Raw genomic sequence first — 57671 nt, 5'->3', positions numbered from 1 at the left:
CAAAGGCATCTTCTTCCACAAGACTCCCGATCCGATCTTCCCATCCTTTCTGCAGGGTCAATGCAACCGCATAATCCGGCCGCCGTCCCAGCGCCTGCCGCAAGGTCTCCGCCGTTTCCTCGCAACCCAGCACCGCCACCCGGAACGCTTTGGTCATATTCATCATTACCCGGTCGAAAAGCATCGACCAGCCGAGGGCGAGAACGAACACGATGAATCCCTGGACAGAGAGAACCCGCATTCCGTAGGGCCGCTCCTGAAACACAAAGGATCCCGTCGCGATCACGATAACGACCGTAATCTGCGCCGGAACAAAGCGCATGAGGAATCGCATCCTGCTGAACGGAAGTTCGAGGTCGTATAGATCATACAGGAAGAAAACCAGCAGATACGTGAGGATGGTGAACAGGTTCAGGCCTGTAAAGACATGGCTTTGCGATGGATGCAAACCGTGCAGAACGAGCGGTGTCAGATAGAAGGACAGCATGACAATCAGTGCATTGCCTGCCAGCAGAAGCCCCTGTCTTTTTCTCATGTTAAGCAGCATTTATTCCTGCAGCAAATAAGAACATGAAATCCGTATGTTTTGTGACCCATGTTGCGCATGAATAAGATGGATTTCCGCAAACAATGGCGACCGAAAAGGTTGTTGCAAATATCCGGCGCGGGAATCCGCAGGGCATTCTCCAAATCCTGAATACGTCATGGCATATCCAGTTCGATGAACAGCCTCTGCTTCAGGACACATTATAAGGTTCCTGATTGTTTTATCGGGTTTACAGGGGAGAGAGGATTCTACAAACGCTCATGGAACTTCTGAGAATCGCATCTGGGTTGGACACATACCAGGAATTTGGGACATTTCAATGCCTGTTGATCAACTGAATAACGCATATAGAATTTAGGCTCAATCTAAGCGTTGAATGCTCGATCCACTCAAGAAGGTCCTGATATTTTTGTGTAAATAGTTTGACCCGGATCTCCAATATACATGACCACGGAACGCGGCCATCAGGAACGAAATATTGCGAAGCCGAAATGATTAAAACGAATCCCGAAGATCTGATCATTGCAGACGGTCTTCTCAGGTCGCCGGCAAAATGGCTGTTTGTGAAAGTCCTTGATCGTGCTTGAGGCTACGATCCGGCAGATCGAACATGGTCTCAAGCAGGGAATAAAAAAAACCGCAGCTCTGTAACGGCAAATGCTTGGGAAAATCAAAGGCGATCTTGGAGGGATCCCGATCGTAGTTCCGCACGATCGGAACGGGGGTTTCACCCTTCAGATTTTATGCTGTGCAAACGGGATTAAGTTCCTGATTTTCCGTCGGCTCCGGCAGATCGTCGGCGGAAAAACAAAAAGGCCGTCGCTGAAACGGCGATTAAAAAGATGGTTGCCGCAACCGCTATCCCGGTGATGGATGCCGGATTCTCTTCAACGGCAAGCGTAGTCCTGAGCAGCCGACTGTCGTGTTCGCTCGACGTCTCGTACCTTATCAGCACGGATACCGGATGCCCGCCCCGAATGGATCGATCCGCTCTCAGCGGGATCTCTTCCCGGCGCTCCTCACCCGGGCCCATCTCAACGCGCATCTCCTCCCGATCAGCAGCCACACCATCGGGAAGATACAGCGAAATGACGGGCTGAACGGGTATGTGTCGCAAATTTTTCAGCATCAGGGAAAGGGTTGCACCGGACGTGCCAAAGGCTCTCCACTGCACCGCCGGCATTCCCTCCGATACCGAAAGTCCCGGCATTTCGGCCATGCCCGATGTAACCGATACGGTTCTTTCCTCAAGAGTCTCCTGCGCTTCCTGCACTTCCGGTTCTTTCCTGACAAGCCGGAATGCATGGAAGGAATGGACCCGGTGCGGCAGGCCGTTCTGCTCGTGGAAGTCCAGCCGGGTGACAAGGATATAGCGACCCGGCTTGAGGCCTTCCAGGCTGAATTCCACCCGCTGGTTCCGGTGTTTGCCGGCATGAATGTCACCCAGGGGATCCGAACGCCTGGTGTCATTGGCCAATGAAGACGTTATGGAAACATTGTAGACGGTTTCCTCGCCTGTATTGGCTGCCGAGCAAACCGCCGCCAGCCTTGCCGGCTCCAGCATTACTCTCGCTTCCAGTTTCATGGACGGCATGCCTGCCGTCACCGCCTTCGGAATCAGCAGCAGGAGCAGCAGGACAGAAACCTTTGCAAGGCTTGGCAAGGGGTTCATCTTCTTCCTGGATCAACGATAGGAGAGCAAACGGGCATCAGTCCTTTGTCACACATCCTCTCTCCCGGCAGAGGACGGCGATAATGCGGTCCGCGGCGTGACCGTCCCAGATCGGTGGGCAGGTGCCGCGGCGGGAGCGGCCGTCGAGGGCGCGAATGGCTTCCGCTTCGATTTTGTCCGGATCGTCATGAACCAGCACGTTGGTACCCTCCGTCAGGGTAATGGGCCGCTCCGTCGTATCTCGAAGGGTTACGCAGGGAACATTAAGGATCGTCGTCTCCTCCTGGATCCCCCCGGAATCGGTGAGAACCACAGCAGCGTGGGCCATCAGGTTCAGGAAATCCAGGTAACCCAGGGGCTGGAACGCATGAAGGAAACCATCGGGCTCTACGCATATTCTTTCCAGGCCCTCATGAAAAACGAAGGCTGCCCCGAAGCCATGGGCCACAACCTGCTTGCGGGTCCGCGGGTGCAAGGGAAAGAGGACCGGGAGACGGCCGGCCACGCGCCGGAGGCCTTCGAGAATGCGCGCCAGGGACTCGCGGCTGTCCACGTTCGCCGGGCGATGGAGCGTGACGAGGGCATAGGGGACCACTTCGCTCGACGCGGTTGCACTCCCCGAAAAACCGTGGCTCCGTCCCTCCGTTTTCAAGCCCAGAACATCAAGGATCGATGTCTTTTTCGCCTGCTCCAGATGGTACAGGAGGCTGTCCACCATGATGTCGCCCACCAGGTGGATTTTCTCTTTCTGGACACCCTCGCGGAGCAGGTTTTCGTCACCGTCGGGCGAGGGGGTGAAGAGGTAGTCGGAAACGGCATCGGTAACGAGTCGGTTGATCTCTTCCGGCATGGTTCGATCGAAACTGCGCAACCCCGCTTCGACGTGAGCCACCGGGATGTGAAGCTTCACGGCGGCAAGGGCGCAGGCCATGGTGGAGTTGACGTCGCCGACGACAAGGACCAGGTCGGGCTTTTCCCGGAGCAGGACTTCCTCAAAGGCGATCATGACGCGCCCCGTCTGCTCCGCATGGGAACCGGAACCGATGCCCAGATGGACGTCCGGCGCGGGGATCCCGAGGTCGCGGAAAAAGGACTCCGACATGTTCTCATCATAGTGCTGGCCGGTGTGGACGAGGATCGGCCGGATACCGCCCTGCTTTTCAATCGCCCGCATCAGGGGCGCGATCTTCATGAAATTCGGCCTTGCCGCCGCCACCAGCACCCACTTTACAATATCCGAGGACATTATCTATTCATAACCTCTCTTGATTCTTCATTATAACTTTTTGCCCCCCGGCATTGCCGGATCGCATGGATGAGATCTCAACACCTCGACCGAGCAAACCGGATCATTTCTCTCATATTTCGAGACATTCGGTAAGCAGGATTCTCATCACGCCCCCGGTTTCCGGAATGAAAAACGGGAATGGCCGAGCCAGCTTGCCAGCACGGTTACGGGGAGGACCAAAGCACCCGCGATTTTGGGGTCGATCCCGAACACCTCCACAAAGATGGGGAGTGACACAAGACCCACAACGATGCTGACCAGATAGGTCGAAAAGAAACGAAGGAACTCGGGAACCAGCGCCCATCCGCGGGCTTCCGATCGGAATGTTATGTATTTATGGAAGATATAGGCGTTCAGGATGGCCAGGAAGTTCGACAGGACCGCCGCCGACATGTAAGCGACGGCACGGTTCGCAAAGATCCGTTCGAACAGCCAGTCCAGGGCGACGTACACGCCATAGCCGAAGACGGTGTTCCAGATGCCGACAAGAACAAACCGGATTTTCACTCCGTGGCGTGAAAAGGGCTCACCCGTCATGGCAGGATGCAGATCCGTACAGCGAAGATCAAGCGGACCATGATCAATAGTTCAGGTAACAGAACGCGGAGAACGGGTCCTTTCCGGTCAGTCAAAGTTGATGCGCTCCTTCTCGATGACCAGTGGCCTCTTGAGCACCTGGGTGTGGATGGCGCCGATGTATTCGCCCACAATACCGATGAAGAAAAGCTGGACCGATGAGAAGAAGAACAGGCCAATCACAAGCGGCGCGATCCCGACGGAAAAGCTGTCCCAGAAAACAAGTTTATAGACGAAATAGCCGAAGGCGACCAGGAGGCTCAGGATGGCCACGCCAAACCCCGTCATGGTGGCGAGGCGCAGGGGAAGCCTCGAGTGGTTGACGAAACCGGTCATCGCAACGTCGTACAGGGTGAAGAAATTATTCTTGGACCGCCCCTGCCGGCGAGGCGGCTGGTCGAACAGCACCGCAGCGCGGCGGAAACCTATCTCGCCGACCAGCCCTCGAAAATAAGGGTATGAATTCTTGTACAGCGCGAGGGCATTCATGAACTTGCGGTCATAGAGGCCGAAGCCCGTGAAGCCGCGGACGATGTGGTCGGACTCGGAAAAGCGGGACAAGAGGTAGTAATAGAAGCTCCGGACCATCGACAGGACGGCGTTCTCGGCTGTCTTCCGTTTCACTGCGATGACGACTTCATGGCCCTCTTCCCACTTCTTCACGAATTCCGGAATCAACTCCGGAGGATTCTGCAGGTCCGAAGTGATGGCGACGACGGCGTCCCCGGTAGCTTGGAGAAGGGCGTGGAACGGGGAGCGGATCTGGCCGTAGTTGTTCGCGTTCAGGATCACTTTGAACTTTCTGTCGCCGCCGGCCAGGCGGCGCAGGATCTCCTGGCTACCATCGGTCGAACAGTTGTCCGCCACAATGATCTCGTAATCATACCCCGGCAGCTGCTCGAAAACCTTCATCAGCCGGTCGTAAAACGGCTGCAGGTTGCCCTCTTCGTTGTAACACCCCGCGACGACGCTGATGGTCTTCCTGCTCAGGCTCATGCGGAACGTTCTCCTGAATTTCCCAAGGATATGATTTTGTTCTGCAATCCCATATGCCGGATCTCAGCCGCGATCTCGTCGCCGAAAACCGCCGCTGCGATCAGAATGGTGCGGGTCATTCCCGCATCGAGGATGGCCTGGGGGGAATGGACCGCTCTTCCGCCGATCCGGGTCCCCTGCTTGTGCGGGTCATTGTCCACGATCAGGACGATGTTGCACCGGCCGAGACTCGAGTCGGCCAGAAGACGGCTCGTGTAATTCCCGGCCCCCCAGACGATCACTTCTTCTCCCGTTTCCGCCAGTTCGTCAAGGACCCGGTGGATTCCCGCCCTCTTCTTCGTCTGCTCGATGTAGTGCACGACGGCATTTCGCGCGTATGACCGCATGTCGCCGGCGGTTTGCCCCGCATTCTCGTAAACGCAGAAGATCATCGGCTGCGTCGTTCGTGCCAGCGTGATGGTTGTCTTGAGGAACGTGCTCATGTGAAAACCGTGCTGAAGTCCCAGGTTGATGAGCGACGTCTCCTCGAAGTGATTGATGTGCTCGATGTTGAAGTAATCAAAGGGTACGGCATCGAAAAACCGGTACCGCGAAGCGTCGGGAACGCAGACGAACAGTTGACCACCGTGCTTCAGCAGCCTCTTCGCCGTATCCATCACGCCGCCGACGTCGCAGATGTGCTCCAGAACCCCGGAAAGCACGGCGCCGTCGTACGCCCTGTCCGTGGAAACGGAGAAGATGCTGCTGATGGTTCCCGGGATGCCCTTTTTCCGGAGAGCCGAGACGCACGCCTCGGACGGATCCAGGCCCGTCAGGTCCGACAGCCCGCGTTTCTGCAATTCCAGGAGCAGCAGGCCGTTTCCGCAGCCGATGTCGATGATGCTGTCCGTCCGGTCGCGGATGAACGAATCGATCCATGCAGCCCGGTCGGCGTAGAGGGAGCTCTCGGGGCAGGTATAGTTCATGTCGTACCGTGACATGTCCGCATAGTACCGGTCATAGGCATCCTGTCCGGCGGGTGTATCCGCATAGACGAACCCGCACCGGCCGCAGGCGACGACGTCATATGCCGCGGGCAGGGGGTGGTTCTCCGGCAGAACGAATTCCTGCGTATGGAGGCGCTCGGCGCCAACCTCATTCCGGCAGACGGGACAGGGTCTCATCAGCTGGTTCTTGATCATGCGTGCCTGCCCGCCCTACAGCGCATACAGCACCGTTTCGGTCTGGTTTTCCGTGTAGTGTCTCATGTGAAACCGGTACTGCGGGTCGAAAGATTTGATCAGGAGCAGGAGGTCGAAGAGGTCCTCCCGCTTGTGATAGACGGAAACGGCCATTTTGGGCCTCCACTTCCGGATGGTCTGCTCGGCGCCCCGAATGGCGTTGTTTTCCGCTCCCTCGATATCCATGGAAATATAGGTCACCCGGCGGCCGCCGAGCACGTTGTCGATTGCGTCCACTTCGATGGAGTTTGCCGGAATGTCGGCAGCGGAACGCTCCGAGATGCGCGACCCTCCCTCGCGCCCATCGTGAAAACTCAGGAAGGCATGCCTGTCCCAGGCCCCCTTGTTGTGCAGTTCCACTTTCCGGATGCCGTGCTCCTCAATGGTTTTCCGGAGCATGTCCAGCGTCCGCCCATCCGGCTCGAACGCGATGATCCCGCCGTATTTCCCCTTTGTCCTGCTCGCGAATTCGACGATCGCCCGGCCCCGGTATGCGCCGACGTCCAGGTAAACCTCGTCTTCGGCCAGACGAATCACGTCTTCGTCAAAGTACTCGGACGGGGACAGGATCCGTCGGTAGAGATCGAAGTCGCCGGACAGCTTGGCGTTGAGAACGTGCACGAACACATTCCGCGATACGTCGTCCGCCAGGGAGGCGTATGCCTCTTCGAACTGCTCCTTGTGTTCCCGAACATACGGATAGTCGATCTTTTCCCCGCAGACCTCGAAGCCTTTGATGTACCAGACAGGGTTCCTCTCCCCGGCGGCGGCCAGCTGTGCAAAGATCGGATCCCGGTACTGGATGCCCGTCGCCACCACGACATGGTAGCGGCCCTGCTCCCGGGCGAAGCGCTCCTTCAGTCCGTCGTACCCGTACACGGGGAGCCCGAGATGCAGTGTTCCCTGCTTGGCCGGATCGTTGTCGCAGAAACACACCGGATCGATCCCGTTCTGACGCAGATAGGTCCAGACACACCAGGCGATCTCGCCGGCCCCCCAGAGCACAACCGGATCCCCCGAGGCCCTGATCGCATCGAAGATGTCCTTCTCGGCGTGCCGGACGTCCCGAATCTGGTCCATCAGCTTCACGAGCCACCTCCCGTCTTGCGCTCCCCCGCCCCCAGCAGCTTTCCCACGTCAAAGCCGTCGATGTTGTCCAGGGTGTAGTGATCGCTGAGGTAAAAATCGCAGCGGGCGCAGGATTCGTTCCCCTGTTTGAGGCCCATGAGCTGCATCTTCTGGAACTCATACCAGGGCTCGGAATGCCAGATCTCCTGCAGGCTATGGTCGTCCACACGACCCAGGTTCGTGCCGCCGATGAAATCCACACAGCAGGGGGAGACGTCTCCGTTGCTGCGGACCGCCATCGTCGTGAACGCCATGGGGCAGGCGACCCTCGGAGTCCGGTTCCTCCGGAGGTCCGCCAGGACGGTCTGCGCGTCCTGCCGGTAATAGTCCCGGATAAAGTCGGCCCCCTCCACCCTGATCCAGCAGTGCGGCTTGTCCAGGTACACCTCGTCGGCCACGTCCCGGTACATCTCGAAGAACCGTTCGTTCTCGTCGCCGTAGGCGTCCAGCATCTTGCAGCTCACGAAGGGCCGCTCCGATCCCTCACGCCGCTTGATTTCCTGGAGAACCCGCAGGTTCTCGTGGATGGTGCGGATGTCCAGGCCCGAACCGGTGACGGCCTTGTGCCTCCCCTGCTCGGATGCGTAGATGGACACCCGCGCATAGTCCAGTTGGTGCTCCACCCATTTCTCGGCGATCTCCCGGGTCAGGAGGGAGGCGTTGGTGGTGGTCTCCATCCGCTCCGCGACATCCGCCTCCCTGGCCATGCCGAGCATCTCGCAGAAATCCCGGTTGACGAGCGGCTCGCCGTAAAGGCTCAGCTTCAGCACCTTCAGCTTCGGCCCCGGCCAGGCCGCCAGCTGCTCCATGACCCGCCGGAAGCGCGCCATCGGCATATTTCCCCGGGTGCGGGTGAAGTAGGATTCCGCCTTGATGCTCTGAAAGCACTGGATGCACTTGAAGTTGCACAGGCTCGACGGCTCGATGAGCACCGTGAAGGGCTTTTGCAGAGGCATGACCTCCCTGAGGTTCTGCCGGTCCGAATTTTTCAGGCTGGTGTATCGGATCACGGTCGCAGTTTCTCCACGGGGAATCCGTCCACGCTGTCCTCTTCCGGGAACAGCTTGAACCAGTCGCAGCGGGCGCAGATCCGGTTCTCATGCTTCCGGCCTTCCAGGAGCATCTTGCGGAACTGATACATGCTCTCCCCGTCCCACAACTCCCGGAGAGTGCTTTCGCGGGCACTGCCGATCTTCGTCCCTTTCGCGGGATCGTGGGTACACATGAGGCAGTCGCCGATGTTGTTGATCACCATGGCCATGAAGGGGCGCGAACAGGCGATGCGCCCCCTGTCCAGCCCTTCCGCATATTCACGCTTCGCCTGCGTCTCCTTTTCGCTGTCGTGATAATACATCCTGACCAGGTCGTTCCCGCTGTACCGGGTGGCGTTGTGGACCTTCTCCAGCCCGACCTCGTCGGCAATGCCGCGATACATCCCGAAGAACGTGTCGTTCTCCGGACCGTACGTGTCGAACATTTTCACAAAGATGTGCGGTTTGTGGGCTCCACGGGCGTCGCGCATCGCCCGCAGCCGCCGGATGTTGTCCCGGATGGTCTCCACGGTGCAATTCGACCGGGTCACCTCCCGATGGCGCCCGTTCTCCGCCGCGTAGATGGAGAAGCGGATGATGTCCAGCCCGCAGTCGATCAGTTTCGCCGAGATCTCCTCCGTCAGCAGGGAGCCGTTGGAAAACGTGTCCACCCGCTCGGCGACATGGGCCTCCTTGGCAAGGTGCACCATCTCGCAAAATTCCGCATTCACGAAAGGCTCGCCCAGCATGGCGAGCCGGAGCAGCTTCAGCGGCGGCCCGTCCCACTCCGCAAGCTCGCGGATGAGCTTCCGGTACAGGTCCATCTCCATGTTCCGGAGTGGTTTCAGGTCGTTTCGCGTGTTCTCGCTACCGTGCACGCAGGGGGTGCAGCGGAAATTGCACAGGTTTGTCGGCTCGACGAACAGGGAGAGGGGCTTCCTGAGCGGCAGCCGGTCGCGGAGCGGCTGCCGGTCATGGGAAATGATCGTGAACTCGCTCATCTGACAAAGTCCTCCTCCCCGAAGACCTCGGTCCAGGGGACGGGAAGCGGCTTTCCGTAGAATTTCGCCATGTATTTTTCGATGAAATTCCGGTCCTCCCCGGAGAGGCAGAGCGGATTGTACTCTTTGAAGTGCCGGATGCGCATCCCCCTCTCCAGGATGGCGGCGAGGCTCTCCTCGAAGATGCTGCCGAGGGAAATGTGGATGAAGCCGCACGGGAGGATGTCGCCGTACTGGGTCAGGTGCAGGTTGGACTGGACGCTCCCGCAGCCCCGGTCGATGCCGTAGGTCGGAAACGTGTCGCGGTGCAGGGACGGGTACTGCCTGTGCACCTCACGCATGTAGGCGGCATCCTCCTCGTCGATCAGCATGTCGTGCCGGCCCTCCCATTCGCCGACGGCGTGGGCGATCATGACGTCCACCACAAACCCGTGCTCCTGGGCAAACTTCGCCATCTGCACGGTCCGGTCGGTCCGGCAGTTCTCGTGGGTGATGCACGTCTGGATGACGACGCTGAGACCCGCATCCTTTGCGTTGAACAGGGCGGCCATGGCCTTCTTGTATGCGTTGTTGTTCCGGCGATTTTCGTTGTGCATCCGCTCGTCGAAGTCGTCGATGCTGATCTTGACCTTGTCCAGACCCCAGGATTTGAGGTTCCTTGCCATCTCCGGCGTCAAGAAGTAACCGTTCGTGCTCATGGACAAATGGAACTTGTCCGGCTGCAGCGCCTGGATGACCTCATCCAGGTCCTTCAGGATCAGGGGCTCCCCGCCGGAGAGGACGAGCTGGCACAGACCGATCTCATGGGCCTCGTCGGTGAAGCGCTTCATGTCCGGGGGGGAGAGGGAGCGGTCCTTCTTCGTGAAACGGGTGGTGAAGCAATGGCGGCACTTGAGATTGCAGGCCCGATTGTAGCAGATGTCCACCACCGGCGTCGCCATTCCTGCTTTGAAGCGCTCGTCGAGCCGGATGATTTTCTCGTATACCAGAGGCTTTTCCCTTCTGAGTTTTTCCCTCCGGGCGGCCTCGATCTCCTTTTTTGCCTTCGTGGCTTCCATGACCCGCTCCCTACTCCTCAATCGGCTCTACGATCATGTTGGCCCGGAACTCCTCCCTGTCGAGGAAAGGCCACATATCCTCCAGCGGCTTGGACGCCATGGAGCCGTCGGACTTCTGGTAGGATGCCACCCGCGGCTCCCGCACCTCGTCGGGAACGATCATCACGTCGCAGACCGTCGGTCCTTCCATGTCAAGGACCTGCCTGACCTGCCGCCTGAGATCCCGGGGATCTGAAAGCCGGACGGCATTCAACCCGTACGCCTCGGCCACCTTGACCACGTCCGGGAGCGTCAGGCCGCTGGTCGCATCGGCACCGGTCAGCCTGCCGAAATAGTTGGCCTGCGACGCGCGAATGGACTCGTATCCCCGGTTATTCATGACGAAAAACGTGACGGGGAGGTTCAACCGCCTCACCGTTTCCAGTTCCTGGATATTCATCTGGAATCCGCCATCTCCGTCCACGCTGACTGTCGGCCGCCTCCCGCTCGCGAGACAGGCCCCGATGGCAGCAGGCTGACTGAAGCCCATCGCACCGGTCCCCTTGTTGTGGAATACCCGCTGTCCTTCCTTGACCCGGAAGGCCGTGAGGAAGAGTTCACTCGCCACGCCGGCGTTGCCCGGGAGGACGACGTGATCTCCCGTCAATTCCTCCGAGAGGATGCTCGAGAAGGAATAGACGCTGATGCCCTCCACCCTGTCGTGGTGCTCGGGACGGACGAAGGGATACCGGGCCTTCCAGTCACTGCAACGGGCGATCCAGCCGGAGCGATCCTGAGTCGCCGTGCCGCCGGCCAGCCGTTTCATCTCCCGGAGGAACCGCCCCACATCGTCGCAGACCTGCAGATCGAGGATCGCTCCCACCTTTCTCATCTCGGCGGGGTCGATGTTGACCATAATTTTCCGAGCGGCCCTGGCGAGGCGTTCCGGGGCATAGGCAATCAGCGCCATGTCCAGGCGCGCCCCCAGGATGAGAAGCCAGTCGGAATTCTGAAGTGTAAAATTGGCGCCGCGTGAGGCGATGGAACCGGGCATCCCGAAACAGAGCCCATGGCTTGCCGGAAGCAGGTCCACGCCGAGGCGGGTCGTCAGGACGGGGACGCCCAGGAGATCCACCACGTCCAGGAAATCACGCTGCGCCCCGGCCAGGCGGATGCCGTTTCCCGCCAGGATGACGGGCCGCTCGGCGGTGGAAAGCATGTCGAGAGCCGTTACGACCGCATCCTTCAGGGTGCCCTCGCTTTCCTTCCCTTCGGGTCCGGAGGGAAGGAACCCTGCAAGGCCCTCCGGATCGACCTCGGATGCCTGCACATCCAGAGGGATGTCAATCCAGACCGGACCGGGCCGCCCCATCCCGGCGAGATGCAAGGCCTTCTCCAGATGATAACGGATGGTTCCGGGGTCCATGATCGTCACGGCATACTTGGTGACCGGCCCGACGATGGATACGATGTCGATCTCCTGGACGCCCATCTGCCGGACACCTGAGGACCCCGTAAGATCGGACCGCTTCACCTGTCCCGAAATGAACAGACAGGGTGTCGAGTCCTGCCACGCGGCCACAACGCCCGTCAGTGCGTTGGTTCCACCAGGGCCTGTCGTCACGAGGGCAACGCCCAGGTGATTCGTCACACGGGCGTAGGCCTCCGCAGCCACGGCGCAGGCCTGCTCGTGCAGGTTGCAGACGTACTCGATATCCGAACGGCGCCCGAGAGCGTCGTTCAGGTGCATGACTCCGCCGCCCGGAAGCATGAAAACATGGCGGACTCCATAATCGGCAAGAAAGCGGAAAACGTAATCGGAGAGTTTCATCCGTCGGATCTACCTGTTCGTTCGCTGCCTGTCATCCTGTATCCTTGCGCCGGTCTTCACGGGCGATTGCTCAGCACGTAGTCGACCAGTTCCCGGACGGCCCCGCCACCACCGGGCTTCCTGGTCACCAGCATCACCTTCCCGGTCACACGGTCGTGGGCACTGCACGGGGCGGCTGAGAGGCCGGCCAGTTCCAGCGCGGGGAGGTCGTTGACGTCGTCGCCCATGAAACAGACCTCTGCAAGGTCGAGGCCCCGTGTTTCCGCCAGGGTACGCAGTGCGGCCGCCTTGTCCTTGCAGCCCTTGAAGACGTCGGCGATTCCCATCTTCGCGGCGAACCGGTCGATCAGTGCGTTGTCCTCCCCGGATATCAGGGCAAACACCAATCCCGCTTTTCGGCCCAGGGAGATCCCCATCACGTCATAGAAGGAGAATCGCTTGCATTCTATTCCGTCGTGTCCCCAGTAAAAGGTCCCGTCGGTCAGAACGCCGTCCACGTCCAGTGCAATCATCTTGATCCCGGCCGTCATGGAGTCATCCCTTGCGGCGCAGCTTCTTCATGATCGTGATCTCCCGCTCGCAGACCCTCTTGACCCCGTCTCCCATGGCGATCTCCACGATGCGGATGTCCCGGACGAGGCGGATTACACCGCTGGTCCCCAGCGATGCGGCATGATCCGATCCCCACATGGCCCGCTCGAGGGTGATGTGCCTCTCAATGACACTCGCACCCATGGCTACCGCCGCTGAAGATGAGGGCAAGCCCGTTTCATGGCCCGAATACCCCACCGGGACCCCGTAACGTTCCCGGAAAAAGGGAATCACCTTCAGGTTCAGCTCCGAATAATCAGCCGGATAGGTGCTGCAGGAATGAAGGATCACGAGGTCCTGCTTCCCAAGGACTTCGACGGCGTGATCGACCTGCTCCAGGGTACTCATTCCCGTCGAGATTATGATGGGACGGCCCTTGCTGCGATAGTGCCGGAGGAGTTCATCGTCCGTCAGCGAGGCAGATGCGATTTTGAAGCAGGGCACATCGTACCGGGCAATAAAATCGATGGAGCCCTCGTCCCAGCAGGAGGCAAACCAGGGGATCTTCTTTTCCCGGCAGTACTGGTCGATGACATCGTATTCCGGCTTTTCGAATTCCAGGCCGTACTTCAGATCCCCGTTCGTCTCACCGAAGGGGCTTTCCCGCGGCTTGTTCAGCTCTTCCTGCGAATAGACGACATCGATGGTGCGCTTCTGGAACTTCACCGCGCTGCACCCCGCCACCGCGGCCAGGTCGATCAGCTTTTTCGCGATTTCAATGTCTCCGTTATGATTGATGCCGATCTCTGCGATGATGAAACAGGGGTGCCCATCGCCTACCAGGGTGTTCCCGATCCTGACTTCCGCCACGTTGCAGCTCCTTCCTTATTATTATGCTTCTCGATGCCACCGCATCGTTCTTCCGATGGCCGCATCAAGAGAGACTGTCTGCCTCAAGCAGAGTTCCGACATTGCTCTCGACGTGTCCGGCACATAGTGGTTCGGTGCGGTTCCTGGCACGGATTCGCCCAGAATCGACACCGCCGGCGGGGGAACCGAGCCCCGGGCAAATGCCCGTGCAAGACCAAGAATCGTGATTGCCGATTCGGAGCCGACATTGTACGGCCGGCAGGATTCTCCCTTGAACAGAATCGTCCAGAGCCACGTGGCAAGATCGGCGGCATACAGGTAGGATCGAACCGCTTTCCCATCTCCCCTGACGATGACGGGGCCGCCGGCCAGCGTGTCCCGAATGAAATCGCCGGCGGCAAAACGCCCGTTCAGCGGGAGATACGGCCCGATGAAGGAAAAGCAGCGGGCGATCTTGGCCTCGAAACCGCTTTCCTTTGCATGGAGAACGGTCAGCGTCTCCATGATCCGCCGGACGTGGTGATAGGCATTTTTCCCCGATGCAGGATTCACGGAACCTGCGAAATCCTCATGAACCCGCTCCATGCCGGCGGGAAGCGGCCCATAGACGGCGCCCGTGCTGGCGAGGAGCATCTTCCGGACACCCGATTTCATACAGAAATCGAGGACGCGGTTTGTCGCCCGGATCATTTCGTCGGCCATCCGAAGGGGCCGGCTCTCTTCCCCCTCCGGCTGCTGGTGGACGGCGGCATGGATCAGGTGTGTAAACGAACCCTGCGGGAACCGGAAATGCCCCATGTCTCCTGCAACCAGTCGGACGGACGGATTCCCCGCCAAATGGGGCGCCTTCTTTCCAAAGCGCCCGGGGTTGCGGGTCAGGACGACGGTCTTCGCCTTCAGCCCCAATTCACGGTTCGCCCACAGAAAACTCTCCAGCAGCCAGCATCCGAAGAACCCGGTCCCGCCGGTGATGAAGATCCGGCCGCCCCGCAGCTCTTCCCAAAGATCCCGGGTGCGGTCCAGGACACGGTCCAGATCCTCAGCCAGAGTATTTTCGGCGGCCTTCCGCAATCCCCCGCGGTTTCTCCGCCCGGCGGGGTCGTGAACGATGAAGTCTGCTGCCGGCTGCTTCTCTTTCACCATGATTTCCAGGGCGGACGGCCGCTTTCCCAGAGGGACTCCAGGTAACGCAGTTCCCGGACGGTGTCCATGCACTGCCAGAACCCGGGATGGCGGTAGGCGTAAACTTTGCCCTCCGCGGCGAGGCGCTCCATCGGGTCGTGCTCCCACATGACGTCGCGCTCGATGTAGTCCAGGGCGGCCGGCTCGATGACGAAGAATCCGCCGTTGATCCAGCCCTCGCTGACGACCGACTTTTCCTTGAAGCGGACGATCCGGTCGCCGTCGAAATCGAGCGCGCCGAAACGGGCCGGGGGCCGCACGGCCGTGAGGGTCACGAGGCCCTTGCGGGAGCGGTGAAAAGCCAGGAGCTTCTCCAGGTCCACGTCTCCCACGCCGTCGCCGTAGGTCATCAGGAACCGTCCCTTCGGCAGGAGCGGCGCGACGCGTTTCAGGCGGCCTCCCGTCATCGTTTCCTGCCCCGTGTCCACGAGGTGGACCGTCCAGTCTTCCCCGTTCGCACAATCCAGAACGCCGATACGGCCGTCGCCGAGGTTTACCGTGAAGTCCCGGTTGAGGGTGTGAAATTCGAGGAAATAGCGTTTGATGTACTCGCCCTTATAGCCCAGGGCCAGGTAGAATTCCCGGAACCCGTAGCGGGCGTAGTGCTTCATGATGTGCCAGAGCATTGGCCGTCCGCCGATCTCCACCATCGGCTTCGGCCGAATCTCCGTCTGCTCCGCCAGCCTCGTTCCCATGCCGCCGCAGAGGATCACGACGGGAAGCGTTTTCTTTCTTTTCATATTCGTGGACATCATCCTCCATCCTGGAACCGGGGACGCGGTGCCGTTTCTGCCTCTGCGAAACAATTCCCGAATAACGAAGGGATTGAAAGATTTGCTCCGGCAATCGGCGTCTGTTTCATGGTCACATTCCATCCATAAAGAATGTGACGGATATCACACAGATACAAAAAACGGAATCATGTCCTCCGTTTTTTTTCGTATTGCCCGATCTGGCGCAGAGACAGCGCCCGGTGGTTTCCCCTTCCCTCCTGCCATGCCCGGTACCAGGCGGCCGTCCAGTCAACGGCCTCCCCGGTGGAGAGGACGGGCTGCCAGCCGAGGATCTTCCGCGCCTTGTCGACACAGAGGGCCAGTGCATGTGCCTCGTGGGGCGCGTTTTTCCTGCCCCCTCCCAGCCGAAGCCTGCCGTCCGGCCAGCAGGTGACGAAGCGGGCCGCCAGTTCGCGGACGGGCATGGACGAGCCGTCGGCGGGACCGAAATTCCAGGGTCCGGAGAAGCGATCCGGCTCCTCTGCCAGCCGCCGGGCCAGGAAAAGGTAAGCCGAGAGCGGGTCCAATACGTGCTGCCAGGGACGGGTGGCCCCGGGATTCCGGATGACGACGGCTTTCCCCGCCGCCAGGGCCCGGACACAGTCGGGAATCAGGCGGTCCGCCGCCCAGTCGCCGCCGCCGATGACGTTTCCCGCCCGGGCGGTGGCGAAGCCGAACCGGGGCCCCCGTCCCCCGGTTCCGAAATAGGACCTGGCGTAGGCCCCGCAGACGATTTCCACGGCGCCCTTGCTGGCGCTGTACGGATCATGCCCCCCCAGAGGGTCTTCTTCCCGGTAGCCCCAGACCCATTCCCGGTTCTCGTAGCACTTGTCGGAAGTGACGATGACGACGGACCGGATGCTCTTGGTTTGCCGGATCGCCTCCAGGACATTTACCGTGCCGCCGATGTTGACGTCGAAGGTCTCCTTGGGATCTTCGTAGGAGCTCCGGACAATGGCCTGGGCCGCCAGGTGGAAGACGACTTCGGGCTTCGCCTCGGCAAAGACGTTGTGCAAGGCGGAGGGATCGCGGACATCCCCCTCCCGGTGGCGGATGCGCGTTTCAAGTCCCAGGATGGAAAAGTGGGACGGATCCGTCGCGGGCGGCAGGGCGAATCCCGTGACCTCCGCACCGAGTTTCCGGAGCCAGAGAGCAAGCCAGGAACCTTTGAAACCGGTGTGTCCCGTAACCATGACCCGGCGTCCCCGGTAAAAGTCTTCAAGCGGATTCATACCGGCTCATTCCCCCTTTTTCAGAAATTGTCGGAGGACATCCATGGTGTAGTCGATCTGGGGCTTTCCGATCCCCGGATAAGTGCCGATGAAGAAGGTGTCGTTCATGATCCGGTCGGCGCCGGACAGCTCCCCGGCGACGCGGTGGGGAACGTCCAGATAAGCCGGCTGGCGGAGCAGGTTTCCCCCGAACAGATTCCGCGTCTCGACCAGCTTTGCGTTCAGAAAATCCGTAACCTGCCGCCGGTTGAAGCCCGCCCCTTCGCGGATCGTAAGGGGAAAGGCGAACCAGGCGGGATCGCTTCCGGGTGTCGCCTCCGGGAGGATGAAGCGATCTTCCAGGGGGCGGAAGCACTCTGTCCAGGCCCGGAAGTTCTCCCTGCGGGCGGCACAGAACCGATCCAGTTTCTTCAGCTGCTCTACTCCGATGGCAGCCTGGATGTCCGTTGCCTTCAGGTTATAGCCCACGTGGGAATAGACGTACTTGTGGTCGTAGCCTTCCGGCAGGTCCCCGTGTCGGCCGGTGAAACGGCGTCCACAGGCGTTATTCTGCCCGGGCCCGCAATGGCAATCGCGTCCCCAGTCCTTCAGTGACCTGAGAATCCGAAGCAGGAGCGGGTCGGAAGACGCCACGGCGCCGCCCTCGCCCAGGGTGATATGATGGGCCGCGTAGAAGCTGAACGTGGAGAGAATCCCGAACGTGCCGGCCTGGCGGCCCTTGTATGTGGATCCCAGGGCGTCGCAGCAGTCCTCGATGAGGAAAAGATCGTACTCGCGGACAATGTCCAGAATCGCATCGGCATCGGAGGGGTTTCCAAGGGTGTGGGCCAGGAAAATGGCCCGCGTCCGGGGGCCGACGGCGGCGGCAATGTCTTCCGGGCGGGGATTGTACGTCGGGGGTGCAGAGTCGATAAAAACCGGCACCAGGCCGTTCTGGAGAATCGGGTTGACGGTTGTGGGGAATCCCGCCGCCGGCGTGATCACCTCGTCGCCGGGCAGGAGCCTCCGATCCCCGAGAAGGGACGACGTGAGGGACGTTAAGGCCAGAAGGTTCGCCGATGACCCCGAATTGACCAGGATCGTACCCGTAACGCCCAGCTTCGCCGCCAGGTCCTTCTGAAAACGCGCCGTATGGGGCCCTTCCGTGAGCCAGAATTCCAGGGAGGCGGCAACGGCCGCCTGAACCTCGCGCTCGTCGAACACGCGCCCGGCATAGTGAACGGGCGTTTTTCCCGGGATGAACCGCTTTCCGGCCTGTCCGGCGGCGTAGAGTTCCGCCACCAGCGACTCGATCTCCTCGCGAATCTCGTTTTGTGTCACATCGCGCATTCCGGGTTGCCTCCCTTCGGACAGACAGTGGCTCCTTTCCTCCTCCCGTTCTCGGAAGCCCTTCACCCTCCACCGGCCGGCCCCGAGTCCGGCCCCGTTCCCTCAGAGGCGGAACGGACCGTCCGGACGACCAAACGGAGAGATAATGCCAATGCCTAAAAGCCTTTCCGGAAAATGACGAGAAAAAGGATTTCCCATTCCCATGCGGAGTATATCTCCCGAATACGAAAAAAAACAGCACCTCCCCGAAGAAAGATGCTTTTTTTTAGTGGGAAGAAGAGTTCCCTTCGATTTTCCGGGCCTTCCCCAGATCTCTCGCCGCATTCGGCGCCCGCAGGTCTCACAGAAGAGGATGCCCGGGATAATAAACCTGAAGATTTGTTCCTCTATTGAGTCATGGACAGGTTTCAGGATGCTGCGGGTGCGGCACCGATCGTGTAACGCCCGGCCCGGATCTCGTCCGTAAGTTCCTGTTCGTTCCGGATCTCCCGCTCGAAGACGGTCACCCACTTCCCGATCTCATCGATCTGGTGGGCATCACTGCCGCCGGTGCCTGCAAGCCCCAGGATCTTCGAGACCTCCAGGGCCATCCTGTTTTCTTCCTCGCTGAGTTTTCCGTTGCAGACCTCCATCGCATCCACAAGCTGGAAAAGCCTCCGCTTCGCGGCCTGTTCGGGCGTCATTCGAAGCTGGCCGAAGCCGAACACCTTGAAGCCCCGAAACGGATGGGCGGCAATCATGAAGCCGCCTGCCGCCAGGACCTCCCGGCGCAGCTCCGCGATGGGGATGATATCGGGGACATGGACCGGGTACCGGAAGACCAGGATGTCTCCCTGGTCGGTGGTGATTTCGTTTCCGGAGAAGATCGCGATCCCCGATTGCCGTGCCAACTCGTCCAGCTCACCGCGTCCCCAGAGGGCGTGGTGCTCCGTCAGGCAGATGCCGTCCAGTCCCCGGCGTTTCGCCTCGGCCACCATTTCCAGGGGATCGATATGACTGCAGGGAGACAAGGGCTTCGTGTGGACATGCAGATCGACGATCATGAAATGTCGCTTTCTTCAAGGACGGCGGCATGCCGCCCCGGTTCTCTGGTCAGGATCATGGGAGACGGAAATTGATGGATCGATCCATTCCCTCAAAGATCTCACAGGGCCAGCGGAGTCCCCGGCGCTTCCGGGTGGTCGGCCAGCCAGGCGGCCGCCGAGGCTCCAAGGTCGGCCCCGGGATCGGTCTTCAGCTTTGCCGCCAGGGCTCTCGACAGCCGCGCCGGATCGAGGCACCGCCCGCACTCCGTGATGATCTCGGCGAAGTGCTCGCAGCCGTTACGCCCGATGTCCCGCATGACGGCCTGCATCCAACCCTCGGTGCGCAGCGACATCCCTACGGCGGATTGGAGCCTCTCCACGGCCTGGGGGCAGACGGGCGTCGTGTAGCGCTTCATCCAGCCCTTGACGGCCAGGATCACGCCGTCGGCGATGCGGACGTCCATTTCAATCTCCATGGCATAGATATGATCTTCCTGGGTGCCGTGAACGCGGACCGTATCCTCGTCCAGGAATTCCATTCCGACGAGCTGGCTCCGGCTGAAGGTGATCATGAGACACCTCCTTTCAGATCGAGCCCCCGGACGATCGGGCTGTCCTCGGCAAAGGCAACGCAGCTCCGGTACAGGCGGGGATTGGCCTGCAGCATGGCGCGGACGGGGGCAAGGCGTTCCTCCTCCGTAGTGTACGTGTATTTTTCGAATTCCTGTATTCCCGGCAGGGTGAAGTTGAGGATAACGGCGTTGCAGCATTCCAGCACCCCCTCGGTGAGGTCGATGTTGCCGCCGTCCCCGCCCATCAGTCCCCTGACGATCTTGCGCAGGCCTCCGCCGACCCGCACCCCGATCATCTTGCGAATGACTTCCCCTGCCTTGACGCCCTCCCGGTGAGGCGAGCGGCGAACGTGCGCGGCGGCATCGACGATCTCGAGGTCCGGCAGCTGAAACGTGAGGGTCATGTCCACATCGATCAGGTCGTCCGAGAGCCGCCAGTAGACGGCCAGGTTTCCCGTCGGCAGAGGCTCCACCTCCACCATCTTGTTTCGCATGAATGCTACGGTCATGAGGTTTCCTTTCGTTCCTTGATCCGCTGAGCCTTTTCCCTCTGCAACTCCTGCAGGGTCATCCAGTTGTCCTCCACCTGCCTGCGAGTCTCCTCCGGCGCGCCGGAGTTGTCGATCACGAAATCCACGTAGCTTTTCTTTTCCTCGACGGACATCTGGGAGCCCACCATGGCTGCGGCCATCTCCTGATTGACTCCGTCGCGTTCCATCAGCCGCCTCGCCTGTTCTTCCGGGGGCGTATAGACGAGCAGCAGCTTGTCGAACATGAAATTCATGTTGGTCTCGATGAGCAGGGGTACCGCCACCTGGATGATCGCGTCGGGATTTCGCAGCGCGTGCTCCTGCACCTGTTTCATGAAGGCCTCACCGATCCGAGGGTGTACGAAGCTTTCCAGCTTTTTGCGCTTCTCCATATCGGTGAAGATGATCTCGGACAGTTTCTTGCGGTCCAGGGCGCCGTCTTCCTGGAGAACCTGGCTGCCGAAATACGCGGCGATGTCCTTCAGGGCGGGCTGACCCGGTTCGACCACGATCCGGGCCAGGACGTCGAAGTCGATCAGGGGCGATCCCAGTTCCTCCAGCATGCGGGACACCGTCGACTTGCCTGTGGCGATGCTTCCCGTGACGCCCAGCAGAAGGGCCGTGCTGCTTCGGATTCCCTCGATCATGGCCGGCCCGGTCGCGTAAGCGCCGGGAAGTGCGCGCCCCAGGTCCAGTTCCGCCCCGGCCATGCTGATGGGATAACGGATCCCGCGCTTGTAAAGGGTCTCCAGGCCGTCGACGGCCTTGTCGAGCATTGCAGGCGGCAGGGCCATGACCAGTTCGTCGTCCTGGGTGTGGCCGTAGCGTCGCTCTCCGAAGCACGGAATGGTGAGGGAGGGCCTGCCGGTGAGATGGCAGCGGGCGATGGCATCGGAACAGGAGGACTCGCCCACGCAGAAGAACTGCATCACCTCGTAGTCTTCGAACTGGAGGGCGTTGATCAGGAGGATCATCTGGGCCGGATTGGCGTAGATGAGGATCAGGTCCGGATCGAAGGGGTTGTAGGCCAGGGGCGCCATGGCGACAGCCTGGTACTTCCCGGGCGGGATCCGGGGAACGGCGTTTTCGTACTTTTCTCCATCCCGCCTCGTCTTGGTCCAGATGATGCTCCGGAACGTCCCGTCCCTGAGGAATTCCGGCATGCCGGTCAGGCCGATGATGGACGTGCACATCGGGCCCACCATGTCCGTGTCGTCTGCCCCGACGGTCCAGTCGAAGCTGCGAACGAGGTTGATGAGCTGACAGAGGGTCGATTTGTGGCCCACCCTCCGCATGTACGGAATGGCGGACAAATCGGCCCGATTCTCCAGGAGCTTGAATGCCACGGGAAACGTCTTCAAGCGCAGCAGCTGTTCCATCCGACGGACGGATTTTCCCCAGTCACGCGTTGTCGCCACTTCAGTCCTCCCTAATTCTTTTTTGCTGCAGGTTCGGTTCTTCCGAATTCTCCTTGGGGATTGATACCATTGCGACGGGGCTTTCTATTATGAATGGTGCGGGTTGTAAAGCCGTTTCCCGTCTCCGTTCGCTTCTCCCGTTAAAACGGGATGATGCTCCCCGGCCTTTCATCGGGAGCCACGTTCCCTACCCCCAGATCATCCGGCACACCAGGGGATAGATCGTCCTCATCTTCTCCAGGACCGGCCCCCGCAGGGCACTCTGCTCCTCCTCCGTCAGCGGCTCCATGACGGGGATTTCCCTTCCCGCCACGTCCAGGTCGAATCCCGTGTTTTCCACGACCTGATCGAGCGTCACTCCTGGTAAGAGCGAATCCAGGACGACCCGCTTCCTATCTTCGTCGAATTTCATGACACACAGGGGCGTGACGACGTGGGACAGGCCGCCGCGCCGCCAGGGGGTCCTGGTCTCGCCGTCAAAAGCGGCGGCATTGACGAAATCCACCTTCGGCACAAAAAGCTTCTTCGTGTGCGTCATGGTGAAGAGGATGGTCCGCCGGCTCATGGAATAGAGCATGGCTGATCCCGCGCCTCCCGGCAGGCGCAGTTTGGGATGGTCATAATCTCCGATGACCGACAGGTTGATGCTGCCTTGCCGGTCGATCTGAAGGCCCGAGAGGAAGAACACGTCCACCTTCCCCTTCTGGGCAACCCCGAAGAACTCGTGGAGCCCCTCGGAAAGCCGGTTCTCCGGATCGCCATAGAGCATGGGCTCCAGGTCCGGGGCGTGGGTATGTTTGGCCAGGAGGCAACCTGCCGCCGGGAGGGGGGACAGCGTGCCCGTCACGACCATCTCGCCGTTTTTCAGGAGCCGGGAGATGGCGCCGATCATCTTTTCGAAGGATTCTGTCTGGCTGCTTCCCATGATGTTTCCCTCTCTTTGATGCTTTTATGAGACGTACGGAACACTCCGCTTCTACTTCCATTCCGAGGGTCTGAAGCCGACCTTCTCCAGGTAAGCCTCGTGATCCGCCGGTCCCGTGATGTACGTCTCCAGGTAATTCTGAAAAGAGGCCTCGTCCTTCGCGGCGGTGAGGTAGGTCATGATGTGGCCGGCGTCGATTTCGTAGCGGCCCGGGCATTCCGTGGGGTGGGCCCCGCCGGGCGCCACGACGACTGCGTCGACGTGCACAGGCGCCACGTAAACCTCCTGGAGGCCGGGCAGAACCTCGCCTGGTTCGACCAGATCCTCGATGACGGCGATGGTCTTTCGGGCTGCCGTGGCCAGCAGCCGATCGTTCCGGGCGCCCAGGACCGTAACACCGCCGAACCGGTCTCCCTTGAGGCCGTGGATAACCGCGACATCCGGGATGATGGGCGGAACCACGACATAGTCCTCACCCGAATAGGGATCCTTGACGACCTTGAAATCGTCCCGGATTTTCATGTAGTCCGTCCCCAGAAAACCGATGACGGGGATGAACGGCAATTGATGGGCTCCAGCCTGGAGCCCCAGGAGCAGGGCCGGTCACATGGTCTCCAGGAGCTTGAGCCGGCCTGCTTCCGCCCATTTGCGGAAATGGGGGGCCAGCCCGAACTCGTCGAGGACGATCTGGGGGAACTGGATTGTCTCCACGGCCCCGGCGCCGATGAGGAGATCCGTCACGTATCCCCCCGTCAGGACAGGCGTCAGGGTGAGCCCGCGGATGCCGTTCCGGAGGATCTCCCGGATCACCGGCATGGGATTCATCGCCATCCCGGCACCGACACCGAGGTGCATCCCGTCTTCCACCATCCGGGCCGCTTCGGCCGCGGTCATGAGTTTGTCTTTCATCGTTCCGATCCTCTCCTGCCGGGATTCACGCCAACAGGATCGCCCCGTCAGCCTGTCCCGCGCATGTGGTCCGTTTGTAAGCCGGGAGGACGCCAGGGACGTCCGTTACCCTCATCATCTCCGATCCGGAAAGCAAGGCATCCCGGTCATGCCGACAGCCCGAACAGGCGGGCCGCATTGCCGTACAGCCACTTGTGCTTGACCGTCTCCTTCAGCGGCAGGTCCATGATGCCGTCGGCCAGTTGCCTGATCGTTCGCCCCATGAACAGCCAGGTTGAGCCGAACAGGATCTTGTCCTGGAGGACGGAGTTTCCCAGCTGCATCAGGGTCTCCCATCCCGAGCCGGGCATCCCGAGATACCGCGGATCGATAGAGGAGATGTCGATATACACGTTTTCGTTCCGCCGGACCACGGCCATCATCTCCGGAACCCAGGGCCAGCCGCCGTGGCCGGCGATGATCTTGAGCTCGGGGAAATCCTGCGCCACGATGTCGAAGTAAACCGGCCTCTCCACCTCCATGTTGTTGGTGGAGTAGTTGATCCCCGTATGGAACCAGACGGGGATGTCGAGCTCAACGCAGGTGGAGTAAAGGGGATACATCTTTGCATGATGGGGCGGAATGCCGAACATGAACGGCCGGACTCCGATCCCGCGCAGGCCCAGATCGTAAATGCGCCGGATCTCCCGCACCGCCGCCATGCCCTTCAGGGGATCGATCCCGGCCATGCCGATGAACCGATCCGGGTACTGTTTGACAACATCGGCATAGTAGTCGTTGGGCAGCCCCTTCAGCCCGCCGGGCGTTTCTTCATCCAGGTTGAAGATGACCGCCTTTTCCACGCCCATCTCGTCCAGCTGCCGGACGAAATCCTCCAGCTTCATGGACATGAATTTCATCTTCGGCGCCAGGGCCTTCCGCAGTTCCTCCTGACTCAACGTGATCTTCATCCGGTAAAATTCATCCGCGGTGATCCCCATCAGTGGGGCCACCCGCGGCCCGAAAACGTTCCTGAGGTAGGGGGCCATCTGGGGAGGCAGGGAGACGGGAAGATCCAGAACGACTTCTTCCGTGGGTACATAGCAAAGCGCGTCGATAATCCTGTACGGCCGATTCGTCTTCTTCCCTTCCGTCATGCGGTCACGCTCCTTTCGAAAGAAGGTTGATAACCTGCTTCATCACGACCTCGAGCTGCAGCTTCCGCCCCATGGTGATGTCCGGAGCGAAGCTGCGGAGAATGGCGAGCTCTTCTTCCGTCGGTGCCGGTGTCGTTTCCAGCCGGTCGGCAATCTTCAGGTTCCAGGGCACCTCGGCCCGGATCTCATCGACCGTCACCCCGGGGTGGAGCCCCGCCAGGTACATTTCCTTCGTGACCTCGTCGAACCTGAAGACGCCCCGGGTCGTAATGAGCACACTGGGCCCCGATCCTTCGGGCATCCCCGCCGCGTAACGCGAGTCGCCGCCTTCCAGATACCCGGGAGAGGTGAAGTAGTCCAGTTTTTCCACGAAGGTGCCGCCGCTCATGGTGAGAATGGCCCGGCCGGCGTAGCCGATGAACTCGGGGGCTCCCCCTGCACCGGTCATGCGGGTCGTGTAGTTGCCCGGCTCGCCCAGGTAGCTGCTGTTCATGTTGCCGAAGCGGTCGATCTGGCCGACACCGAGAAAGGTTACGTCCACGTAGCCCTGGTTCAGGACCGTGGTGAAGATGTCGATCATGTCGCACGAATAGGTGAATCCCCGGGTGCAGGTGGGATCGGCGATGTGGAGCGGGACCTTGAAGGGATCGATCCCCAGGAGGCCCGCCTCGGTGAGGATCACGGCGTTGGGGGCGTGGGTCCTCCTTGCCAGGACGCCCGCGGCCATGGCAATCCCCTGGCCGATCACGACGAATTCCCTGTCCTTCAGTTCCTTGGCGGCCCGCGAGACGATCAGCTCCTGGATCGTGAATCTAGTTCCCATCGATCAGCGCTCCTTTCGCGTCCAGCATGGCAACGAATTCCTGCATGGTCATGCCCATGCTCCTCGAGTATCCCTGATCATCCCAGTCCCGGGAGAACGTTGAACCGTAATCGGCCGGGACACTCTTGAACGGCCTGGCCCGGAACGCTTCGAGCGTATCCCTTCCGAACCTCTTTACATAATGCTCGATATACTCGTCGCGGTCCTTCACCTTGTGGATCCATTCGTCGAGCCAGAACTTCGCCGCATCCGGGTTGGCGGCGGACCCGACGAACAGGACCCGGAAGGGGAAATCATAGTCGTAATGCCCCAGCACCTCCGAGGGATGGGCGCCCCAGGGGCACTCGACGACGGCGCAGACCTTGTGGGAGGGAACGATCGTCAGGTGGGGTGAGGACATGATCACCTCCGTGTCGACGATCTCTTCGCACGAAAGGATTACTTTCTTTGCCGCCAGGGCCGCCCACTTGCTGTTGATCATGGCGCCCCAGAGCTGCCCGTTTCCGGCCCGGTCGGCTCGCTGGACGTGAATCAGGGCGAAATCGGGATTGAAGCCCTTGACGACCAGGGTGTCTTTCCCCGTGAAAGGATCCGGGAGCCGGGCGAACCGCTGATTCCCCATGAATCCGTTCCGTTTCACCACGTCCGTCACCTTGATGCCCGGCAGGACCGGCAGGAAGGGATACCCCATGGCCCCGGCCTTCATCATGGACAGGAGCGTGTGGTTTGTCATTTCCTCGACGGCAACCTGACCCTCTTTTATGGCACGATCGAGCGGGCTTACGATGCGGGGGCCGCCGGCCCTGAAATTGTAGGCCAGAACGAGACGGTCGATCACCTTGCTCAGGACCAGCTGGTCGATTTCTTCGATTCCGCCCTGCTGGAAGGCCATCAGGTTCCTCTTGCCCTGGCGGATCAGCTCATGGGTGAGCGCGAGGGGCATGCAATAGAGGCAATTTGCAAAAACGAAAGACTCCCCGTCGTTGACAAAACGCCCGATCGCCTCGGCTGCGGTCGTCCTTTTATCGGCATCCATGTATTTTTCCATCCGATCCTCCTTTCCGCACTTCAGGAGCGGTGCGTTTCCTTTTGATCGGGAAACGGCGGTCCGGGCACCCTCCATGTCTTCCTGTGGATCATATGCCTCCACTTCCCATTGAAAACGCCTTGCGCTACGTGCGCTCATCCGTCAGGGATCCGTCCGACGGATTCAATCCCCATGGGCAAAGTGCATGCCATCGTCAACGAGGCCGGTCATTTCAGACATCCACCTGTTTATGCGTTGGTTTTTATTCGGAGGGAGATGGGAGGGATTGTTGCTGGACCGTCAATCCGGCGACCACATGTGAACATCACATGGACAATGTATGTACGCTTTCCCGGGGGATTGACGACTCAGCATCCGCCTGAATTGTAGAGCCTTATCTTTTTGTACAGCGTGGTGCGGGACATCCCGATTTCTCTGGCAGCCCGGCTGATATTGCCGTGATGAAGCTCCAGAAGCCCGATGATGTGCTGTTTCTCGGCCTCTCCCGATTTCTGCCTGTACAATTCTCGAGCCGCACCCACGTCAATGGTGTCCGCTGAAGCCTTCGTCGCCCGATTGGCTTCATGGGACGACGCGACGGAAGGGACAGCCATCTTGATGTCCTGTGGCAGCTGGTCTGTCTCCAGGGAACTGCCCGACATCACATTGACCATGCGTTCGACCACATTCTGCAGTTCCCTCACGTTTCCAGGCCAGCTGTAATTGATCAGGTGCTTTTGAACATCGCTGCTGATCCTGCTGCTCTTCTTGTTTGCCTTCCGTTCCGCCATTTTCATGAAATGGTTGAACAGAAGCATGATATCCCCGCGCCGTTCCCTGAGCGGCGGGATTTTTATATTGATGACGTTCAGACGGTAGTACAGGTCGTTTCGAAAACTTCCGGTCCTCATCTCGCTGTAGAGGTCCTTGTTGGTCGCGCAGATAATGCGGACATCGACGGGAATCGCGTCGTGCCCGCCGATGCGGGTCAACCTTTTTTCCTGGATCACCCGCAGGAGAGACACCTGTTGATCAATGGACATGTCGCCGATTTCGTCCAGAAACAGCGTGCCTCCCGAAGCCAGTTCGAATTTTCCCGGGTTCCCGCTTTTTTTGGCCCCGGTAAAAGCGCCTTCCGCATAGCCGAACAGTTCACTGGCGATCAATTCCCGCGGGATGGCCCCGCAATTCACGGCAATGAACGGTCCCCGGCTCCTGGACCCATAGTTGTGGATGGCCTGCGCAAACAACTCTTTTCCCGTGCCGCTCGCGCCCTCGATCACGACACTGCTGTCGCCCAGCGCCGTGTTCTTGGCATTCTCGATCAGCGTCAGCATGATCGGGTCGTCGGTGATGATGTCTTCAAAGCGGAAGGTCGCCCGATAGCCGCTGAAACGCTGGATCAACCGATGCACATCCTTCATCGGCCTCAGAACGATGACCCCGCTCTGGACCGCCCCCTCTTCATCCAGAATCGGAGTTCCCGAAACCAGAAGATTGAGGGAGCCCTCCGCCGTCGGAAAGATGATTTCCTCGTCGCTGAACGTCTTCTTTTCCCGGAGCATTTTATTCAAGATGCCGTCCTCTTCCTCTAAAATCATGTTCGACAGCCGGCGCTTGATCTCTTCGGCGGCATGGCCCGACACATGGTCGAGGAATGCGTTCAGCAGCAGAACATCGCCGTCCTGGTTCACGGTGGCCACACCGTCGGATATGTTCTTGAGGATGTTGTTGAGATTCTGGTTCAGGAGCAGCAGTTCCTTGTTCGTTCGGTTCAATTCCTCCGTTCTCTCTTTGACGCGTGTTTCCAGTTCACTTCGCGATGCCTGCAATTCTTCGGTCAAACGCTTGTTTTCCGTGACGTCGACACACGCCATGATAATCGTGTTCTTCCCGTGCCACGGGGTGATCATCCAAAAGACATTGACCCACATCACCTGGCCGTTCTTCTTGATAATCCTGAATTCGCGGGTTGGAGGAACCGTTTCGCCGCGGAGCCTCGCCAGCCCTCGCGGTTTTATCCACAGGGCATCTTCGGGATGCGTTACTTCCCAGAATCTCTTTCCCCTGACCTCCTCCAGGGAGTAGCCCGTCATCTTTTCACCGACCGGATTCAGGTAGATGAATCCGTCAATATCGTAAACGCACACAATAATTTGAAGATCTTCCACCATCTGCCGGAAATCGATGTTTCCGACCCAGTCCTGCTTTGCCTGGAATATCGAGGCATCCGCGTGGTCGATTCGATCCTGCATATCATGTGGCTGGTCTTTCATTTCTTTTCCGTACCTCCGGTTGAAACGCCCTCTCGCATGGATGGAATGTCGGAAGGACCCGTCTTCCCGACCCCGAATCATCTACCACATCGGGAAACGGAATTCCGCCATTTTGGGGATCCCCCCAAGACGGGTCCGGTCACGCGGCCGGTTTTCGGGGAGAAGGTCAAGAAGGTCGAGCGCAGGGTGAGGAGGATCTGCGATGAAGCTTTTAGAGATTCCCACACAGAAACGAAAAAAGGGTTAGCCGAATCGGCTAACCCGTTGATTTCGATGGTCGGGGCGAGAGGATTTGAACCTCCGACCCTCTGAACCCCATTCAGATACGCTACCAGACTGCGCCACGCCCCGACACACTGGAGCAGCGTATACCATCGGGCACGGGGTGTGTCAAGCTGAATGGCAATCACGCCCTTGCTGGATGCGGTCCCGCCGTTCCTTCAGGAGCCGGATGCACAAGTCCGCTTCGATCCATTTCACGATCACAGGCACTCCGCAGATGGTCCTTACAACAAATTCCTCTCTGAATCCGGATCGTTCAATGCATTACATCCTCTGCCTTTCCGCTGTCTCCGTTCCGCTTGCGGGCGGTCCGTCACGGTCCACCCTGAATGCGGGACGTTCCGCACAGCGTCACCGGACGGCCGATGAGCGGTGCGTCGCCCGCTTCACAACCGGCTTGACCATCCCGGCAAATTCCGTTACTTGATGTCCGGTTCCAGTTTGATTCCGCTTCCCCGGCAATGAAAAAACAGGAACAGGAGGAGAGCCATCCATGAAGGGAAAACGATGGGCCGGGCCGGCGATCCTGTGTGCGCTTTTCCTGGCCGGGACAGTGATGGAAGCGGAGGCCTTCCGTTGCCGCAACGGAGGGCTGGTTTCGGAGGGTGACAGCAAGGCGAAGGTCATCCTGGAGTGCGGCCAACCCATGCTGAAGGAGAAGGTCGCCCGGATCGAATCCGGATCGGCCGTCGAAACGGACACGCGGGACAAAAAGAAGGCGACCAAACAGAAGAAGGTCCGCAGGAAGAAGCTGACCGTCGAGCGGTGGTCCTACAACTGCGGCGAGAACGACTTCATTTACCAGCTCTCGTTCGAGGGAGGGATCCTGAAGAAAGTGGAAACCGGAGGCCGGGGCAAGGGGCCGGCCCGCTGCCAGTGATGAATCGGAAAGAGGGCGGATTTGAAGTCTGCCCACCATAAACCGGAAAAGGGGACGGATTTGAAAACCGTCCCCTTTTCCGGAGCTCATCAGGAGGGAAAACCATGCAGAACTTCATCTTCGAAAACCCCACGAGGATCCTGTTCGGAAAGGGCCAGATCCGGCGGATCGGGACGGAGGTCCGCCGCTTCGGCACCAAAGCCCTCCTTGTCTACGGGTCCGGGAGCATCAAGCGGAACGGCGTCTTCGATCAGGTCATGGCCTCGCTCGGCGAGGCAGGGGTCGCTGTCGTGGAGTTTCCGGGCGCCCGTTCGAACCCGGTCCTCTCCCACGTCCGCAAGGGCATCGAACTGGCCCGCCGGGAGAGGGCGGACGTCGTCCTGGCCGTCGGGGGCGGAAGCGTCATCGACACGGCCAAGGCGATCGCCGCGGGCGCACCTGCCGACTGCGACGTCTGGGACTTCTTCCTCCGGAAAAGCGCCATCAAAAAGGCGCTGCCGGTCCTCACCGTGGTCACCGTCTCCGCCAGCGCCTCGGAGATGAATCCCGCCGCCGTCATCACCAACGAGGACGGCGCCCGGAAGTACAGCATCCGGGACATGGCGGTCCAGCCCAAAGCCTCCGTCCTGGACCCGACGGTCCTCTTCAGCCTTGACAGGGCTTACAGCGCCTACAGCGCCGTCGATATCATCGCCCACATGCTGGAGGGCTACTTCACCAACACCGCGACGGCGAGCGATCTCCAGGACGGCCTCGTGGAGACCCTGATGCACAGCGTCATGGAAAGCACCGGCGTCATCCTCCGGGAGCCGGACAACTACGAGGCCCGGGCGACCCTGATGTGGTCCGCCGTCCTGGGCTTCAACGGCCTCACCACGGCGGGGATGGGAGTCGTCGGCTTTCCCATGCACATGGTCGAGCACGCCCTGAGCGCCCTCTACGACATCGCCCACGGGGCGGGGCTCTCCATCGTCATGCCCGCCTGGATGACCTGGGCCGCCCGGCAGAACCCCGCCCGGTTCGCCCGTCTCGCCCGCCGGGTCTTCCACGTGGAGGCGATCGACGACGCGGAAGCCGCCCGGGAGGGTATCGAGAGCCTCCGGAAATGGTTCGCCGCCATCGGCAGCCCCGTGACGCTGGCGGAGGGGAAAATCCCCGAGGGCGGTATCGACGCCATCGCCGAAAATGCTTTTGCCCTCGCCCAGGTATGGGGACTCAAGAACTACTCGAAAGAAGCGATCCTCGATATCCTGTCCCTGTGCCGATGACGAATCCGGTTCAGGACAGGAACAGCAGAAGGAAGCAGAAGGCAGGAGCCCGCAAGGATGGATGTCACGAAAAAGTACGATAAACTGAAAGAGGAGATGGCGCAGGCGAAGCGCCGGATCTCCTTTCTGGAAAAGAAGCTGGCCGCCTTGGGCGGCACCTGGACCCATCCCTTTTCGAGTCTGCAGGAAGACGCCACGGCGAAACGAGCCGGGGAGGCCGTCTCGGAAAGCGAGCTGCAGTACCGGTCCCTCATCCAGAGCCTTCAGGAAACGGTCTATTTCCTCGACGTGGACGGAACGATCACGTTCGTCAGCCCCCAGGTCGAATCCGTACTGGGTTACCGCCCCGAGGAGATGATCGGGAAGCCCTTCATGTCCTTTATCCACCGTCAGGACCTCAAGGAGATGCTCAACCGCTTCGAAGTGGAAGGGCGCTCCGGGATGGAGCCCTGGGAAAGCAGGCTCCTCGCAAAGGACGGACGGTACGTCTGGGTGCGCGCCGCGATCAGCAGGCAGATTTACAGGGACGGACGGTACTGCGGCATCTCCGGAACCCTGTCGGATGTGACCGAGCGGCGGCGCATGGAGGAAGATCTTGCGGAGAGCCGGCGTCGCCTGGCCAACCTGATGGACCACCTTCCCGGCATGGCTTACCGGTGCAGCAACCACCGCTCCTGGACCCTCGACTATGCCAGCGCCGGCTGCCTGGAACTGACGGGCTACGCCCCTGACGAGCTGATCGGCAAACGCGCGATCACGTTCAGCGAGATTATCCATCCTGAAGACCGTGATCAGGTCTGGGACTCGATTCAGTCCTCCATCGCCGCCGCCCGGACCTATCGCCTCACATACCGGATCCGGTCAAAAGACGGGCAGGAAAAGTACGTCACGGAGCAGGGAAACGCAATCCCCTCGGCCGATGGCGAAATCACCGGTCTGGAAGGATTCATCAGCGACATAACGGATCAATATCTGGCCGAAAGCCGCGCCCGGGACAGTTTTGCCAGGCTTCGCCGGGCCCTGGGCGGTATCATCAAGGTCATGGCCTCCACCATTGAGTACCGCGACCCTTGCACGTCGGGCCACCAGCAGCGAGTGGCGGACCTGGCCCGGCGGATCGCCCAGGAAATGGGACTTCCGGCGGATCAGGTGGATGGCCTGCGCATGGCCGGCGTCATCCACGATATCGGCAAGGTTGCCGTACCGGCGGAGATTCTGGGCAAACCATCGGAGCTCGGCCCCATCGAGATGCTGCTCGTCAAGACCCACGCCCAGACCGGCTTCGAAATCCTCCGGGAAATCGAGTTTCCCTGGCCTATTGCCCGCATGGTCCTGGAGCATCACGAGCGACTGGACGGCACGGGCTATCCCAGCGGCCTCAAGGGAGACGAAATGCTCCTGGAATCGAAAATACTGGCCGTTGCGGACGTCGTGGAGGCCATGTGCTCCCACCGCCCCTACCGGCCGGCCCTCGGCGCGGAGGCAGCCATGGAGGAGATCCGGACCCATCGGGGAATCCTCTATGATGCAACCGTCGTCGATGCCTGCCTCCGTCTCTTCCGCGAAAAGGACTACCGGTTCGATTAGGAAGCCGGGGACAATTGCCCCGTTATCTCCTGATCCGCTCTCCAAAGAAATGACTCGGGTTCGTTCCGTCACCGCAAAAAAAGATCCTGCCCCTTCCGGTTTTTTGCTTGACGGCGTTTGCTTGGCGTGCAAAATATAGCCATGCCAAACACACGAAACGAAACACCTCCCCCGGCGGACGACCGCTTTATCTACCTGCTCTTCACGGCACAGCAGAAGATCAGGAACCATCTCAACGCGGCCTTGATCTCGCGCGGAGTCAGAGTCACGACCGCCCAGAGCGGCATCCTCTTCCTTCTCAAGCAGCGGGACGGGAGAACCATGACCGAGCTGAGCACGATCCTCGCCGTCGACAACTCCACCATGACGGGGCTGGCGGATCGCCTTGAACGGGCGGGGTACATCCGCCGCGACGCCAACCCGGGAGATCGACGGTCATCCCATCTGTACCTGACACCGGCGGGAAGGGAAGAATGCGACAAGGCCAAGGAGGTGATCCGGGCGGTGAACCGGCAGGTAAAGGAAGGTTTTCCGGAGGCGGATCTCGACGCCTTCCGTCGCATCCTGCAGGATATTTCCCGGAAATTCGGCCGCAACAACGGCCCCCAGAAGGCCGCTGACGGGGAGGAAAAGCCATGACGCGCCAGGAACGGGAACGAATCCAGCAGGAGGCCGATCGGGCCGCCCGGTTCGCCGAATCGGTCATCGACCCGCGCCGGATTGAGTTGTCGCAGACGGTCCTCTTTCCTTCAGACCTGTGGGAGCGCATGGGCCGGGAGGGTTTCTACCGGATCGGCATTCCGGCCGAAGCCGGCGGATCAGGCGGCGGAGCCCCGGCCGTCCAGGCCGTGGGCGAGGCCCTGGCCTTCCACGGCGGCTGTCTCGGCGTGGTCCTCTCGTGGCTGATCCAGGTGATGGTCATCCGGTGGGTGCTCCTGCCGGACGCCACGGAGGAACAGTGCCGGCTGTGGCTGCCTTCCGTCACGTCGGGCCGGACGATCATCTCGCTCGCAGCCTCGGAGCCGAAGGTGGGAGCCCATCCAAAGCACCTGAAGACCTCGGCGGTTCCGAAGAACGGCGGGTGGGTCCTCAACGGAGAAAAATCGATGCTTTCCAACGGGCCCATGGCGGGTCTTTTCGTTGTCCTGGCCGTAACCGGAAGCTCGGATAACCGAAAGTCCTTCGGCACATTCCTGGTGCCCGCCGACACACCGGGGCTGGTCCGGGCCGAGCCGACGGACCTGAAGGCCCTGCACCCCTCCCCTCACGGCGGGATCCTCCTGGCGGACTGCTTCATACCCCCGGAGGCCGCCCTGGGCGAGACGACCGACGCCTACCGGCGCTCGGCGTATCCCTTCCGGGAGATCGAGGACACGCTCCTCATGGGCCCCGTCACGGGCATGCTGTTCCGCCAGGCCCGGCGGCTATCGGCCCTCCTTCGCACCGGCGCCGACCCCGGTGAGGAAATCCGGGCGGACCTGGGGAGGCTGTCGGCCCAGCTCGACATGATCCGGATCCTGGCCCGCGAGGCGGCGGTGCTCCTCGAATACCCCGACGCCTCCCGCCCCTTGTTCTCGCTGCTTTTCACCTTTCGCGAAATGGCGGACCACTGCCAGTTCCTCCTGGACGACCTGGCCTCGCAGGCGGGGTTCGCCGGCGACAGCGACCTGGCCGGGTGGGCCCTGGACACCCGCTTCACCCTTTCGGTGGGACGGAACGTGCTCAAACTCCGACTGCAAAAGGCGGGGCTCGACTTCATCAACAAACCGAAGTGACACACATCGGACGGACGGAAAGAAACTCATGAACAACGACAGACAGAACCGGATCGCGTCCTGGGAGGCGGTCCAGCAGGGTTTCCGAGGGACGGGATACATCGCCGACCGCGCGATCGCCACGACGGTGTACCTCGCCTGGCACCTGGGGAAACCGATCCTCGTGGAAGGGCCCGCCGGCGTCGGCAAGACGGAGCTGGCAAAGACGGCCGCCGCTTTCCTGGATCTCGAGCTGATCCGCCTCCAGTGCTACGAGGGGCTCGACGAGGCGAAGGCTCTCTATGAGTGGAAATACGGGAAACAGCTCCTTTATACCCAGCTCCTGAAGGACAAGCTCGACGAGATCGTCTCCCGGGACAACGGCTTCTCCGCGGCCATCGACAAGCTTCACCGGTACGACGACATCTTCTTCTCCCGACACTTCCTGGAGCCCCGGCCCCTCCTGAAGGCCCTGGAGAACCCGGACGGCGCGGTCCTCCTGGTGGACGAGATCGACAAGGCCGACGAGGAGTTCGAGGCCTTTCTCCTGGAGATCCTCTCGGACTACCAGGTCTCCATCCCGGAGATCGGGACGGTCGCCGCGGTATCCCGCCCCTTCGTCTTCCTCACCAGCAACAACACCCGGGAACTCAGCGAGGCTCTGAAACGGCGCTGCCTCCACCTCTTCATCCCCTACCCCGACGCCGCCCTGGAGCGCAGGATCGTCCGGAGCCGCGTTCCGGATCTGCCGGCGCGGCTGGAAAAGCAGCTTGTTTCTTTCATTCAGCAGATCCGCGGGCTCGACCTGAAGAAGGCCCCTTCCATCAGCGAAACCATCGACTGGGCACGCGTGGTCGTCCTTCTCCATGCGGAGCGCCTCACGTCGGAGGTCGTGCGGGACACCCTGCACGTCTTTCTGAAGTACCAGGACGACGTGCACACCGTGGAGGAGCGGATGCCGCAGCTCACAACGATGCTCCTGCGCAACGACGGAGGCTGACACCGTGGACCGGGTGCTGGAGGATTTTGTCACGGCCCTGCGGCTGTCGGGAGTCAGGATCTCCGTCGCCGAGACCCTCGACGCCTGCTCCGCCGCGGCGCTGGTGGGGTATGGAAACCGTCTGCTCCTGAAGGATTCCCTCGGTGCCGCCCTGGCCAAATCGGGCCATGAAAAAGACCTGTTTTCCGATACCTTCGACCGCTTCTTCAGCGACTTCACGTGCACCGCCGCCCTCCCGGAGCGGGACGACGGAGTCGACCGTGAAGCGACGCTTCCGGAGGATCCCCTGAGCCGGATGCTTCTCCAGGGGGATCAGGCCTCCCTTGCGGCGGCCCTCCAGGAAGCGGCCCGAGCCGCGGACATCCGGGCCATCCGCCTGCCGACGCAGCGCAGCCTCTACACCGTCCGGATCCTCAACGCGCTGGGAATCGATGGGCTCGACAGCACGATCAGGACCTTTTCGGGGGCCGGCAGCGGGGGGCCCCTGGCCCAGGCCGATGCTCTCCAGGCGGCCCGGCAGGAACTGGTGGACAACGTCCGGCAGTATGTGGAACGCCAGCTAGACCTCTACGGCCGCGGCATCGTCAATGAATACCTTGAGGAGGCCCTCCGGAAGACCCGCCTCTCCCACCTGGAGCAACGCCACTTCGAGAAGATGGGCGAGCTGATCCAACGCCTCGTCAAACGGCTCAACGACATCCACTCGCGACGCCGGAAAGCCGCCCGGCGGGGCCACCTGGACTTCAAGAGGACCCTCCGGCACAACGTGCCTTACGGAGGCTTCATTTTCGACCCGAAATGGAAGCAGCGGAAGGTGAACCGGCCCGACGTGCTGGTTATCTGCGACATCAGCCGGTCCATGATGCGGCTCGTCCGCTTCTTCCTCCTGTTTCTCTACGGCCTCAACGAGGAGATCCTCCGCATCCGCACCTTTGTCTTCTGCTCGAATCTGATCGATGTGTCGGACGTCTTCGAGCGGTACCCGGTGGAGGTTGCCGTGGATCGCCTCCAGCAGGGGACGGACCTGCCGATCGTCATGGGCCTCACGGACTACGCCCGGTCGCTCGACGACTTCCGGCTGCAGTACCTCAACCTCGTGACGCGCCGGACGACGGTCCTGTTCCTCGGAGACGGGAGAAACAACAACGCCGACCCGGGGACTCACGTCCTGCGGGACATCTACCAGCGGTGCAAGCGCCTCGTCTGGCTGAACCCGGAACCGCGCCCCTTCTGGGGCACCGGCGACTCGGAGATGAAGCGCTTCCTGCCCTATTGCCACGCGGCCCGGGAGTGCAACACCCTGGACCACCTGGAGAGGGTGATCGGGTCCTTGCTCGCCGCCACGCGGCATTAGCCCGGGCGGTTGAAAAGAGCCCGTCTGCGGCGTTCCCCTCGTCCTTCGCCATTCGACGTACCTCAAGGTACGCCTCATGGCTCATGACCTCGGGAGCCTTGCATCCAACCCCTTTTGAACCGCCCGGAAAGGGAGTCGAGTCCGGGCGGTTCAAAATTATCCGTCTGCAGGGAGAAAAGAAAATGGAAAGGAAAGAGGAAGGGAAACAGTCCTGCAATGCCTGCCTGTACTTCGAGGACGAGACCGAGGGCGCTCGGACTCACTGCTGGCGCTTCGCCCGCTTCGTCGATCACGTCATCACCGATGCTACACGCGACTGCGCCTACTGGACGCCCAAGGCATAAAGAAGCGGGACAGCAAAAGGGAGCGGATTTGAAATCCGTTCTCCTTCCTTATTTTTTCTTTTTTAATAGAGAATCAGGCGCGGATGGGAGGTCGGCATGCGGGATCAGGGCTTCCCTCGCGCTCAGAAGCGTTTTATCGACCCTGCAACGTCTCGCTCCGCTGCAAAGTCATAACTCGCACCGGACGGTGCTCAGACAGATGACTTTGCGGGCGCTTCGCTGCGACGGCAGGGTGCCCCGAAAAAGCCGCTATTCGCGCTCCGGGAAGCCCCCCTCCCCGACCGATGTTCGCGGGGGCGCGACCGGGGGTTTCCAGAGGAGCAATTGGGACTTTTTTCCCATCCCTCCAGCCTGACGGACCTTCGACGACGGATCGCGGGAAAAAAGTCCGCGACGGCGGAAGCCCCCGTGGCAGCCCCCGCGCCCTGATGCGAAGTCAAAGAAAAGAGGAGCACGGATTTCAAATCCGTCGGTTTCTCCGAGGCCGGCATTCTCCAGGATTACTTCCAGACCTCGGGGTTGACGAGGTTCGGCGGCCGCTCGCCCCGCAGTCCCGCCAGGAGATTCGTCACGGCCAAGTCGGCCATCTTCATCCGTGTCTCCCACGTGGCACTCCCGACATGGGGCAGGAGAACGGCGTTGTCCAGTTCCGCCAGTCCGGGTGCCAGGCGGGGCTCATCCTCGTAAACGTCCAGGCCGGCCCCGCCGATGGTTCCGGCTCGGAGGGCGTTCACAAGGGCCTTCTCGTCCACCACGGGACCCCGGGAGGTGTTGATCAGAACCGCCGAGGGCTTCATGCACCCCAGGGCTTCCCGGTTGATCAGATGGCGGGTCTCCTGTGTCAGGGGAACGTGGAGAGACACGATGTCCGCCTCCGCCAGGAGGTCCGGGAGAGACCGGAAGGAGGCTCCCAGGGCTTCCTCCTCCGCGGGGTTCAGGCGGGTCCGGCCGGAGTAGAGAACCGGCATGCCGAATCCCCGGGCTCGTCGGGCCACGGCCTGTCCGATGCGTCCCATCCCCACGATCCCGAGGGTTTTGCCGGAGACCTCGCTGCCGAGAAAGAGAAACGGCGCCCAGTAACGGAACCGTCCTTCCCGGACCATCCTGTCCCCTTCGACCACCCGGCGGTTCACCGCCAGGATCAGGGCAAACGCCACATCCGCCGTGGCATCCGTCAGCACCCCCGGCGTGTTGGAAACGGCGATTCCCCGGGCCGTGGCGGCTGCCACGTCGATGTTGTTGAATCCCACGCCGAAGTTGGCGATCATCCGGAGGCCCGGCGCCCGGTCCATGGCCTCGGCATCCACCGCGTCCGTGATCGAAGGCAGCAGGCCCTCCTTTCCCACAATCCGCTCCAGGAAATCCTTTCGCTCCATGGGGCGGTCTTCGGCATGGAAATCCGCCTCGCACTCGCCCCCCAGGCGGTCGAGAAGCTCCTTCGGCAGGTTGAGGGTCACCAGCACTTTCTTCTTCATCGTCGCCTCCCCGGAAAACAGGTCGGATTTATTCGTGCAGAGCAAAAACAAACTCTGACCCGCTTTTTCTCTACAGGAAGAAATCCGCGACCTGCAACACCTCGCTCACGGAGCGTACCAGCGCCAGGACCGGGACGTGGTCCGGATGGACCTGGTAGCGCTTCAGTGCCTCCACGTCCTCGAAATCGGCCACGAGGGCGAAATCGACGGAACGCTCCGTCCGGAGAACGTCAGCCCCGAAGGCCCACCCCTTGATTTCCTGGATTTTCGCCGGCAGGCCTCCCAGGGCCTTTTTCACTTCCTCCACCTGCTCCGCCGTCACCCCGGCCTTGAACTTCACGAATACCACGTGCCTGAGCATATTATTCCTCCTTTCCGAAAGGCATGCATGATCTGCTGGATGGGACAATGGACATTAACAAATCTTTTCGCTATAGAAAAGGCCAAGGATCCGCAAGGATTCCAGGCGACCGGTTCTTTCACCCCGAATCCCCCGGACAAGATCCGCAGAGGAGGTGCGGCGTCATGAAGAATCTGCTCGACGGCATCGAAGAAATCCTGCTCATGGGCCCGGGCCCGTCCTGTGTGCCCCCGACGGTCTACGAGGCCCTGGCGAAGCCCACGCTGGGCCACCTGGACCCCTATTTCCTGACCATCATGGACGGTATCAAGTCCATGCTCCAGGAACTCCTGAATACGAAGAACGTCCTCACGGTTCCCATGTCCGGGACCGGCTCCGCCGGTATGGAGGCCTGCTTCGTCAACCTCGTCGAGCCCGGCGACCCGGTTCTCATCCTGACGAACGGCGTCTTCGGCCGCCGCATGCAGGACGTGGCGGGACGGCTCGGAGCCCGCGTGGAGGCACTGGAATTCGATTGGGGAACCCCTGTCAACCTTGATCGCACCGCAGAGGCCCTCAGGAAAGAGCCTTTCGCCATCGTGGCGGTGGTCCACGCCGAGACGTCCACGGGCGTCCGGAACCCCGTTGCCGAGATCGGGAAGATGCTGGCCGGGAAGGACGCGCTCTACCTGGTGGACGCCGTCACGAGCCTGGGCGGGATCGAGGTCCGCATGGACGACTGGCGCATCGACGCCCTCTACGGCGGCACCCAGAAGTGCCTCTCCTGCCCCCCGGGCCTGGCGCCCCTGTCCTTCTCGGACCGTGCCGCGGCGAAGCTGAACGGCCGCAAGGCGAAGGTCCCCAACTGGTACCTGGACCTGAGCCTCATCACGAACTACTGGAACCAGAACCGGGTCTACCACCACACGGCTCCGGTGAACATGCTCTACGCCCTGTACGAGTCCCTCCGGCTCGTCCTGGAGGAAGGACCGGATAAGGCCTTTGCGCGGCACCGGGAGGCCCACGAGGCCCTCGTTGCCGGGCTGGAAGGCATGGGGCTCTCGATGCTGGTGGAGAAGCCCTTCCGCCTGCCCATGCTCAACACCGTCCGCTGCCCCGAGGGGATCGACGAGCTTGCCGTCCGAAAACGGCTGCGGAAGGAGTTCAAGATCGAGATCGGTGGCGGGCTGGGGCCCCTGGCGGGAAAGATCTGGCGGATCGGCCTCATGGGCCACACGGCCCGGCGGGAAAACGTGGACCGCTTCCTGGCCGCCCTCGGGCAGATCCTCGGCAAGGCCTGACCGGGATTTTCAAAGGATCCGTCTTGAGAACCGGCGGCATGACACCGCCCTGACCGGAGAATGGCGGCGCTGCAGGTCCGTCTGTGCCGGTCTCTGCCCCTCCCCCGTTCCCTCAGGCCTTCCCGTTCGCCCCGTTCCTCGCGCCGCCGTTTCCGAGGAAGGTCCCCGACCAGAGTCCCTCGAAGAACGATCGGGCATTCGCCCCGATGGAGCGGTTGTCGTATCCCCCCTCCTGCACTACCAGCGTCGGCAGGCGCAGGCTCCCGATCCGCAGGCCCATCTCCCTGAATTCACGGGCCTTCAAACTCCAAGTTCCCGTCGGATCACCCCTGGCCGTGTCCAGGCCCAGGCACACCACGAGAAACTTCGGCCGGAAATACCGGACACGCGACAGAACCCTGTCGAGCACCGCCAGATAAGCAGGACCGTCCACCGCCTCCGGGAGGGGATAGTTTCCGTTGCACCCCGCCCCCTCCCCCTCGCCCCGCTCGTCGGCAAACCCGCTGAAATAGGGATAGGCCAGGGACGGATGGGCGTGGATCGAAAGGGTCAGGACGTCCCTCCGCCGGTAGAAGATTACCTGGTTCCCGTTTCCGTGGTGGTAGTCCAGGTCCAGGACCGCCACGGATCCGAACTCGCTCAGATAATGGGCCGCCGCCGCGGCGTTGTTGAAGTAGCAGAATCCACCGAAGGCGCGCGGCTCCGCATGGTGTCCGGGCGGCCTCACGAGTGCGTAGGCGAGTCGGACCCCCTCCAGGATCTGGGAAGCCCCGGTTAGAGCGCAGTCCACGGCCCGTTTCGCCGCGATGAAGGCATTTCGGTTGAGGGGGGTGAACGTGTCGATGCAGTAGTACCCCGCCCGGACGGCCAGCTCCACGGGAGGCCGGGCCTGGTTCCGGATGGGGAATACATAGGGGTAGACGGACCCGTCGGGTGGCAGCGTCTCGCAAACCCGTTTGAAATAGCGGATGTACGAGGGGTCGTGCACGGCCGCCAAGTGCCTCTCCGGAAAGTCGAGCGGCTCGACCCGCCGGAAGAGGTTGGTTCGCTCCAGGGCGTCCAGGATCGTCCGGATGCGGACCGGCGACTCCACGTAGCCGCGGTCGTGAATGTGGTGGACGGCGTGCCGGTCGGAAACCACAAGCGCAACGGCCGATATCTTCCCGGAGACGGGGTAGCGGCCGTCCGGAGGAGCTTTTCTGTAGCGCGGCGGGCGGATCCGGACCGGGTCGTCCCGGAAGGAATCGACCACTGCCCGCACGTATTCGGGCCCGCAGATGTCCCCGTACTTTCGCTCCAGGATGGCCCGGACGATGGCACGCGCATGGCCGCGGCGCAGCGGAAGGTCACGCCCGAGGCCGTCGAAAACCAGGTACGGCGGATTGTCGCCGCCCGGGTTGACGGGGGTTTCGTAGGCTGTCCCGGCGACGGGGTGCGCGCCGAAGGCCTCGTAGAACTTCAGACGCGCCACATTCTCCCGGAGGATCTCCGGGTCCCGGCAGAGAAGCGGGTCGTCCGGCAGGCATTCGAAGAAGACGCCCGAGGCGTTCAGGAGGAGCGCCTCGTCCCGCACGCGCTCGTACAGGGCCGCCCCGACGCCCCTTCCGGTCAGCTTCGCGCTCGTGGCCAGGTAATCCAGGAGGCAGAACGAGAGCGAGGGGTCGTGGGAAAGAAGGGCGAATCCCCGGACGGCGCCACCCGGCCCCTCGGCCACGTAGAGGATGGAACGGAAATCGTACTCGAAGGGATTGCGGAGCGTGTCGGGGATCCGGTCGATCCGGCCCTGGCTCAGTCCCTGGAACCGGGCAGCCAGGATGGTCCGCACCTGATCGAGGGCCAGGCGGTTTCTCTTCTGGACGTCGTCGAAGATCTTCCGGATGCGGAACACGGCCGCGTCTCCTCAGCTCTTCCCGCGGAGCGACGTCTCCCGGGAACGTTCTCCCCACAGGAACGGGCTGAAGCGGGTGTGGCGGTCGTAGACGTCGCACCCTTCGGCCCGCTTGAGGAATCCCACGACGAGATAGGTGACGGGTGTGAAGGCCGCCTCGTAGGCGCTCTTGACGAGCCACTGCGTGACGATCATCGTCCCCAGGACGGGCGGTGGAATCATGCCCCAGAAGGCCGCGGCGATGAAGATGGCCGAATCGGCCAGCTGGCCCAGGACGGTGGAGCCGATGGTCCGCATCCAGAGGAAGCGTCCCGCCGTCATGATTTTCATCTTTGCCAGGACGAAGGCGTTGAGAAATTCCCCGACGAGATAGGCCGCAAAGGATGCCATGAGGAGCCGGGGCGTAAATCCCAGGAGGGCTTCATATGCCTGGTTCGAAACGGTCCCGTCCAGGGACCCCAGGGTCCAGAAGGAAGCGGCGGGGATTTGGATGCTCGCCTGCATGACGAGGACCGCCAGGAGGTTGCAGGCGAAGCCCGTCCAGATGACCCGCCGGGCCCGGCCGTATCCGTAGACCTCCGTCAGGACGTCCCCGAAGATGTACGACAGGGGGAAAATGATGACCGCCGCAGGCAGGACGAGTGGTCCCGCCTGGATCAGCTTGACGGCGATGAGATTAGCGACGATCAGGGAGGTGACGAAGAGGGCCGTGATGGCCGGCAGCCACCGGGATCGCCCGTTTGCGGTTTCATTCATCATTCATTCACTCGAAAAACAGGTCAGATTTATTTTTTGAAAAATCCACCCATACAGGCTGTTCAAAAATGCCCGGATGCAAGGCCCCCGAAATCCTGAGCCGCGAGTCGTACTTTTTGGTACGTCGAGTGGCGCAGGATGAGGGAAACGCAGCAGGCGGGCGTTTTTCAACAGCCTGAGGCCCTGTACTCCGCCTCGACGGTGATGGAAATGCCGCCGCGGACGGCGAACTCGCCGGTGACCTTGCACCAGCGCGGCGACAGGGCCGCCACCAGGTCGTCCAGGACGGCGTTCGTCACGTGCTCGTGGAAGACGCCCCGGTCGCGGTAGGACCAGAGGTAAAGCTTCAGGGACTTGGACTCCAGGATCTTCCGGTCCGGAATGTAGCGGATGGTGAGAACGGCGAAGTCGGGCTGCCCCGTGGCGGGGCATACGCAGGTGAACTCCTCCGTCCGGAGGGTCACCGTGTAGTCCCGTTCCGGGTTGTGGTTGGGGAACGTCTCCAGCTTCTTCCCCGGCCGGGTCTTGTCCTCCCCCAGGAGAGTCAGGCCCTCCAGGTCCTTCTTCGAGGTCATCTTCGCCATGGCGATCTCCCCCCCTCCTTGGCAAACAGGGCGAATCCTATAGCAAATCCACCGGAGAAAAACAACCTCCGTGTCCGTGATGAACCTTCCGTCCGCGGGGGCGCGGCCGGGGGTTTCCAGAGGAGCAATCAGAAAACGTTTCCACCTCCACGGCGCTTTGGTTTCAAATCGCTGAAAGCGGAAACGTTTTCGCGACGGCGGAAGCCCCCGTGACAGCCCCCGCGCCCCGGACCGACCGGCATTCACGGGGGGCGCAGCCGGCGGCTTCGGCGAGAACGCACGAATATTGCTTGTGGAGAGATGGAGAGAACGGACATTTTTTGATATGGGTGAACCCACGTGCTGGAGAGGGAAGGAAAACCATGGCCCGCCGGGAAGCCGTCCTGAGTGAAAAACTCCGGATCAAGAACAACCTTCTGAACCACGTCTTCGAGATCAGCTCTCTTCTCACGGCTTCGCCCGATCTGGACGAAGTCCTGGACAAAATCACGGGCAGTGCCATGATCGGCCTGAATTTCGACCGGGCCATCGTCATGCTCCTGAATCACGACCAGGAAAAGCTGGAATGCAAATGCATCAAGGGATTTACGCCGAAAGGGGAGCGGAGGGCCTGGGAAAGGCCGCTGATCCTTGACCGGCACGACTGCTACGAGACCAAGGTCATCCGTTCCGGAGCCCCCCGATTCATCCCCGACACGGAAAAGGCGGCCGATGCAACGGCCATCGACCTGGTGATCAACGGACAGCAGGAAAGAAAGTCGGTCCTCTACGTTCCTCTGAAGATCAAGGACAAGATCCTCGGCATTCTGGGCGTAGACCGCTACCGGACCCGCATGGAAATCACCCAGGACGACGTCGAGTCTCTTACGATCTTCGCCAACCAGGCCTCCATCATCATCGAAGACACCCGGCTCTACCGGGCGCTCTCCGACGAGAAGGCCCTCTCCGAAAACATCATCAAGTGCTCCACCAACGGCGTAATCGTCACGGATCTCATGGGCCGCGTCCTGAACGTCAACCCCCGGGCCGAGGAAATCCTGGGCCTTCCGAAGGAGATAGCCGTAACACTCCGGATCCAGGACATTTTCCGGTTTAACAGGCGCGATCGGAACAGGATCTACCGGGCGCTCAAGAAGAACGAGGACATCCAGTTCTTCGACTTCCCGTACCAGGGCTCGGACAGCCGGAACCTCATCCTGAACCTGAGCGGTTTTGCCGTCCTGGATGAAAACCATCAGACCCTCGGCGCCGTGACCATCATCACGGACCTGACGGAAAAGAAGAGGATGGACGATTACCTCGTCCGGGTGGAGAAGTTCGCCGCCCTGGGACGCATCGCCGCGGGCATCGCCCATGAAATCCGGAATCCCCTGGCCAGCATCTACACCACCGTCCAGAATCTGGAACGAAATCCCGGCAAGGCCGATGCCCGGAAGGCAGAGTTGAAAAACATCCGCAGGGAGATCGACCGGGTCGAGCGCCTGATCCGGGAAATCCTCAACCTCGTGAGGCCCGTCCCGCTCCAGATCGAGGAATTCGATCTCCATGAACTCCTCTCGACAACGCTTTCCCTGCTGAAAAAAGAAATGGCCCGCAAACACATCGCCTGGGAAACGAGTTTCAGCGGAGAGCAGGCCGTCGTCCGCGCGGACCCCAACCGCCTGAGACAGGTATTCCTGAACCTGGCCATCAACGCCATGGAATCCATGAACGGCGGCGGGACGATCACCGTGAGAACGGGCACGGCAAAGCGGAGAGCCAGGAACGGGAATTGGATTTTCGTCGACGTCATCGACACGGGCATCGGCATTCCCGCGAAGCACCTGGGCCAGATCTTCGACCCGTTTTTCACGACGAAAAACGCCGGGACAGGCCTGGGACTGACGGTGACCCACAAGATTATCGAGGATCACAACGGCCGGATCGAGGTAGAAAGCCAGCCGGACGGAGGAACGACGTTCCGCGTGTTCCTGCCCGCCGGCAGAACGCTTCAAGCGCATCGGGGGAAACGAACGTGAAGCACTCCATCCTGATCGTCGACGACGAAAAGCTGCTCCTGCACTCCCTGGACAAGGCCCTCTCGCACGAGGGTTACCTGACTATGACCGCCGTCTGCGGCGAAGAGGCCCTGGCGATGTTCCGGGAGCACGGTCCCGACGTCATTCTCCTGGATGTGAAGCTCCCGGATATGGACGGCATGCAGGTGCTGCAGAAAATCAGGGCCCTGGACGGGGATGTGCCCGTGATCATCATGACGGCCTTCAGCGGGATCAAGGGGGCCGTGGAAGCCGTCAAGCTGGGCGCCTACGACTATATCGCGAAGCCCTTCGACATCGAAGAGTTGATGTTTGCCCTGGCCCGGTGCCTGGCTTCCCGGAAGGCCGTCGCCGAAGTGAACAAGATCCGCTCCACCAGCAAGGAGCAGTACAGCTTCGACAATATCGTCACGGCCCACCCGAAGATCAGGCGCCTGATCGATCTCAGCCGCCGGCTGGCCAAGAACGGCCAGTCAACGGTGCTGATCATGGGGGAGAGCGGAACCGGGAAGGAGCTCTTTGCCAACGCAATCCACTACAACGGACCCCGCTGCGAAGATCCCCTGGTTACCGTCAACTGCGCGTCCCTGTCGGAGGGGCTCCTGGAGAGCGAGCTGTTCGGCCATGAAAAGGGCGCCTTCACGGGCGCCATGAGGCAAAAGCGGGGGATGTTCGAACTGGCGGACCGGGGCACCCTGTTTCTCGACGAGATCGGGGAGATCACACAGAAGACGCAGGTCAAGCTGCTCCGGTTCCTGGAGGAAAAGAAAATCCAGCGGGTGGGCGGGACAAAAAAGCTCAAGTTGGACGTCCGGATCATCGCCGCCACCAACAAGGATCTGTTCCGGGAGGTCGAGAAGGGGACATTCCGGGAAGACCTCTATTACCGGCTCAATGTGATATCCCTGCTCATCCCGCCCCTGCGGGAGAGAATCAGCGACCTTCCCCTGCTGATCAAGCATTTCATCGACAGCTACAACCGGGGACTGAACAAGAGCGTCAGCGGATGCGACCGGGAGACCCTGGCGATCCTGTCGGACTATTCCTGGCCGGGGAACATCCGGGAACTTAGGAACATCGTCGAACGGGGGATGCTTCTGTGCGAAGGGGAATGGATCCGGACGACGGACATTCCCCTGGAGCATATCGCTTCCCGGAAGATTTCCGCTCCGGCGAAAAGCTCTCCTCGCGACAACAGAGCCCCGGATCCGATCGTCAAGACTCGTGCGGAGGGCGCTCCGCCGCATTTCCAGGGGAACCGGTCCCACCGGACCGCCCCGGTTCCGGTCGCCCTGGACTCGGCTATAAAAACTTACGTGGAGGCGGTTTTCTCCCATTACCAGGGGAACCAGTCCCGAACCGCCCTGGCACTGAAGATCACCAGGCAGAGGCTGAAACGAATCCTGAATTCCCGGGTGGATTGATATCGTACAATCCATGTATTGATTCTGCACAAACTCTGATCGGTATTCATACAGATCCGGAATTCATCGAAGCGGGGCTCCGTCCCTCCGGCCCGCAGCATCATCCCGGCGCCTCCTGCTGTCGCAACATCCCGATCATCCTTCCGATATTCTCTTCTCCCGTCCGTTTCCCCGCCTTCGGAATGCCCATTCCGGAACAGGCACACCGCTTGCTTCATGCAAGGCAATCCCGAAGCGATTCAAAGAAATCGGCACCCGCCGCCAAGGCTGGAGAGGAGAGCAAAAATGAAGCAAAAGGCCATTTTCACCGCGGCCGTCACCGGCAGCATTCACACGCCGACCATGTCCCCCCATCTCCCTATCACCCCGCAACAGATCGCCGATGACGCGGTCGCCGCCTGGGAGGCCGGCGCAGCGGTGGCCCACATCCACGTCCGCGATCCCGAAACGGGGCGCCCGACGCCGGACATCAAACTCATCGCGGAAGTGCTGACTTCCATCCGGAACCGCTGCGACATGATCGTCTGCATCACCACCGGCGGCGGGCTGGGGATGACGGCGGAGCAGCGCCTCGTCCCGGTTTCCACCTTCAAGCCGGAGCTGGCGTCCTTCAACGCCGGGTCCCTGAACTTCGCCCTCTTTCACGCCCTCGACAAGTTCAAGGAGTTCAAGTTCGAGTGGGAACCGCAATACCTCGCCATGACGGAGGACTTCATCTTCCCCAACACCTTCAGGTCCATGCGGGAGTTCACGGCGATCTTCAACGCCAACGGGACCAAGCCGGAGTTCGAGGTGTACGACTCCGGCATGGTCAACAACGTCGCCTTCCTCATCGAGCGGGGCTATGTGAAGAAGCCCGTCTACATCCAGTACGTCATGGGCATCCTCGGCGGAATCACGGCCAGCCCGGAAAATCTGATGTTCCTGGTGGACTACACGAAGCGCCTGATCGGCGACTTCGAGTTCTCCGTCTGCGTCGCCGGCCGCGCCCAGTTTCCCATCTGCAACCAGTCCCTCCTCCTGGGAGGCAACTGCCGGGTCGGCCTGGAGGACAACCTCTTCCTGGAGAAGGGCGTCATGGCCAGGAGCAGCGCGGAGCAGGTGGCGAAGATCGTCCGGATCGCCCGCGAACTGGGCATCGAACCCGCCGGGCCGGACGAAGCGAGGAAGATCCTCGGTCTCAAGGGGATCGGCGCGGTGAACTTCTGAACACTCCCTGCGGTTCCGTCCGGGAAAGGAGACGAGCATGGATTATCGTTTCAGCGACCAGCATCTCATGTTGCGGGAAAGCGTCCGCAATTTCGCCGCCAAGGAAATCTGGCCCATCGCCGAGGAGATCGACGCGGAGGACGCCTGGCCCGAAGGCATGTGGGAAAAGCTGGCGGGCCTGGGCGTCATGGGGATCACCGTGGACGAGGAGTACGGCGGTGCCGGGGCGGACCTGCTCTCCGCCGTGATCGTCCTGGAGGAGCTTGCCAAGGCCAGCCCCGCCGTCGCCCTCTCCTGGGGCGCCCACGCCAACCTCTGCTGCAACAACCTGAACCACAACGCCAGCCATGACCAGAAGCGGAAGTACCTGCCTCCCCTCTGCACCGGAGAACACATCGGCGCCCTGGGCCTGACGGAGCCGAACGCGGGCTCCGACGCCGTCAGCATCCAGACCGTGGCGGTACGAAACGGCGATCACTACGTGGTCAACGGGACGAAGATGTTCATCACCAACGGCACCGTCGCCGATACGGTCGTCCTCTATACCAAGACGGACCGGGCGAAGGGGGCGAAAGGCATCACCGCCTTCATCCTCGACACCGCGCTCCCCGGGTTCTCCGTTTCCAGGAAGCTGAAGAAGTACGGGCACCGCGGCTCCCCGACGGCGGAGCTGGTCCTCGAGGACTGCCGGATCCCCGCGGAAAACGTCCTGGGAGAGGAAAACCGGGGCATCCACGTCCTGATGTCGGGCCTCGACGTGGAGCGCGCCTTCTACGCCGGCGAGTCCATCGGAATCGCCGAGGCCTGCCTCGAACTCTCCCTCCGATACGCGAAGGAGCGGGTCCAGTTCGGGAAACCCATCGGCGCCTTCCAGCTCATCCAGGCCAAGCTCGCGGACATGTACACGCAACTGGAGGCGGGCCGGGCGCTCTGCTACAAGGCCGCGCTCCTGGCGGACCAGGAGCGGAGAGGCGGAAAGGGCACGGAGGTCCACAAGCTCGCCGCGGCTTCCATTCTCTTCAACGCCGAGATGGCCTGCCGCATTGCGGACCAGGCCGTGCAGATCCACGGCGGGTACGGCTACATGCTCGAGTACCCCGTACAGCGCTTCCTCAGGGACGCCAAGCTCATCGAGATCGGCGCCGGCACGTCGGAGATCCGCCGCCTCATCATCGCCCGGGAACTCCTGGGCCTGTGAGCCCGCACCAGGCGTATGTCGCCCGTTTCCGCGCCACCGGCGCCGGACGCTCCTCCCATCCCTCCCCATAACGGGAAAGGAGTCCCTATGACAAAAGACCACGAATCCCTGGACGATTACGCCATCGGCGACCAGTTCGTCTCCCCGGCGAGAACGATCACGGAGGCCGACATCGTAACCTTCGCCGGTCTAACGGGGGACTGGCACCCTCTGCACACGGACGTCGAATACGCGGCGAAAACGCCTTTCGGAGAACGGATCGCCCACGGCATGCTGACGCTCTCCGTCGGCATGGCCCTGCCGTTCCGTCTCGGTCCCTGCGCGAGCTTTCTCCCCCGGTCGTTCATCGCCTTTTACGGCATGGAGAACGTTCGCTTCACGGGGCCGACGAAAATCGGGGACACGATCCGCTGCGAGGTGGAGGTGACGGAGATCATCGACCGGTCTCCAGACCGGGGCGTGCTCACAACCCGCCACCGGATCGTGAACCAGCATGGAGAACTCCTTGTCTCCTTCGTCATCAAGGTCCTTTGCGGCAGGAGGGCTCCGAAAGAGCAGACAGGGTGAGAAGCGGCGCCGGGGCGATCCCCGCAGGCGGCTGCAGCGGGAACGGAGCACCGTCACAGGAAAGCATCGAGGAGGAAAAATCATGCAAAAGGTTGCCATTACCCACGTGGCACAGAGTTCCGGTATGGAATCCAGGGAAAGCCTGATGGATTTCACCTACCGGGTCAACCGGGAGATCCTGGACAAGGCCGGACTCAAGCGGCAGGACGTCGGATGCATCATCGCCGGCTCGGCGGACATCTTCCACAGCGGCCTGTCCTGCGCCAATGCCTTCGACTGGGACGGCATCGGGGCTTTCCTGAAGGAAGGCTCCCGGGCGGAGGAATCGGCCTTCTCCTTCATTTACGGCTGCATGCGGATCCTGTCCGGCCGTTACGACACAGTCCTGGTGACGGCCCTGGTCAAAGGTTCCGAGAACCCGGACAACGACCCCATCACCAGCTTCTACGGCGATCCCTTCTACCTGCGTCCCACAGGCATTAACGAAAGCGTCGTGGCGGCCATGCAGATGCGGCAATACATGGAGCGCTACGGCGTGACGGAGGAGCAGTGCGCCGGGGTCGCCGTGAAGAACCTGGGCAATGCGCTCTTCAACCCCTGTGCCGACCGGAAGCGAAGGGTCAGCATCGAAGACGTCATGAACTCGGAGAGGATCTACGACCCCCTGAAGGCCCTGGAGTGCGCGCCCAAGTCCGACGGCGTCGTCGCGGTGCTCCTGGCCTCGGAGAAAAGGGCGAAGAAGCTGACGAAAAAACCCGTCTGGCTTGCCGGCTACGGCTGCTCCATGGACCACTTCCATCCCGGCGACCGGGACCTCCTGAAGGGCCGGCTGCCGGAGGCGGCGAAGCGGGCCTACGTCATGGCGGGTGTCGGGCGCTCCGGGAAGGAGATCGACGTGGCGGAAGTCTGCGAGCCCTATGCTTTCCAGGAGCTTCTCTGGTGCGAGCAGCTCGGTTTCTGCGGCGAAGGGAAAGGCGGCAAATGGTTCGACAGCGGCGCATCCCGGATGGACGGGGCGCTTCCCGTAAATCCCTCCGGCGGCGTTCTCGCCACGAATCCCTATCCGGCCCGGGGCCTTTACCGGATCGCCGAGGCGGCCCTGCAGATCCGGGGCGAGGCGGGGGAACACCAGGTCGGGAAGCCGGTCCGGACGGCCCTGGCTCACAGCACCCACGGCTTCGGCGGCCAGTGCCACTCCGTCGTCATTTTATCCGCATAGAGGAGGGAAAGACATGGGAAACGCGGTTGCAATCATCGGAACGGGCCAGACCCGGCACGGTAGAAGGACGGACGTGTGCTATCCCGACCTCGTCAGGGAGGCCGTGACGGCGGCCCTGGAGGATGCGGGGATCACGCTGAATGATATCGACGGGGTCGTCCTCGGAACCATGCCCTCCATGATGGAGGGGGTCTCGTCGACCCATTTCTATTTCGCCGAGGCCATGGGGTCCCTGGGCAAGCCTGTCCTGAAGGTAGAGACCTGCGGAAGCACCGGCCAGTCCATCGGGCACTGCGGGTTCTTCTGGGTGGCCTCCGGGATGGCGGACATCGTCCTGGTCGTGGGATCCGAAAAAATGTCCGAAGGCGACGGCCAGGCGACCATGACCACGGTCTTCGACCCCTTCTTCCAGCGGACCTTCGCCGCCGGCGCGCCGGGCGTCTTCACCATGCAGAGCATGGAGTGGATGTACCGGTTCGGCATCCCCGAGGAGAAGGGGCGGGAGGCGGCGGCGCTCATCTCGGTCAGCAACCACGACAATGCCATGGACAACCCGCACGCCCACATCCGCATGCGGGTAACCATGGAGGAGGTCAAGAACGCCCGCGTCATCACCTACCCCGTTCGCCTGCTTGACGTCTGTCCGGCTTCGGACGGCGCCTGTGCCGTCGTCTTCGCCTCCCAAAAGGCAACCCGGAAGATCGGGCGGAAACCCGCCTGGATCCGGGGACTGGGGTTCCGGGGCGAAGAGTTTTTCTACGGCGAGAGCGACAAAGCCGTCTGGATGAGCGCCACCGAGGCCGCCGGCGAGGCCTACCGGCAGGCGGGCATCCGGGATCCCCTGAAGGAGCTGGACGTGGCGGAGATTTACAACCCCTTCACCTACCAGGAGATGATCTTCTACGAGTGCTTCGGCTTCTGTCCCCGCGGAGAGGCCCCGGACTATGTCCTCAAGGGAACCTTCCGGAAGGGCGGCGAGCTTCCCTGCGATCCGTCGGGAGGCACGCTCTGTACCAACCCCATCGGCGCCACCGGCCTGATCCGGCTGGCGGAAGCGGCCCTCCAGGTGACGGGCAAGGCGGGGGAGCGGCAGGTGGAGGGCGCGAAGCTGGCCCTCTCCCACGCCATGGGCGGCGTGGACCAGTTCAACGGCGTCACCATCGTCGGATCGACGCTCTGAGGAGGAGGATGAGCCATGGCGAAGGAAGAACACCGCATCGTCAAGGGGCAGGTCACGGTCCCCTACGAGCTGGCGCTGGGAAGGACCTGGAGCGCCTTTTACGATTTCCTGAAGGAAGAGCGGATCATGGGCAAGAAATGCGGGAATTGCTCGCGCGTGCTCGTCCCTCCCCGGAGCTTCTGCCCGCGGTGCTTCGTGGACATGGACGAGTGGGTCGAGGTCAGTCAGGAGGGCGTGCTGGAGACATGGGTTTACGTGAACATGCCCTTTTTCGCCCAGGAGATCAGGATCCCCTTCATCTCCGCGCAGATCCGGCTGGACGGGAGCGACAGCGGCTTCATCCACCAGGTCGCGGGAATCGACCTGCAAGACTTCGACCGGGTCCGGGAGATCGTGAAGCTGGGCAGCCGGGTCCGGGCGGTCTGGAACCCGGAGAAACGGGGAAACATTCTCGACATCGCTTATTTCGAGCCCGCGGACTGAGGAGGACGAGATCATGGCCAAGGAATACAGAACCATCCGGAACGACGTGGCCCTGCCCTACCAGTGGGCCCTGGGCAGGACATGGACCCGGTTTTTCGACGGCCTGAAGGAGGAGAGGATCCTGGGGACGAAGTGCGACCTCTGCGGCAAGGTCTATGTCCCGGCGAGATCCTTCTGCCCCGGCTGCTTCACGGACCTGAAGGAGTGGGTCGACGTGAAGCCCCTGGGGAAGATCGTCTCGTGGACCCTGGTGAACACATCCTATTACGGCCAGGTGAAAGATCCTCCCTACATCATCGGCATGATTCGGCTGGACGGAACGGATTGCGATTTTCATCACTTCATTGACGGGTTCGATATAACGGACACGGGAGAGAGAAAACGGAAACTGAAGGCGGGGGCCAAAGTGAGGGTCGTCTGGAATCCGTCAAAAAACGCGGATATCCGGGACATTGCCTGGTTTGCCCCCGTTTGACCGTTCCGCGCGGGTCTGACAATCCGAACAGCGGAACCACATCCGGGATGTACGAAAAAGGGAGGGAATGATCATGTCGTCAGGAGACTGGAAGGATCTTTACAAGGCGAAGCTGTGCACGGCGGAAGAAGCCGCGCGTACCGTGAGAAGCGGAGATCGGATCATGAATCCCCTCATGCTGGGCCAGCCGACGAACCTGATCATGGACGCCATCGCCGACCGCAGGGACGAGCTCACCGGCTGCGAGTTCAACGCCCTGCTCACCATGCGGCCCTACAAGATGATGAAGCCCGAGTACAGCGGCAGTTTCCGGATCAACGCGGGCTTCCTGGGAACGCCCACCATCCGGGCCTGCTTTCCCGAGAGCGAAAGCTACGGCCGCTACGTCCCCGTCAGTTCCTTTTCCACCTCCAAGCAGTATGCCTACTACCGCAGGCCCGACGTCGTCGTGATGATGGTGTCGCCGCCCGACAACGACGGCTTCGTAAACCTGGGGCCCGACCTCTTCTACACCCGCGCCATGGTGGAAGGCCTGCAGACGAGCCGGGGAGTCATCGGCGGCGCCCGGGTTGTCATTGCCGAGGAGAACGATCAGTTTCCACACGCCTTCGGCCATACGAAACTCCACGTGTCCAGGCTGAGCTGTATCGTCCGGAACTCCGCGAAGCTGCCGGCCCCGCCGCCGCCCACTGCGTCGGAAACGCACCACAAAATCGCCGAAAACGTGGTCAGCCTGCTGAGAGACCGCGACACGATCCAGATTGGCATCGGCGCCCTCCCCATGGTGGTCTCCGACCTCATCGTCAAGTCGGACCTCCGGGACATCGGGGTCCTCACGGAGATGCTCCCCACGGGGGCTCCCCAGTGGGTCGAGAAGGGCATCTGCACGGGGAAGTACAAGAAGTTCCGGCCCGGGGAGATCAACTGCACGTTCATGGGGCCGTCGGCGGAGCTTTATGAATTCATCCAGAAAAACGACTTCGTGAAATTCTTCCCCAGCAACATGACGAACCACCCGAGCATTCTCGGCGCCGAGGACCAGCTCGTAGGCATCAACGGCGCCCTGGAGATCGACCTGGCCGGGCAGATTGCCTCCCTCACCTGCGGCGAGCGGATCTTCAGCGGCCATGGCGGCCAGATTGATTTCGCCATGGGCTGCCGCATGTCCGAATTTGGACGGATGATCATCGCGACGGAGTCGGTGGGGCGGGATGAAAACCGGAATCCCATCAGCCGCATCGTGAAATTCCTGAAGCCCGGAGGCCTGGTGAACATCCCCTGCCACCTGGTGGACTACGTGGTCACGGAGAACGGCATCGCGGGCCCGCTGGAGGGGCTGTCCGTGGCCGAGCGGGCGGAGGCGCTGATCAAAATCGCCCATCCTCGGTTCCAGGATGAACTGGTTATGGCAGCCCGGGAAAGGGGCATTTTCCAGTAGCCTGTCCATCGTCGACCCGGGCAGGGAGGATGCCGGCCATGCCGCGCTCCCTGCCCTTTTCAAAGGCCTGGCGAAGTCTTGCGCTTTTCGGGCCGCCACGGGGAAGACCGGAGACCGATTTGTTCTTCCCTATCTCCTCTGATCCGCCGGCTTGAGCAACCGCACCACGCCGTTCGCTCTGACTTCCTTCCCACCCTTCAGGCCTTCCGAGATCATCCGCATCGCTTCCCGTTCGTGGTAACAGGTGAAGGGGAATGCCGATTCGAAAAAGCCGCAATGTCCGCCGTGGGGCAGGATCCGCAGGTCCAGGTTCGGGCTCGGTGCAAGCCCCCGGAAGTCGTTCACGTCGATGATCGGGTCGTCGGCGGAGGTGAAGATTGTCAGGGGCGTCTCCAGGTGACGGAAGGCTCCGTCCAGCAGAGTGTACTGAAGGAAATAGGTCCGGTAGTCGGGGAATTGCGGGAAGTAGCCCATGATGGCCTCCGTGAGGCCGATGCAGGTGTCGTGCTCCTTCAAAAGATCCCCGAAGCGGTACCGCTCGGGGAAGAGACGCTCCTTTCTCCGGAGGGATCGCTTCCATTTCTTCAGGAAATACTTCCTGTACAGGGCGGGCCCTTCGTCGATGGCCACGGTGGCCTTGTAGGGATCGAGCGCCGGGCTGACCGCGAAGACGCGGCGGAGTCCGGGAATCGGATCCCGGCCCTGCCCGAGGGCGATCCGGAGGGCGAAGTTGCCCCCCATGGAGAAGCCGAGGATCCAGCAGGGAGCCCCCTTCGCCAGCTCCGCGGCCTGGCTCACGGCGGCATGGGTTTCGTCGATGAGGGCGCCGTGGAACAGCCCCTCGTTGAGGTCGTGGCTGTTGCCGTGGTCCCGGAGATTGAGCCGGAGGACGTCCAGTCCCCGGTCCCAGAAATAGCTTCCCGCCGAGCGGATGTAGGCCGAGCCGGCGCCGCCTTCCCAGCCGTGGAGGAGGATGACCAGGCCCCGGGGATTTTCGCCGGGATGGGGGGAGTGAAAGCCCTGGAGGCGGGAGCGGTACACGCCGTCCAGGATGACCTCGCAGGCGGCCTCTTCCATGGGATGGCGGCCGAGGGCCCGGAGGCGCGAACTCGAAAGCAGGGTTTGAACATGGGGGTTTTTCAGCCAGCCCGAGGGCCGGTACGCATCGCCTGTCATTTCACACTGAACCTCACCGTATCCAATATCTTCGCGTCCGCGTCCGCCAGCGACAGGACATGGTCCCCCCGGACCGGCGGCCAGACGTGGGAAACGGCCTTCCCAACGGGACGGCCGTCGAGGATCCATATCGCATCCGGGGGGGATTTTGCCAGAAAAGAAACCCGCTGGTTATCCTCCGGGATGTCCGGATCGAGGGCCAGGACGGCCCCCGAGGGCGGATACAGGATAGCCGCGATATCCCGGGGCGCGCCGGGTTCAGCCGCCGGCCCCGGCTCGGTTCCCGCCAGGAACCACTCGGTCCGGTCCGGCTCCGCACCGGCCAGGCGGACCGGCGAGGCGGTCACTCCCTTCGGGGGCACCGGCGGCCCGGAGGCGGTCCGGCCGTGTAAAACATTCATGACCTCCAGCCACACCGGGGCGGCGCCGGAGATGCCGGTGACGTTCCACATCGAGGCGCCGGAGAAATTGCCGATCCAGACCCCGACGGTGTACCGCTCCGAGTAACCGATGCACCAGTTGTCCCGCATGTCCTTGCTGGTTCCCGTCTTCACGGCCGTCCAGAACCGGGTCGCCAGTACGTTCTCCAGCCCGAAGGTGGTGCTCCGGGATCCCCGGTCCGCCAGGATGGAGGAGACGATGAAGGCCGCCCGCCGGTCCATGGCGGATCGCCCGGGAGGAATCTTTCCCGTGGGCAGGAGGGTCAGGCCGCCCGTCCGGCCTCCGTTGGCCAGAACCCGGTAGGCCGTCACCAGTTCCCAGAGCGTCACGTCGGCGGACCCCAGGGCCAGGGACCAGCCGTAGTACTCGCCGTCCTTCCGGACGCCGGCGAAGCCGACCTCCCGGAGGCGCAGTGCGAAGGGCTCCGCCCCGACCAGTCCGAGAACCCGCACGGCGGGGACGTTGAGGGAAGAAGACAGGGCCGTCCGGACGCTCACCGGGCCGGCGTAGTGGTTCGAATAATTTTCCGGCATGTACAGCCCGGCCGGCGTCGGGATCTCCAGGGGGGCGTCTTCCAGGATGGAGGCCGCCGTGAGGATTCTCCGCTCCAAGGCCAGCCCGTAGAGGAATGGCTTCAGGGTGGATCCCGCCTGCCGCGGGGCCCGGATGCCGTCCACGAAAGGCGCCGAGGATCCGGCCCCCTGGTTTCCCGCGTAGGCCAGAATTGCGCCGGTCCGGTTGTCCGCCACGAGGACCGCCCCGTCCTGGACGTTCCGGTCCCGCAGCATGTCCAGGTGCCGGTTGAGGATCTCCAGGACCTGCCGCTGCAGGTCGCCGTCCAGCGTGGACGTGATCCGCCGGCCTCCTTCCGTCAGGAGAAGCCGGGCCACGTGGGGCGCCAGGGCGACGGCCGGCTGGACGAAGTAGGGCTGGCCCAGCTGCTCTTCGGCCAGGGTCCGGAGGCGTTCGAGCGTCGTTGTCCCTTCGAGGGAGCGGGCCAGGCGCCACGCCCGGGCGGCTGCCTGCTCCGGCCGCGCCCGCCCGGCGGGGATCAGGGCCGCCAGCAGATATGCCTCCTCGTTGGTCAGGCCGGCCGGATCCTTGCCGAAGAGGCCCCGGGACGCGGC

Annotated in this window: 54 protein-coding genes and 1 tRNA gene (2 of these 55 cut by a window edge); 19 read left to right on the top strand and 36 right to left on the bottom strand. The window is 61.7% G+C overall.

Annotation, left to right across the window (positions count from 1 at the left end):
• From HPY65_07585 to HPY65_07445, 29 genes are all read right to left on the bottom strand, one after another.
• A protein-coding gene (locus tag HPY65_07585; protein NPU84335.1) for a sugar transferase crosses the window boundary here: on the bottom strand, positions 1-535 show its 5' end (the start). Its footprint begins 779 nt before the window's first position; only the first 535 of its 1314 coding nucleotides appear in the window; it begins with the start codon at positions 533-535; its stop codon lies beyond the left edge, outside the window.
• A gap of 772 nt (positions 536-1307) precedes the next feature.
• Positions 1308-2219: a hypothetical protein gene (locus HPY65_07580; protein NPU84334.1), complete on the bottom strand. Its 912-nt coding sequence runs from the start codon at positions 2217-2219 to the stop codon at positions 1308-1310.
• A gap of 37 nt (positions 2220-2256) precedes the next feature.
• Positions 2257-3465, bottom strand: coding sequence for a UDP-N-acetylglucosamine 2-epimerase (non-hydrolyzing) (gene wecB, locus HPY65_07575; protein ID NPU84333.1), 1209 nt, complete (start codon positions 3463-3465; stop codon positions 2257-2259).
• Between the two features lie 147 nt (positions 3466-3612).
• Positions 3613-4044 (bottom strand): GtrA family protein, encoded by a 432-nt coding sequence (locus HPY65_07570; protein NPU84332.1) that lies wholly within the window; start codon positions 4042-4044, stop codon positions 3613-3615.
• Positions 4045-4131: 87 nt separating this feature from the next.
• The gene (locus tag HPY65_07565) at positions 4132-5079 is read right to left on the bottom strand and encodes a glycosyltransferase family 2 protein (protein ID NPU84331.1); all 948 of its coding nucleotides are present in this window, start codon (positions 5077-5079) and stop codon (positions 4132-4134) included.
• Positions 5076-6260 carry a class I SAM-dependent methyltransferase gene (locus HPY65_07560; protein ID NPU84330.1) on the bottom strand — a complete coding sequence of 395 codons (1185 nt, stop codon included), beginning with the start codon at positions 6258-6260 and terminating at the stop codon, positions 5076-5078. Before HPY65_07560 ends, HPY65_07565 begins: the two co-directional genes overlap by 4 nt.
• Positions 6261-6275: 15 nt before the next feature.
• The gene (locus tag HPY65_07555) at positions 6276-7388 is read right to left on the bottom strand and encodes an FkbM family methyltransferase (protein ID NPU84329.1); all 1113 of its coding nucleotides are present in this window, start codon (positions 7386-7388) and stop codon (positions 6276-6278) included.
• Positions 7385-8437 (bottom strand): radical SAM protein, encoded by a 1053-nt coding sequence (locus HPY65_07550; GenBank protein NPU84328.1) that lies wholly within the window; start codon positions 8435-8437, stop codon positions 7385-7387. Before HPY65_07550 ends, HPY65_07555 begins: the two co-directional genes overlap by 4 nt.
• Positions 8434-9459, bottom strand: coding sequence for a radical SAM protein (locus tag HPY65_07545; GenBank protein ID NPU84327.1), 1026 nt, complete (start codon positions 9457-9459; stop codon positions 8434-8436). Before HPY65_07545 ends, HPY65_07550 begins: the two co-directional genes overlap by 4 nt.
• Positions 9456-10517 (bottom strand): radical SAM protein, encoded by a 1062-nt coding sequence (locus HPY65_07540; protein ID NPU84326.1) that lies wholly within the window; start codon positions 10515-10517, stop codon positions 9456-9458. The genes HPY65_07545 and HPY65_07540 overlap by 4 nt, the downstream gene beginning before the upstream one ends.
• A gap of 10 nt (positions 10518-10527) precedes the next feature.
• Entirely contained in the window at positions 10528-12327 is a 1800-nt protein-coding gene (locus HPY65_07535) for a thiamine pyrophosphate-binding protein (GenBank protein ID NPU84325.1), read from the bottom strand.
• A 56-nt stretch (positions 12328-12383) separates the two neighbouring features.
• Entirely contained in the window at positions 12384-12857 is a 474-nt protein-coding gene (locus HPY65_07530) for an HAD hydrolase family protein (protein NPU84324.1), read from the bottom strand.
• A 4-nt stretch (positions 12858-12861) separates the two neighbouring features.
• Positions 12862-13728, bottom strand: coding sequence for an N-acetylneuraminate synthase (locus tag HPY65_07525; GenBank protein NPU84323.1), 867 nt, complete (start codon positions 13726-13728; stop codon positions 12862-12864).
• Positions 13729-13749: 21 nt separating this feature from the next.
• Positions 13750-14871 carry an NAD-dependent epimerase/dehydratase family protein gene (locus tag HPY65_07520; GenBank protein NPU84322.1) on the bottom strand — a complete coding sequence of 374 codons (1122 nt, stop codon included), beginning with the start codon at positions 14869-14871 and terminating at the stop codon, positions 13750-13752.
• Positions 14865-15650 carry a glucose-1-phosphate cytidylyltransferase gene (rfbF, locus tag HPY65_07515; GenBank protein NPU84321.1) on the bottom strand — a complete coding sequence of 262 codons (786 nt, stop codon included), beginning with the start codon at positions 15648-15650 and terminating at the stop codon, positions 14865-14867. Before rfbF ends, HPY65_07520 begins: the two co-directional genes overlap by 7 nt.
• A gap of 179 nt (positions 15651-15829) precedes the next feature.
• Positions 15830-16915: a CDP-glucose 4,6-dehydratase gene (gene rfbG, locus HPY65_07510; GenBank protein NPU84320.1), complete on the bottom strand. Its 1086-nt coding sequence runs from the start codon at positions 16913-16915 to the stop codon at positions 15830-15832.
• A gap of 6 nt (positions 16916-16921) precedes the next feature.
• The gene (rfbH, locus tag HPY65_07505) at positions 16922-18244 is read right to left on the bottom strand and encodes a lipopolysaccharide biosynthesis protein RfbH (GenBank protein ID NPU84319.1); all 1323 of its coding nucleotides are present in this window, start codon (positions 18242-18244) and stop codon (positions 16922-16924) included.
• 407 nt (positions 18245-18651) lie between these two features.
• Entirely contained in the window at positions 18652-19287 is a 636-nt protein-coding gene (locus tag HPY65_07500) for a PHP domain-containing protein (protein NPU84318.1), read from the bottom strand.
• Positions 19288-19388: 101 nt separating this feature from the next.
• Positions 19389-19841, bottom strand: coding sequence for a DUF2889 domain-containing protein (locus tag HPY65_07495; protein ID NPU84317.1), 453 nt, complete (start codon positions 19839-19841; stop codon positions 19389-19391).
• The gene (locus tag HPY65_07490; GenBank protein NPU84316.1) at positions 19838-20350 is read right to left on the bottom strand and encodes a DUF2889 domain-containing protein; all 513 of its coding nucleotides are present in this window, start codon (positions 20348-20350) and stop codon (positions 19838-19840) included. The genes HPY65_07495 and HPY65_07490 overlap by 4 nt, the downstream gene beginning before the upstream one ends.
• Positions 20347-21750, bottom strand: a complete 1404-nt coding sequence (locus HPY65_07485; GenBank protein ID NPU84315.1) for a dephospho-CoA kinase — start codon at positions 21748-21750, stop codon at positions 20347-20349. The genes HPY65_07490 and HPY65_07485 overlap by 4 nt, the downstream gene beginning before the upstream one ends.
• A 226-nt stretch (positions 21751-21976) precedes the next feature.
• Positions 21977-22714 (bottom strand): hypothetical protein, encoded by a 738-nt coding sequence (locus tag HPY65_07480; protein ID NPU84314.1) that lies wholly within the window; start codon positions 22712-22714, stop codon positions 21977-21979.
• A gap of 51 nt (positions 22715-22765) precedes the next feature.
• The gene (locus tag HPY65_07475; GenBank protein NPU84313.1) at positions 22766-23278 is read right to left on the bottom strand and encodes a hypothetical protein; all 513 of its coding nucleotides are present in this window, start codon (positions 23276-23278) and stop codon (positions 22766-22768) included.
• A 39-nt stretch (positions 23279-23317) separates the two neighbouring features.
• Positions 23318-23623, bottom strand: a complete 306-nt coding sequence (locus tag HPY65_07470; protein NPU84312.1) for a hypothetical protein — start codon at positions 23621-23623, stop codon at positions 23318-23320.
• Between the two features lie 146 nt (positions 23624-23769).
• Positions 23770-24759: an amidohydrolase gene (locus HPY65_07465; protein NPU84311.1), complete on the bottom strand. Its 990-nt coding sequence runs from the start codon at positions 24757-24759 to the stop codon at positions 23770-23772.
• 4 nt (positions 24760-24763) lie between these two features.
• Positions 24764-25582 carry a CoA-transferase subunit beta gene (locus HPY65_07460; protein NPU84310.1) on the bottom strand — a complete coding sequence of 273 codons (819 nt, stop codon included), beginning with the start codon at positions 25580-25582 and terminating at the stop codon, positions 24764-24766.
• Positions 25572-26630: a CoA transferase subunit A gene (locus tag HPY65_07455; protein ID NPU84309.1), complete on the bottom strand. Its 1059-nt coding sequence runs from the start codon at positions 26628-26630 to the stop codon at positions 25572-25574. Before HPY65_07455 ends, HPY65_07460 begins: the two co-directional genes overlap by 11 nt.
• 347 nt (positions 26631-26977) lie before the next feature.
• A complete protein-coding gene (locus HPY65_07450; GenBank protein NPU84308.1) occupies positions 26978-28885 on the bottom strand; it encodes a sigma 54-interacting transcriptional regulator in 1908 nt (635 codons plus the stop codon).
• Positions 28886-29159: 274 nt separating this feature from the next.
• Positions 29160-29236 (bottom strand) — tRNA-Pro (locus tag HPY65_07445).
• Between the two features lie 424 nt (positions 29237-29660).
• On the opposite strand from HPY65_07445, the gene HPY65_07440 reads away from it, so the two are divergent.
• From HPY65_07440 to HPY65_07405, 8 genes are all read left to right on the top strand, one after another.
• The gene (locus HPY65_07440; GenBank protein NPU84307.1) at positions 29661-30047 is read left to right on the top strand and encodes a DUF2845 domain-containing protein; all 387 of its coding nucleotides are present in this window, start codon (positions 29661-29663) and stop codon (positions 30045-30047) included.
• A gap of 104 nt (positions 30048-30151) precedes the next feature.
• Positions 30152-31315 carry an iron-containing alcohol dehydrogenase gene (locus HPY65_07435; GenBank protein ID NPU84306.1) on the top strand — a complete coding sequence of 388 codons (1164 nt, stop codon included), beginning with the start codon at positions 30152-30154 and terminating at the stop codon, positions 31313-31315.
• Positions 31316-31372: 57 nt separating this feature from the next.
• Positions 31373-32902 (top strand): PAS domain S-box protein, encoded by a 1530-nt coding sequence (locus HPY65_07430; protein ID NPU84305.1) that lies wholly within the window; start codon positions 31373-31375, stop codon positions 32900-32902.
• 141 nt (positions 32903-33043) lie between these two features.
• A complete protein-coding gene (locus HPY65_07425) occupies positions 33044-33541 on the top strand; it encodes a MarR family transcriptional regulator (protein ID NPU84304.1) in 498 nt (165 codons plus the stop codon).
• The gene (locus tag HPY65_07420; protein NPU84303.1) at positions 33538-34677 is read left to right on the top strand and encodes an acyl-CoA dehydrogenase; all 1140 of its coding nucleotides are present in this window, start codon (positions 33538-33540) and stop codon (positions 34675-34677) included. Before HPY65_07425 ends, HPY65_07420 begins: the two co-directional genes overlap by 4 nt.
• A gap of 28 nt (positions 34678-34705) precedes the next feature.
• Positions 34706-35656, top strand: coding sequence for a MoxR family ATPase (locus HPY65_07415; GenBank protein ID NPU84302.1), 951 nt, complete (start codon positions 34706-34708; stop codon positions 35654-35656).
• A gap of 4 nt (positions 35657-35660) precedes the next feature.
• Positions 35661-37010: a VWA domain-containing protein gene (locus HPY65_07410; GenBank protein NPU84301.1), complete on the top strand. Its 1350-nt coding sequence runs from the start codon at positions 35661-35663 to the stop codon at positions 37008-37010.
• Between the two features lie 182 nt (positions 37011-37192).
• Positions 37193-37354, top strand: coding sequence for a hypothetical protein (locus tag HPY65_07405; GenBank protein NPU84300.1), 162 nt, complete (start codon positions 37193-37195; stop codon positions 37352-37354).
• A gap of 500 nt (positions 37355-37854) precedes the next feature.
• Here the strand turns inward: HPY65_07405 and HPY65_07400 are convergent, their stop codons facing one another.
• Positions 37855-38829, bottom strand: a complete 975-nt coding sequence (locus tag HPY65_07400) for a D-glycerate dehydrogenase (protein NPU84299.1) — start codon at positions 38827-38829, stop codon at positions 37855-37857.
• 70 nt (positions 38830-38899) lie between these two features.
• Positions 38900-39190, bottom strand: a complete 291-nt coding sequence (locus tag HPY65_07395) for a Dabb family protein (protein NPU84298.1) — start codon at positions 39188-39190, stop codon at positions 38900-38902.
• 164 nt (positions 39191-39354) lie between these two features.
• Here HPY65_07395 and HPY65_07390 point away from each other — a divergent pair, with 164 nt between their 5' ends.
• Entirely contained in the window at positions 39355-40470 is a 1116-nt protein-coding gene (locus HPY65_07390; GenBank protein NPU84297.1) for an alanine--glyoxylate aminotransferase family protein, read from the top strand.
• 112 nt (positions 40471-40582) lie between these two features.
• Here HPY65_07390 and HPY65_07385 read toward each other — a convergent pair whose 3' ends face one another.
• The 3 genes from HPY65_07385 to queF form a co-directional block, all read right to left on the bottom strand.
• Complete coding sequence (locus HPY65_07385) at positions 40583-42358, bottom strand: histone deacetylase family protein (protein NPU84296.1); 1776 nt, start codon at positions 42356-42358, stop codon at positions 40583-40585.
• A 12-nt stretch (positions 42359-42370) separates the two neighbouring features.
• Entirely contained in the window at positions 42371-43114 is a 744-nt protein-coding gene (locus tag HPY65_07380; GenBank protein NPU84295.1) for a queuosine precursor transporter, read from the bottom strand.
• Positions 43115-43281: 167 nt separating this feature from the next.
• Positions 43282-43698, bottom strand: coding sequence for an NADPH-dependent 7-cyano-7-deazaguanine reductase QueF (gene queF, locus HPY65_07375; GenBank protein NPU84294.1), 417 nt, complete (start codon positions 43696-43698; stop codon positions 43282-43284).
• Positions 43699-44060: 362 nt separating this feature from the next.
• Between queF and HPY65_07370 the strand changes: the two genes are divergently transcribed.
• The 10 genes from HPY65_07370 (at position 44061) to HPY65_07325 (ending at position 54927) form a co-directional block, all read left to right on the top strand.
• A complete protein-coding gene (locus HPY65_07370; protein ID NPU84293.1) occupies positions 44061-45716 on the top strand; it encodes a PAS domain S-box protein in 1656 nt (551 codons plus the stop codon).
• Positions 45713-47158: a sigma-54-dependent Fis family transcriptional regulator gene (locus HPY65_07365; GenBank protein ID NPU84292.1), complete on the top strand. Its 1446-nt coding sequence runs from the start codon at positions 45713-45715 to the stop codon at positions 47156-47158. The genes HPY65_07370 and HPY65_07365 overlap by 4 nt, the downstream gene beginning before the upstream one ends.
• Positions 47159-47443: 285 nt before the next feature.
• Complete coding sequence (locus tag HPY65_07360; protein NPU84291.1) at positions 47444-48367, top strand: 3-keto-5-aminohexanoate cleavage protein; 924 nt, start codon at positions 47444-47446, stop codon at positions 48365-48367.
• 37 nt (positions 48368-48404) lie between these two features.
• Positions 48405-49565 carry an isovaleryl-CoA dehydrogenase gene (locus tag HPY65_07355; GenBank protein ID NPU84290.1) on the top strand — a complete coding sequence of 387 codons (1161 nt, stop codon included), beginning with the start codon at positions 48405-48407 and terminating at the stop codon, positions 49563-49565.
• A gap of 87 nt (positions 49566-49652) precedes the next feature.
• Positions 49653-50132 (top strand): dehydratase, encoded by a 480-nt coding sequence (locus HPY65_07350; protein ID NPU84289.1) that lies wholly within the window; start codon positions 49653-49655, stop codon positions 50130-50132.
• A gap of 82 nt (positions 50133-50214) precedes the next feature.
• Complete coding sequence (locus HPY65_07345; GenBank protein ID NPU84288.1) at positions 50215-51351, top strand: thiolase family protein; 1137 nt, start codon at positions 50215-50217, stop codon at positions 51349-51351.
• Between the two features lie 13 nt (positions 51352-51364).
• Positions 51365-52531, top strand: a complete 1167-nt coding sequence (locus HPY65_07340) for a hypothetical protein (GenBank protein NPU84287.1) — start codon at positions 51365-51367, stop codon at positions 52529-52531.
• A 15-nt stretch (positions 52532-52546) separates the two neighbouring features.
• On the top strand, positions 52547-53014 hold the full coding sequence (locus HPY65_07335; protein NPU84286.1) for a Zn-ribbon domain-containing OB-fold protein: 468 nt from the start codon (positions 52547-52549) through the stop codon (positions 53012-53014).
• 13 nt (positions 53015-53027) lie between these two features.
• Positions 53028-53489 (top strand): Zn-ribbon domain-containing OB-fold protein, encoded by a 462-nt coding sequence (locus HPY65_07330; protein ID NPU84285.1) that lies wholly within the window; start codon positions 53028-53030, stop codon positions 53487-53489.
• Positions 53490-53562: 73 nt separating this feature from the next.
• Complete coding sequence (locus HPY65_07325; protein NPU84284.1) at positions 53563-54927, top strand: hypothetical protein; 1365 nt, start codon at positions 53563-53565, stop codon at positions 54925-54927.
• 129 nt (positions 54928-55056) lie between these two features.
• Here the strand turns inward: HPY65_07325 and HPY65_07320 are convergent, their stop codons facing one another.
• On the bottom strand, positions 55057-56103 hold the full coding sequence (locus HPY65_07320; protein NPU84283.1) for an alpha/beta fold hydrolase: 1047 nt from the start codon (positions 56101-56103) through the stop codon (positions 55057-55059).
• On the bottom strand, positions 56100-57671 hold the 3' portion of the coding sequence (pbpC, locus tag HPY65_07315; GenBank protein NPU84282.1) for a penicillin-binding protein 1C. The gene runs 546 nt beyond the window's last position; only the last 1572 of its 2118 coding nucleotides appear in the window; its start codon lies off the right edge, out of view; it ends in the stop codon at positions 56100-56102. The genes HPY65_07320 and pbpC overlap by 4 nt, the downstream gene beginning before the upstream one ends.

Source organism: Syntrophaceae bacterium (genome assembly GCA_013177825.1).
Lineage (GTDB): Bacteria > Desulfobacterota > Syntrophia > Syntrophales > PHBD01 > PHBD01.
The sequence above is the reverse complement of the archived record's forward strand: the minus strand, read 5'-3'. Positions and strand labels throughout refer to the sequence as shown.

Bases quoted from the DNA above. Each gene is read 5' to 3' on its own strand.
- HPY65_07470 (NPU84312.1), bottom strand. From the start codon at position 23,623: ATGAAAGACAAACTCATGACCGCGGCCGAAGCGGCCCGGATGGTGGAA.
- HPY65_07390 (NPU84297.1), top strand. From the start codon at position 39,355: ATGAAGAATCTGCTCGACGGCATCGAAGAAATCCTGCTCATGGGCCCG.
- HPY65_07340 (NPU84287.1), top strand. From the start codon at position 51,365: ATGGGAAACGCGGTTGCAATCATCGGAACGGGCCAGACCCGGCACGGT.
- HPY65_07360 (NPU84291.1), top strand. From the start codon at position 47,444: ATGAAGCAAAAGGCCATTTTCACCGCGGCCGTCACCGGCAGCATTCAC.
- HPY65_07400 (NPU84299.1), bottom strand. From the start codon at position 38,829: ATGAAGAAGAAAGTGCTGGTGACCCTCAACCTGCCGAAGGAGCTTCTC.
- HPY65_07395 (NPU84298.1), bottom strand. From the start codon at position 39,190: ATGCTCAGGCACGTGGTATTCGTGAAGTTCAAGGCCGGGGTGACGGCG.
- HPY65_07415 (NPU84302.1), top strand. From the start codon at position 34,706: ATGAACAACGACAGACAGAACCGGATCGCGTCCTGGGAGGCGGTCCAG.
- HPY65_07460 (NPU84310.1), bottom strand. From the start codon at position 25,582: ATGGGAACTAGATTCACGATCCAGGAGCTGATCGTCTCGCGGGCCGCC.
- HPY65_07480 (NPU84314.1), bottom strand. From the start codon at position 22,714: ATGGGAAGCAGCCAGACAGAATCCTTCGAAAAGATGATCGGCGCCATC.
- rfbF (NPU84321.1), bottom strand. From the start codon at position 15,650: ATGAAAAGAAAGAAAACGCTTCCCGTCGTGATCCTCTGCGGCGGCATG.
- HPY65_07435 (NPU84306.1), top strand. From the start codon at position 30,152: ATGCAGAACTTCATCTTCGAAAACCCCACGAGGATCCTGTTCGGAAAG.
- HPY65_07580 (NPU84334.1), bottom strand. From the start codon at position 2,219: ATGAACCCCTTGCCAAGCCTTGCAAAGGTTTCTGTCCTGCTGCTCCTG.
- HPY65_07535 (NPU84325.1), bottom strand. From the start codon at position 12,327: ATGAAACTCTCCGATTACGTTTTCCGCTTTCTTGCCGATTATGGAGTC.
- rfbG (NPU84320.1), bottom strand. From the start codon at position 16,915: ATGAATCCGCTTGAAGACTTTTACCGGGGACGCCGGGTCATGGTTACG.
- HPY65_07455 (NPU84309.1), bottom strand. From the start codon at position 26,630: ATGGAAAAATACATGGATGCCGATAAAAGGACGACCGCAGCCGAGGCG.
- HPY65_07520 (NPU84322.1), bottom strand. From the start codon at position 14,871: ATGGTGAAAGAGAAGCAGCCGGCAGCAGACTTCATCGTTCACGACCCC.
- HPY65_07350 (NPU84289.1), top strand. From the start codon at position 49,653: ATGACAAAAGACCACGAATCCCTGGACGATTACGCCATCGGCGACCAG.
- HPY65_07425 (NPU84304.1), top strand. From the start codon at position 33,044: ATGCCAAACACACGAAACGAAACACCTCCCCCGGCGGACGACCGCTTT.
- HPY65_07325 (NPU84284.1), top strand. From the start codon at position 53,563: ATGTCGTCAGGAGACTGGAAGGATCTTTACAAGGCGAAGCTGTGCACG.
- HPY65_07430 (NPU84305.1), top strand. From the start codon at position 31,373: ATGGATGTCACGAAAAAGTACGATAAACTGAAAGAGGAGATGGCGCAG.
- HPY65_07440 (NPU84307.1), top strand. From the start codon at position 29,661: ATGAAGGGAAAACGATGGGCCGGGCCGGCGATCCTGTGTGCGCTTTTC.
- HPY65_07380 (NPU84295.1), bottom strand. From the start codon at position 43,114: ATGAATGAAACCGCAAACGGGCGATCCCGGTGGCTGCCGGCCATCACG.
- HPY65_07540 (NPU84326.1), bottom strand. From the start codon at position 10,517: ATGGAAGCCACGAAGGCAAAAAAGGAGATCGAGGCCGCCCGGAGGGAA.
- HPY65_07560 (NPU84330.1), bottom strand. From the start codon at position 6,260: ATGATCAAGAACCAGCTGATGAGACCCTGTCCCGTCTGCCGGAATGAG.
- HPY65_07530 (NPU84324.1), bottom strand. From the start codon at position 12,857: ATGACGGCCGGGATCAAGATGATTGCACTGGACGTGGACGGCGTTCTG.
- HPY65_07355 (NPU84290.1), top strand. From the start codon at position 48,405: ATGGATTATCGTTTCAGCGACCAGCATCTCATGTTGCGGGAAAGCGTC.
- HPY65_07485 (NPU84315.1), bottom strand. From the start codon at position 21,750: ATGGAACAGCTGCTGCGCTTGAAGACGTTTCCCGTGGCATTCAAGCTC.
- HPY65_07545 (NPU84327.1), bottom strand. From the start codon at position 9,459: ATGAGCGAGTTCACGATCATTTCCCATGACCGGCAGCCGCTCCGCGAC.
- HPY65_07500 (NPU84318.1), bottom strand. From the start codon at position 19,287: ATGATCGTCGATCTGCATGTCCACACGAAGCCCTTGTCTCCCTGCAGT.
- HPY65_07320 (NPU84283.1), bottom strand. From the start codon at position 56,103: ATGACAGGCGATGCGTACCGGCCCTCGGGCTGGCTGAAAAACCCCCAT.
- HPY65_07405 (NPU84300.1), top strand. From the start codon at position 37,193: ATGGAAAGGAAAGAGGAAGGGAAACAGTCCTGCAATGCCTGCCTGTAC.
- HPY65_07465 (NPU84311.1), bottom strand. From the start codon at position 24,759: ATGACGGAAGGGAAGAAGACGAATCGGCCGTACAGGATTATCGACGCG.
- HPY65_07420 (NPU84303.1), top strand. From the start codon at position 33,538: ATGACGCGCCAGGAACGGGAACGAATCCAGCAGGAGGCCGATCGGGCC.
- queF (NPU84294.1), bottom strand. From the start codon at position 43,698: ATGGCGAAGATGACCTCGAAGAAGGACCTGGAGGGCCTGACTCTCCTG.
- HPY65_07565 (NPU84331.1), bottom strand. From the start codon at position 5,079: ATGAGCCTGAGCAGGAAGACCATCAGCGTCGTCGCGGGGTGTTACAAC.
- HPY65_07495 (NPU84317.1), bottom strand. From the start codon at position 19,841: ATGATCACCTTCAGCCGGAGCCAGCTCGTCGGAATGGAATTCCTGGAC.
- rfbH (NPU84319.1), bottom strand. From the start codon at position 18,244: ATGCGCGATGTGACACAAAACGAGATTCGCGAGGAGATCGAGTCGCTG.
- HPY65_07345 (NPU84288.1), top strand. From the start codon at position 50,215: ATGCAAAAGGTTGCCATTACCCACGTGGCACAGAGTTCCGGTATGGAA.
- HPY65_07330 (NPU84285.1), top strand. From the start codon at position 53,028: ATGGCCAAGGAATACAGAACCATCCGGAACGACGTGGCCCTGCCCTAC.
- wecB (NPU84333.1), bottom strand. From the start codon at position 3,465: ATGTCCTCGGATATTGTAAAGTGGGTGCTGGTGGCGGCGGCAAGGCCG.
- HPY65_07335 (NPU84286.1), top strand. From the start codon at position 52,547: ATGGCGAAGGAAGAACACCGCATCGTCAAGGGGCAGGTCACGGTCCCC.
- HPY65_07570 (NPU84332.1), bottom strand. From the start codon at position 4,044: ATGACGGGTGAGCCCTTTTCACGCCACGGAGTGAAAATCCGGTTTGTT.
- HPY65_07370 (NPU84293.1), top strand. From the start codon at position 44,061: ATGGCCCGCCGGGAAGCCGTCCTGAGTGAAAAACTCCGGATCAAGAAC.
- HPY65_07450 (NPU84308.1), bottom strand. From the start codon at position 28,885: ATGAAAGACCAGCCACATGATATGCAGGATCGAATCGACCACGCGGAT.
- HPY65_07490 (NPU84316.1), bottom strand. From the start codon at position 20,350: ATGACCGTAGCATTCATGCGAAACAAGATGGTGGAGGTGGAGCCTCTG.